At 71.6% G+C, this 56,320-nt stretch carries 51 protein-coding genes (2 of these 51 only partly in view); 28 read left to right on the top strand and 23 right to left on the bottom strand.

The features are described 5' to 3' along the window. Positions 1–1,606, bottom strand: partial view of a glycoside hydrolase family 6 protein gene (locus tag ACBJ32_RS35600; RefSeq protein WP_375130490.1) — the 5' portion only. The gene continues 713 nt to the left of window position 1, outside the view; the window shows 1,606 of its 2,319 coding nt (coding positions 1–1,606); it begins with the start codon at positions 1,604–1,606; the stop codon falls past the left edge of the window. Between the two features lie 357 nt (positions 1,607–1,963). On the opposite strand from ACBJ32_RS35600, the gene ACBJ32_RS35595 reads away from it, so the two are divergent. Together ACBJ32_RS35595 and ACBJ32_RS35590 are read left to right on the top strand one after the other, a co-directional pair. Continuing rightward, entirely contained in the window at positions 1,964–4,858 is a 2,895-nt protein-coding gene (locus tag ACBJ32_RS35595) for a glycoside hydrolase family 48 protein (protein WP_375130489.1), read from the top strand. Next, a complete protein-coding gene (locus ACBJ32_RS35590; protein WP_375130631.1) occupies positions 4,801–7,635 on the top strand; it encodes a glycoside hydrolase family 9 protein in 2,835 nt (944 codons plus the stop codon). The genes ACBJ32_RS35595 and ACBJ32_RS35590 overlap by 58 nt, the downstream gene beginning before the upstream one ends. Before the next feature lie 278 nt (positions 7,636–7,913). Here ACBJ32_RS35590 and ACBJ32_RS35585 read toward each other — a convergent pair whose 3' ends face one another. Then, a complete protein-coding gene (locus tag ACBJ32_RS35585) occupies positions 7,914–8,438 on the bottom strand; it encodes a hypothetical protein (protein ID WP_357882496.1) in 525 nt (174 codons plus the stop codon). After that, positions 8,435–9,496 carry a lytic polysaccharide monooxygenase gene (locus ACBJ32_RS35580; RefSeq protein WP_375130488.1) on the bottom strand — a complete coding sequence of 354 codons (1,062 nt, stop codon included), beginning with the start codon at positions 9,494–9,496 and terminating at the stop codon, positions 8,435–8,437. The genes ACBJ32_RS35585 and ACBJ32_RS35580 overlap by 4 nt, the downstream gene beginning before the upstream one ends. Before the next feature lie 261 nt (positions 9,497–9,757). Between ACBJ32_RS35580 and ACBJ32_RS35575 the strand changes: the two genes are divergently transcribed. Continuing rightward, the gene (locus ACBJ32_RS35575; protein ID WP_375130487.1) at positions 9,758–11,122 is read left to right on the top strand and encodes a cellulose binding domain-containing protein; all 1,365 of its coding nucleotides are present in this window, start codon (positions 9,758–9,760) and stop codon (positions 11,120–11,122) included. Between the two features lie 128 nt (positions 11,123–11,250). Here ACBJ32_RS35575 and ACBJ32_RS35570 read toward each other — a convergent pair whose 3' ends face one another. The 3 genes from ACBJ32_RS35570 to ACBJ32_RS35560 all read right to left on the bottom strand — a co-directional run bounded on the left by ACBJ32_RS35570 (position 11,251) and on the right by ACBJ32_RS35560 (position 15,841). After that, complete coding sequence (locus ACBJ32_RS35570) at positions 11,251–12,504, bottom strand: serine/threonine-protein kinase (protein WP_375130486.1); 1,254 nt, start codon at positions 12,502–12,504, stop codon at positions 11,251–11,253. Beyond that, the gene (locus tag ACBJ32_RS35565) at positions 12,491–13,462 is read right to left on the bottom strand and encodes a LacI family DNA-binding transcriptional regulator (protein ID WP_357882484.1); all 972 of its coding nucleotides are present in this window, start codon (positions 13,460–13,462) and stop codon (positions 12,491–12,493) included. Before ACBJ32_RS35565 ends, ACBJ32_RS35570 begins: the two co-directional genes overlap by 14 nt. Positions 13,463–13,690: 228 nt before the next feature. Beyond that, on the bottom strand, positions 13,691–15,841 hold the full coding sequence (locus ACBJ32_RS35560) for a transglycosylase domain-containing protein (RefSeq protein WP_375130485.1): 2,151 nt from the start codon (positions 15,839–15,841) through the stop codon (positions 13,691–13,693). 281 nt (positions 15,842–16,122) lie between these two features. Between ACBJ32_RS35560 and ACBJ32_RS35555 the strand changes: the two genes are divergently transcribed. The 4 genes from ACBJ32_RS35555 (at position 16,123) to ACBJ32_RS35540 (ending at position 19,510) form a co-directional block, all read left to right on the top strand. Beyond that, positions 16,123–17,328, top strand: a complete 1,206-nt coding sequence (locus ACBJ32_RS35555; RefSeq protein ID WP_375130484.1) for a hypothetical protein — start codon at positions 16,123–16,125, stop codon at positions 17,326–17,328. Positions 17,329–17,457: 129 nt separating this feature from the next. After that, a complete protein-coding gene (locus ACBJ32_RS35550) occupies positions 17,458–18,453 on the top strand; it encodes a hypothetical protein (protein ID WP_375130483.1) in 996 nt (331 codons plus the stop codon). Positions 18,454–18,494: 41 nt separating this feature from the next. After that, the gene (locus tag ACBJ32_RS35545; protein ID WP_357882471.1) at positions 18,495–19,034 is read left to right on the top strand and encodes a MarR family transcriptional regulator; all 540 of its coding nucleotides are present in this window, start codon (positions 18,495–18,497) and stop codon (positions 19,032–19,034) included. Between the two features lie 23 nt (positions 19,035–19,057). Then, positions 19,058–19,510, top strand: a complete 453-nt coding sequence (locus ACBJ32_RS35540) for an STAS domain-containing protein (protein ID WP_375130482.1) — start codon at positions 19,058–19,060, stop codon at positions 19,508–19,510. 125 nt (positions 19,511–19,635) lie between these two features. Here ACBJ32_RS35540 and ACBJ32_RS35535 read toward each other — a convergent pair whose 3' ends face one another. After that, entirely contained in the window at positions 19,636–21,042 is a 1,407-nt protein-coding gene (locus ACBJ32_RS35535) for a dihydrolipoyl dehydrogenase family protein (RefSeq protein ID WP_375130481.1), read from the bottom strand. Positions 21,043–21,249: 207 nt separating this feature from the next. Here ACBJ32_RS35535 and ACBJ32_RS35530 point away from each other — a divergent pair, with 207 nt between their 5' ends. The 3 genes from ACBJ32_RS35530 to ACBJ32_RS35520 all read left to right on the top strand — a co-directional run bounded on the left by ACBJ32_RS35530 (position 21,250) and on the right by ACBJ32_RS35520 (position 23,770). Then, on the top strand, positions 21,250–21,828 hold the full coding sequence (locus ACBJ32_RS35530; protein WP_375130480.1) for a hypothetical protein: 579 nt from the start codon (positions 21,250–21,252) through the stop codon (positions 21,826–21,828). A gap of 2 nt (positions 21,829–21,830) precedes the next feature. Beyond that, complete coding sequence (locus ACBJ32_RS35525; RefSeq protein ID WP_375130479.1) at positions 21,831–22,406, top strand: class F sortase; 576 nt, start codon at positions 21,831–21,833, stop codon at positions 22,404–22,406. 254 nt (positions 22,407–22,660) lie between these two features. Then, entirely contained in the window at positions 22,661–23,770 is a 1,110-nt protein-coding gene (locus ACBJ32_RS35520; RefSeq protein WP_375130478.1) for an exo-alpha-sialidase, read from the top strand. Between the two features lie 30 nt (positions 23,771–23,800). On the opposite strand, the gene ACBJ32_RS35515 is transcribed toward ACBJ32_RS35520, so the two are convergent. The 4 genes from ACBJ32_RS35515 to ACBJ32_RS35500 form a co-directional block, all read right to left on the bottom strand. Then, positions 23,801–25,660 (bottom strand): CheR family methyltransferase, encoded by a 1,860-nt coding sequence (locus ACBJ32_RS35515; protein WP_375130477.1) that lies wholly within the window; start codon positions 25,658–25,660, stop codon positions 23,801–23,803. A 28-nt stretch (positions 25,661–25,688) separates the two neighbouring features. After that, the gene (locus ACBJ32_RS35510) at positions 25,689–26,699 is read right to left on the bottom strand and encodes a chemotaxis protein CheB (RefSeq protein WP_375130476.1); all 1,011 of its coding nucleotides are present in this window, start codon (positions 26,697–26,699) and stop codon (positions 25,689–25,691) included. 47 nt (positions 26,700–26,746) lie between these two features. Continuing rightward, positions 26,747–27,490 carry an STAS domain-containing protein gene (locus tag ACBJ32_RS35505; RefSeq protein ID WP_375130475.1) on the bottom strand — a complete coding sequence of 248 codons (744 nt, stop codon included), beginning with the start codon at positions 27,488–27,490 and terminating at the stop codon, positions 26,747–26,749. Between the two features lie 113 nt (positions 27,491–27,603). Further along, positions 27,604–29,148: an IucA/IucC family C-terminal-domain containing protein gene (locus ACBJ32_RS35500; RefSeq protein ID WP_375130474.1), complete on the bottom strand. Its 1,545-nt coding sequence runs from the start codon at positions 29,146–29,148 to the stop codon at positions 27,604–27,606. Positions 29,149–29,227: 79 nt separating this feature from the next. Between ACBJ32_RS35500 and ACBJ32_RS35495 the strand changes: the two genes are divergently transcribed. Beyond that, the gene (locus ACBJ32_RS35495) at positions 29,228–30,802 is read left to right on the top strand and encodes an IucA/IucC family protein (RefSeq protein ID WP_375130473.1); all 1,575 of its coding nucleotides are present in this window, start codon (positions 29,228–29,230) and stop codon (positions 30,800–30,802) included. Positions 30,803–30,806: 4 nt separating this feature from the next. Here ACBJ32_RS35495 and ACBJ32_RS35490 read toward each other — a convergent pair whose 3' ends face one another. Beyond that, positions 30,807–31,355 (bottom strand): hypothetical protein, encoded by a 549-nt coding sequence (locus tag ACBJ32_RS35490; protein WP_375130472.1) that lies wholly within the window; start codon positions 31,353–31,355, stop codon positions 30,807–30,809. Between the two features lie 38 nt (positions 31,356–31,393). Continuing rightward, entirely contained in the window at positions 31,394–32,809 is a 1,416-nt protein-coding gene (gene rfaE2 / locus ACBJ32_RS35485; protein ID WP_357882435.1) for a D-glycero-beta-D-manno-heptose 1-phosphate adenylyltransferase, read from the bottom strand. Positions 32,810–32,893: 84 nt separating this feature from the next. Between rfaE2 and ACBJ32_RS35480 the strand changes: the two genes are divergently transcribed. Genes ACBJ32_RS35480 through ACBJ32_RS35430 form a run of 11 tightly spaced genes read left to right on the top strand, consistent with a single transcriptional unit; the run spans position 32,894 to position 40,870 of the window. Next, a complete protein-coding gene (locus tag ACBJ32_RS35480) occupies positions 32,894–33,022 on the top strand; it encodes a hypothetical protein (RefSeq protein ID WP_375130471.1) in 129 nt (42 codons plus the stop codon). Further along, positions 33,019–34,074, top strand: a complete 1,056-nt coding sequence (locus ACBJ32_RS35475) for a glycosyltransferase family 9 protein (RefSeq protein ID WP_357882430.1) — start codon at positions 33,019–33,021, stop codon at positions 34,072–34,074. Before ACBJ32_RS35480 ends, ACBJ32_RS35475 begins: the two co-directional genes overlap by 4 nt. Positions 34,075–34,111: 37 nt before the next feature. Then, positions 34,112–34,471: a hypothetical protein gene (locus ACBJ32_RS35470; RefSeq protein ID WP_357882427.1), complete on the top strand. Its 360-nt coding sequence runs from the start codon at positions 34,112–34,114 to the stop codon at positions 34,469–34,471. 60 nt (positions 34,472–34,531) lie between these two features. Beyond that, complete coding sequence (locus ACBJ32_RS35465; protein ID WP_375130470.1) at positions 34,532–35,041, top strand: SigE family RNA polymerase sigma factor; 510 nt, start codon at positions 34,532–34,534, stop codon at positions 35,039–35,041. Next, on the top strand, positions 35,038–36,234 hold the full coding sequence (locus ACBJ32_RS35460) for a hypothetical protein (RefSeq protein ID WP_375130469.1): 1,197 nt from the start codon (positions 35,038–35,040) through the stop codon (positions 36,232–36,234). The genes ACBJ32_RS35465 and ACBJ32_RS35460 overlap by 4 nt, the downstream gene beginning before the upstream one ends. A gap of 50 nt (positions 36,235–36,284) precedes the next feature. Beyond that, entirely contained in the window at positions 36,285–37,505 is a 1,221-nt protein-coding gene (locus tag ACBJ32_RS35455) for an ABC transporter substrate-binding protein (RefSeq protein ID WP_375130468.1), read from the top strand. Beyond that, the gene (locus ACBJ32_RS35450; RefSeq protein WP_375130467.1) at positions 37,502–38,362 is read left to right on the top strand and encodes a carbohydrate ABC transporter permease; all 861 of its coding nucleotides are present in this window, start codon (positions 37,502–37,504) and stop codon (positions 38,360–38,362) included. The genes ACBJ32_RS35455 and ACBJ32_RS35450 overlap by 4 nt, the downstream gene beginning before the upstream one ends. Then, positions 38,362–39,183, top strand: coding sequence for a carbohydrate ABC transporter permease (locus tag ACBJ32_RS35445; RefSeq protein WP_375130466.1), 822 nt, complete (start codon positions 38,362–38,364; stop codon positions 39,181–39,183). Before ACBJ32_RS35450 ends, ACBJ32_RS35445 begins: the two co-directional genes overlap by 1 nt. 34 nt (positions 39,184–39,217) lie before the next feature. Then, positions 39,218–39,796: a TetR family transcriptional regulator C-terminal domain-containing protein gene (locus ACBJ32_RS35440; RefSeq protein WP_357882408.1), complete on the top strand. Its 579-nt coding sequence runs from the start codon at positions 39,218–39,220 to the stop codon at positions 39,794–39,796. 19 nt (positions 39,797–39,815) lie between these two features. Next, the gene (locus ACBJ32_RS35435) at positions 39,816–40,577 is read left to right on the top strand and encodes an SDR family NAD(P)-dependent oxidoreductase (RefSeq protein WP_375130465.1); all 762 of its coding nucleotides are present in this window, start codon (positions 39,816–39,818) and stop codon (positions 40,575–40,577) included. A 47-nt stretch (positions 40,578–40,624) separates the two neighbouring features. Then, entirely contained in the window at positions 40,625–40,870 is a 246-nt protein-coding gene (locus ACBJ32_RS35430) for a hypothetical protein (protein WP_375130464.1), read from the top strand. 99 nt (positions 40,871–40,969) lie between these two features. Here ACBJ32_RS35430 and ACBJ32_RS35425 read toward each other — a convergent pair whose 3' ends face one another. The 3 genes from ACBJ32_RS35425 to ACBJ32_RS35415 form a co-directional block, all read right to left on the bottom strand. Continuing rightward, a complete protein-coding gene (locus ACBJ32_RS35425; protein WP_375130463.1) occupies positions 40,970–42,118 on the bottom strand; it encodes a methyltransferase domain-containing protein in 1,149 nt (382 codons plus the stop codon). Beyond that, positions 42,118–42,258, bottom strand: coding sequence for a hypothetical protein (locus ACBJ32_RS35420; protein WP_357882399.1), 141 nt, complete (start codon positions 42,256–42,258; stop codon positions 42,118–42,120). The genes ACBJ32_RS35425 and ACBJ32_RS35420 overlap by 1 nt, the downstream gene beginning before the upstream one ends. Positions 42,259–42,387: 129 nt before the next feature. Then, positions 42,388–43,959 carry an N-acetylmuramoyl-L-alanine amidase gene (locus ACBJ32_RS35415; RefSeq protein ID WP_375130462.1) on the bottom strand — a complete coding sequence of 524 codons (1,572 nt, stop codon included), beginning with the start codon at positions 43,957–43,959 and terminating at the stop codon, positions 42,388–42,390. 185 nt (positions 43,960–44,144) lie between these two features. On the opposite strand from ACBJ32_RS35415, the gene ACBJ32_RS35410 reads away from it, so the two are divergent. The 3 genes from ACBJ32_RS35410 to ACBJ32_RS35400 all read left to right on the top strand — a co-directional run bounded on the left by ACBJ32_RS35410 (position 44,145) and on the right by ACBJ32_RS35400 (position 48,566). Beyond that, positions 44,145–46,094, top strand: a complete 1,950-nt coding sequence (locus ACBJ32_RS35410; protein ID WP_375130461.1) for a family 10 glycosylhydrolase — start codon at positions 44,145–44,147, stop codon at positions 46,092–46,094. Between the two features lie 54 nt (positions 46,095–46,148). Then, positions 46,149–47,231 (top strand): sensor histidine kinase, encoded by a 1,083-nt coding sequence (locus ACBJ32_RS35405; RefSeq protein WP_375130460.1) that lies wholly within the window; start codon positions 46,149–46,151, stop codon positions 47,229–47,231. Between the two features lie 174 nt (positions 47,232–47,405). Next, positions 47,406–48,566, top strand: a complete 1,161-nt coding sequence (locus tag ACBJ32_RS35400; protein ID WP_375130459.1) for a monooxygenase — start codon at positions 47,406–47,408, stop codon at positions 48,564–48,566. A 6-nt stretch (positions 48,567–48,572) separates the two neighbouring features. Here the strand turns inward: ACBJ32_RS35400 and ACBJ32_RS35395 are convergent, their stop codons facing one another. From ACBJ32_RS35395 to ACBJ32_RS35375, 5 genes are read right to left on the bottom strand one after another with little or no spacing between them, the layout of a single operon-like run. Beyond that, the gene (locus tag ACBJ32_RS35395; protein WP_375130458.1) at positions 48,573–50,039 is read right to left on the bottom strand and encodes a pyridoxal phosphate-dependent decarboxylase family protein; all 1,467 of its coding nucleotides are present in this window, start codon (positions 50,037–50,039) and stop codon (positions 48,573–48,575) included. Beyond that, positions 50,036–51,352, bottom strand: a complete 1,317-nt coding sequence (locus tag ACBJ32_RS35390) for an MFS transporter (protein ID WP_375130457.1) — start codon at positions 51,350–51,352, stop codon at positions 50,036–50,038. The genes ACBJ32_RS35395 and ACBJ32_RS35390 overlap by 4 nt, the downstream gene beginning before the upstream one ends. Continuing rightward, entirely contained in the window at positions 51,349–51,969 is a 621-nt protein-coding gene (locus ACBJ32_RS35385; RefSeq protein WP_357882376.1) for a TetR/AcrR family transcriptional regulator, read from the bottom strand. The genes ACBJ32_RS35390 and ACBJ32_RS35385 overlap by 4 nt, the downstream gene beginning before the upstream one ends. Positions 51,970–52,025: 56 nt before the next feature. Beyond that, positions 52,026–52,406, bottom strand: coding sequence for a YbaB/EbfC family nucleoid-associated protein (locus ACBJ32_RS35380; protein ID WP_375130456.1), 381 nt, complete (start codon positions 52,404–52,406; stop codon positions 52,026–52,028). Between the two features lie 27 nt (positions 52,407–52,433). After that, a complete protein-coding gene (locus ACBJ32_RS35375) occupies positions 52,434–52,823 on the bottom strand; it encodes a YbaB/EbfC family nucleoid-associated protein (RefSeq protein ID WP_357882370.1) in 390 nt (129 codons plus the stop codon). Positions 52,824–52,962: 139 nt separating this feature from the next. Here ACBJ32_RS35375 and ACBJ32_RS35370 point away from each other — a divergent pair, with 139 nt between their 5' ends. Genes ACBJ32_RS35370 through ACBJ32_RS35360 form a run of 3 tightly spaced genes read left to right on the top strand, consistent with a single transcriptional unit; the run spans position 52,963 to position 54,485 of the window. After that, positions 52,963–53,277, top strand: coding sequence for a hypothetical protein (locus ACBJ32_RS35370; RefSeq protein ID WP_375130455.1), 315 nt, complete (start codon positions 52,963–52,965; stop codon positions 53,275–53,277). Continuing rightward, positions 53,277–54,179, top strand: coding sequence for a DUF4258 domain-containing protein (locus ACBJ32_RS35365; protein ID WP_375130454.1), 903 nt, complete (start codon positions 53,277–53,279; stop codon positions 54,177–54,179). Before ACBJ32_RS35370 ends, ACBJ32_RS35365 begins: the two co-directional genes overlap by 1 nt. An 18-nt stretch (positions 54,180–54,197) precedes the next feature. Then, positions 54,198–54,485 (top strand): DUF2283 domain-containing protein, encoded by a 288-nt coding sequence (locus ACBJ32_RS35360; RefSeq protein WP_375130453.1) that lies wholly within the window; start codon positions 54,198–54,200, stop codon positions 54,483–54,485. 9 nt (positions 54,486–54,494) lie between these two features. Here ACBJ32_RS35360 and ACBJ32_RS35355 read toward each other — a convergent pair whose 3' ends face one another. Together ACBJ32_RS35355 and ACBJ32_RS35350 are read right to left on the bottom strand one after the other, a co-directional pair. Then, positions 54,495–54,914 (bottom strand): hypothetical protein, encoded by a 420-nt coding sequence (locus ACBJ32_RS35355; protein WP_375130452.1) that lies wholly within the window; start codon positions 54,912–54,914, stop codon positions 54,495–54,497. A 136-nt stretch (positions 54,915–55,050) separates the two neighbouring features. Next, on the bottom strand, positions 55,051–56,320 hold the 3' portion of the coding sequence (locus ACBJ32_RS35350) for a glycoside hydrolase family 9 protein (protein WP_375130451.1). Its footprint extends 1,259 nt past the window's final position; only the last 1,270 of its 2,529 coding nucleotides appear in the window; the start codon falls outside the window, past its right edge — the gene reads right to left on this strand; its stop codon occupies positions 55,051–55,053.

Here is a 56,320-nt window from a genome sequence, read left to right as displayed (position 1 = left end):
CGGCGTCGATGTAGGTGTAGACGTTCGGGATGGCGTGGAGCTGGTTGAGCGCGTACCGGACGCCGTCGCGGTAGCCGCCGGGGCCGTTGGCCTCGCGGCACTTGTCGAAGGAGTTGAGGTTGGTGACGAGGTTCGGCAGCGAGTCGGGCTCGATGATCGTGACGATGCGCAGGTTGGCGTACGCGGAGTCGCGCATGATGGCCGCGATCGGGTCGATGTACTCGCTCTTGTAGCGGTTGAACCCGTCCTCGGCGATGAGCAGCTCGCCGTTGGAGGCCAGCGCCGAGCAGTCGCGGTTGGGCAGGTTGTAGATGACGACCTGGATGGTCAGCGGCGCGGAGCCGTTGGCGGCGTCCTGCCTGACGGCCTCGTCGAGGTGGGCGCGCAGGCCCATGGCGTTGGCGTTGCCGGCGATGGCGGCGATGCGGTCCATCCACACGGCGGTGGAGGTGTTGGCGACCGCCGAACCGCCGGGCTCGGCCGCGGCCTTGGCGCTCCAGTTCGGGTTCACGTAGCCGGTGGCGCCGGCGTACGGGTTCTCGACGTGGGTGGGGTTGGGGCCGCCGTCGTCGTCGGCCTCGGTGGCGGTGACCGTGCGCGAGGTCAGGCCGGTGGAGGCGACGGTGAAGGTGCGGCTGCCGTTCGTCGTGTCGGTGTCCTGCGCGGCGGCCAGGGTGACCGTCTGCGGGGTGTTCCAGTTCGACGTGCTGAAGGTCAGCGAGGCGCCGGAGCTGACGGTGATGTTGCTGTCGCCGCTGCCCGCCGTCGTGGTGACGGTCACGCTGGAGCTGGGCTGCGCGGCCAGGCGCGCGGTGAACGTGCCGGTCGAGCCCTCGGGGACGGTGACCGAGGTCGGCGTCACGACGATCGACTGCTCGACCGTGGCGTCGTCGTCCACCTCGGTGGCGTTGACCGTGACTCCGGTGACGCCGGTGCCGCCGACGCTGAAGGCGGCGCTGCCGGCGGTGGTGTCGGCGTCCTGGGCCGCGGCCAGGGTGACCGTCTGCGGGGTGTTCCAGTTGCTCGGCGTGAAGGTGAGCGAGCCGCCCGAGGTGACGGTCAGGTCCGTGTCACCGCTGGTACGGGCGGTGGTGACGGTGACGTTCGAGCTCGGCGCGGAGGAGAGCCTGGCCGTGAACGTGGCCGTGCCGCCCTCGCCGACCGCCACCGCGCTGGAGGAGGTGACGACCGTCGGGGTGGTCGGGCCCGTGCCGCCGCAGGTGGTGTTGTTGACGCTGAACGAGGTCGGGTTGGGGTTGGTGCCCGTCCAGGTGCCGTTGAAGCCGACGGAGACAGACGCGCCGGTGGCCAGGCTGCCGTTGTACGGCATGCTGGTCCCGGTCACGGTCGTGCCGGACTGGCTCCAGTTCGCCCCCCAGCCGGTGGGGGTGTACTTCTGGCCGGTGGTCGGGTAGTCGAAGGCCAGCGACCACGAGGTCAACGGGTCGCCGGTGTTCTTCAACGTGATGCTCGCGGTGAATCCGCCCTGACCAGGGCTGCTCGTCCACGAGTTGGCTGTGTAGGTCACGTCGCAGGCGACGGCGGCGTTAGCGGCCGAGGTCTGGCCGACGACGAGCCCTAAGGCCGCGACACTCGCGGCGGTCATGGTCACGGCCCATTTGCGGAGGCCGCGGTGGAGTCTCACGAGCGATCATCTCCAGTGCTAGATGGCTGGGAGCGCTCCCATGGTGTGCCGTGGCCGGGGCTGTGTAAATCGGCACCCCTCCGGCGAGGTGTCCACCGCCCCGCATGCTCGTTGAATGCCCCGGAACGGGGATGAAACTTTCATCCCCGGCAGCCTGGTGAGAGGAAACACGGGGGTTACCGCGACGCCATTCCGTTGACATACGCCGGAGGGCACCCACAATCCACTTTGGGAGCGCTCCCACACCCCTACTCCCATGGAGACCTCGTGAAGTACAGACCTCCCATCCTTTTGACCCGCTTATCGAAACGCCTCGCCGTGGCCACGACCCTTGTCCTCGTGGCGGGTGTGACCTCGGCGGTCACGGCCGCGCCCGCCCGGGCGGCCGTGGCGTGCGACGTGACGTACGCGGCCAACCAGTGGACGAGCGGCCAGGGCCAGGGCGGCTTCACCGCCAGCATCACGCTGAAGAACACCGGCGACCCCATCACGTCGTGGTCGCTGGCCTTCGACTACCCGACCACCGGCCAGAAGTACACCCCCACCGGCTGGGGCGCGAACTGGAGCCAGTCCGGCACCCGCGTGACCGGCACCAACATGCCGTGGAACGGCAGCCTGGCCACCGGCGCCTCCACCAACATCGGCTTCAACGGCACCTGGACGGGCAGCAACCCGAACCCGACCTCGTTCAGCGTGAACGGCGTCACCTGCGGCGGCACCGGCAGCGCGCCCACCGTGTCGCTGACCTCGCCGACCGCCGGCCAGACGTTCACCGCCCCGGCCACCGTGCCGATCTCGGCGAACGCCGCCGACGCCGACGGCACCGTGGCGAAGGTCGACTTCTACCAGGGCTCCACGCTGCTGGGCACCGACACCTCCTCGCCGTACAGCTACAACTGGCAGAACGTGGCGGCCGGCAGCTACTCGATCACCGCCAGGGCGACCGACAACGCCGGCCTGGTCACCACCTCGGCCCCGGCCGGGATCACGGTCTCCCCGGACACGGGCCCGGCGCTCGTGGTGAGCCCGACGACCGTGTCCGTGCCCGAGACGGGCACCGCGACCTTCGGCGTGAAGCTGTCGCAGGCCCCGTCGGCGAACGTGACCGTCTCCGCCGCCCGCGCCAGCGGTGACGCGGACCTCACGGTCGCCACGCCCGCGTCGAGGACGTTCACGCCGTCCAACTGGAACACCGAGCAGACCTTCACGCTCGGCGCGGCCGACGACGCCGACACGACCGCCGGATCGGCCGTCATCCGGGTCAGCGCCACCGGCTACACCCCCGTGGACGTCACCGCCAACGAGGCGGACGACGACGTCGGCGGCGACAACGTCTACGTCCAGCGGTTCGTCGAGCTCTACAACGAGATCCACGACCCGGCCAACGGCTACTTCTCACCCGAGGGCGTGCCGTACCACTCGATCGAGACCTTCCTGGTCGAGGCGCCGGACCACGGGCACGAGACCACGTCCGAGGCCTACAGCTACTACCTGTGGCTGGAGGCGGCGTACGGCCGGGTGACCGGCGACTGGTCGAAGTTCAACACCGCGTGGGCCTCGATGGAGAAGTACATCATCCCGGCCACCGCCGACCAGCCGACGAACTCCTTCTACAACGCCTCGAAGCCGGCGACGTACGCGCCCGAGCACAACACGATCAGCAACTACCCGTCGCAGCTGGACTCCGGCGTCAGCGTCGGCACCGACCCGATCGCGAGCGAGCTGCAGTCCGCGTACGGCACCCGCGACATCTACGGCATGCACTGGCTGCTGGACGTCGACAACACCTACGGCTTCGGCCGCTGCGGCGACGGCACGACCAAGCCCGCCTACATCAACACCTACCAGCGCGGCCCGGAGGAGTCGGTCTTCGAGACGATCCCGCAGCCGTCCTGCGACACCTTCGCCCACGGCGGACCCAACGGCTACCTGGACCTGTTCACCAAGGACGCCTCGTACGCCAAGCAGTGGAAGTACACCAACGCCCCCGACGCCGACGCCCGCGCCGTCCAGGCCGCCTACTGGGCGCTGACCTGGGCCAAGGAGCAGAACAAGGCCGGGGACATCTCCGCCACCGTGGCCAAGGCCGCCAAGATGGGCGACTACCTGCGCTACGCGATGTACGACAAGTACTTCAAGCAGCCCGGGTGCACCAGCCCGTCGTGCCCGGCGGGCACCGGCAAGAACGCCTCGAACTACCTGCTGAGCTGGTACTACGCCTGGGGCGGCGCGACCGACTCCAACGCCGGTTGGGCCTGGCGCATCGGCTCCAGCCACAACCACTCCGGCTACCAGAACCCGTTCGCGGCCTGGGCGCTGTCCAACGTGACCGAGCTCAAGCCGAAGAGCTCCACCGGCGCGACCGACTGGAGCACCAGCCTGACCCGCCAGCTGCAGTTCTACACCTGGCTGCAGTCGGCCGAGGGCGCCATCGCCGGTGGCGCCACCAACAGCTGGAACGGCAGCTACAGCGCGCCGCCGGCCGGCCTGCCGAAGTTCCACGGCATGGCCTACGACTGGCAGCCGGTCTACCACGACCCGCCGTCGAACCAGTGGTTCGGCTTCCAGGCGTGGACCATGGACCGGGTGGCCCAGCTCTACTACGCCACCGGCAACGCCGACGCCAAGGCGCTGCTGGACAAGTGGGTGGCGTGGGCGCTGGACAACACCACGATCAACGCCGACGGCAGCTACCAGATCCCCTCCACCCTGCGGTGGACGGGCCAGCCCGCGGGCAACTTCAGCGCCACCACGGGCATGCCGCCGGCCAACCCCGGCCTGCACGTGACCGTCGTGGACCACACGCAGGACGTGGGCGTCGCCGGCGCGTACGCCAAGGTGCTGATGTACTACGCGGCCAAGGCCAACCACGCCGAGGCGCGCGACACGGCCAAGGCGCTGCTCGACGGCATCTGGGACAACCGTGACGCCGAGGGCGTCTCGGTGCCGGAGACCAAGACCGACTACCAGCGGGTGGACGACCCGGTCTACGTGCCGCCGGGCTGGACCGGCGAGATGCCCAACGGCGACCCGATCAACGCGAACTCCACGTTCCTGTCGATCAGGTCGTTCTACGAGGACGACCCGGACTGGCCCAGGGTCCAGGCGTTCCTGAACGGCACCGGCCCCGCGCCGGTCTTCAACTACCACCGGTTCTGGGCGCAGGTGGACGTCGCCGTCGCCCTGGCCGAGTACGGGCGGCTCTTCCCGTGATCCGAAAGGCAGCTCTGATCGCTGCGGCGTCGCTGGTCCTGCCCCTCTCCGTAGGGGCGGGGCCGGCGGCCTCCGCCGCCGCACCCGCCTTCGCGTACGGCGAGGCGCTGCAGAAGTCGCTGTGGTTCTACGAGGCCCAGCAGTCGGGCGCGCTGCCCGACTGGAACCGCGTCTCCTGGCGCGGCGACTCGGGCATGAACGACGGCGAGGACGTGGGCGTGGACCTCACGGGCGGCTGGTACGACGCGGGCGACCACGTCAAGTTCGGCTTCCCGATGGCGTTCTCCGCCACCATGCTGGCCTGGGGCGCGGTGGAGTACCGCGACGCGTACGCGGGCTCCGGCCAGCTCACCCACCTGCTCAACAACCTCAAGTTCGTCAACGACTACTTCATCAAGGCCCACCCGTCGCCGAACGTGCTCTACGGGCAGGTCGGCAACGGCGGCACGGACCACGCCTGGTGGGGCCCGGCCGAGGCGATGGCGATGAACCGGCCGGCGTACAAGATCGACGCCTCGTGCGGCGGGTCGGACCTGGCGGGCGAGACGGCGGCGGCGATGGCGGCCTCCTCGATCGTCTTCCGCCCGACGAACCCGTCGTACGCCGACACGCTGGTGACGCACGCCAAGCAGCTGTACTCCTTCGCCGACACCGTCAGGAAGAAGTACAGCGAGTGCATCACCGACGCCTCCAGCTTCTACAACTCCTGGAGCGGCTTCAACGACGAGCTGGTGTGGGGCGCGATCTGGCTCTACCGGGCCACGAACGACGCCTCCTACCTGGCCAAGGCCGAGAGCGGTTACGCCAACCTGGGCACCGAACCGCAGAGCACCACCAAGTCGTACAAGTGGACGATCGCCTGGGACGACAAGTCGTACGGCGCGTACGTGCTGCTGCACAAGCTGACCGGCAAGCAGCAGTACCTGGACGACGCCAACCGCTGGCTCGACTTCTGGACGGTCGGCGTGAACGGCCAGAAGGTGGCGTACTCGCCGGGCGGCCAGGCCGTCCTGGACCGGTGGGGCTCGCTGCGCTACGCGGCCAACACCGCGTTCGCGGCGCTCGTGCACAGCGACACGATCACCGACGCCACGCGTAAGGCCCGCTACCACGACTTCGCGGTACGGCAGATCAACTACGCGCTCGGCGACAACCCGCGCAACTCCTCCTACGTGGTCGGCTTCGGCGCGAACCCGCCGAAGAACCCGCACCACCGCACGGCGCACGGCTCGTGGACCGACCAGATCACCAACCCCGAGCAGACCCGCCACACCCTGTACGGCGCGCTCGTCGGCGGCCCGCCGAGCCCTGACGACGCCTACACCGACAAGCGCGACGACTACGTCATGAACGAGGTCGCCACCGACTACAACGCCGGCTTCACCAGCGCGCTGGCCCGCCTGTACAAGGAGTACGGCGGCGCGCCGGCGGCCAACTTCCCGGTGGCGGAGACCCCGGTCGGGCCCGAGATCTTCGTCGAGGCGGGCGTGAACGCCTCGGGGAGCACCTTCACCGAGATCAAGGCGCTGGTCCGCAACCAGTCGGCCTGGCCCGCCAGGGTCCTGTCCGACGGCTCCTTCCGCTACTACTTCACCCTCGACGGCTCGACGACCGCCTCGCAGATCAGCGTGTCGTCGGCCTACACGCAGTGCAAGGCGCCGACGCTGCACCAGGCGAGCGGCAGCACGTACTACGTGTCGATCGACTGCTCGGGCCAGGACATCGCGCCCGCCGGGCAGTCGCAGCACCGCAGGGAGGTGCAGTTCAGGATCAGCAGCTCGGGGACCTGGGACCCGGCCAACGACTGGTCCTACCAGGACATCCCGACCACGCCCGGCACGACGCCGGCGCGTACGGACAACATCACCCTCTACAGCGGCGCCACCAAGATCTGGGGTGAGCCGCCAGGGCCGGTGGAAGAGGACACGACCGCGCCCAGCAAGCCGGGCAAGCCCGCCGTCTCGGCGGTCACGGGCTCCTCGGCCAGGCTGAGCTGGACCGCTTCCACCGATAACGTCGGCGTGACCGGCTATGACGTCTACCTGGGGTCCACGAAGGTAGGCACGGCCACCACGGCGTCGTTCGACCTGAGCGGGCTCACCCCTGCCACGGACTACACCGCCCACGTGGTGGCGAGGGACGCGGCAGGCAACACCTCGGCGCAGTCCGACAGCACGGCGTTCACCACCTCGGACACGGTGGACGGGACGCCGCCCAGCAAGCCGGGCAAGCCCTCGGTGTCCGGGATCACCGCCACGGGCGCGCAGGTGAGCTGGGCGGCGTCCACGGACAACGTCGGCGTGAGCGGCTATGACGTCTACCTGGGGTCCACCAAGGCAGGCACGGCCGGCACGACGTCGTTCGGGCTGAGCGGGCTGACGCCGGGCACCGCGTACACGGTGACCGTGGTGGCCAGGGACGCGGCGGGCAACAGCTCGGCCGCCTCCGACGGCACCGGGTTCACCACCACCGACGCGCCGGCCGGCGGGTGCACGGCCACCTACAAGGTGGTCAACTCGTGGGGCGGCTCGTACCAGGCAGAGGTGACGGTGAAGAACGCCGGCACGTCCGCGACCCGCGCGTGGACGGTCGCCTGGAGCTCCCAGAGCTCGATCACCCAGCTCTGGGGCGGCAAGCACACCGTGTCCGGCGGGACGGTGACGGTCGGGAACGAGGCGTGGAACGGCGCGCTCGCGCCGAACGCGACCACCACGTTCGGCTTCATCGCCAACGGCACGTCCGCCACCCCGGACCCGATCACCTGCACCCCGGCCTGACCCACGATCCCGCCCCCGCCGCAGCCGCGGCGGGGGCGGTTCCACCTGAACCCCAAGACCCACAGGTGCGTATGAGGAGGTGAGGCACTAACCCATCTGATCCCTGCCCGAAAACCATCCCCGCCCGGATGGGACGGACGCGGCCGACACCTCTGCTTCGGCCGCGTCCGTTTTCGTGTGCCCGTGGTTGGTGAATCCGTGGGTTGGTGAATCCGTGGGTCCGGGGCCAGGGGTCCCAGGACCGCGGGGCCGGGGGCGGGGACCCGGGGCCGGGGTGCCTATTTCGCTGCCGAGGAGGCCAGCGCGAACCGCTCGCGCGCGGCCTCGATCGCCGCGTCGTCCGAGAACTCCTCGAACGCCAGCGTGTGGTACCGCTCGGGGATGAGCTGCCTGACCCGGTCCGGATAGCCGGCCCCGGCCTTGGGCACCCGGACCTCCGGCGGGATGTCGATCTTCACGGCGATCGGGCCCGAGGCCCGTACGGAGGCCGCCCAGTCCGGGCTGTCCCCGGTGATCGCGCACATGTGGCGGGCGTAGACCCACCGCACCTCGACCAGCGAGGTGGCGTTCGGGGGCTCGGTGCCGAAGGGCTCCACGGCGCACACGACGCCGGATTCGAAGCTGTGGCCGTGGGCGTGGTGCTCGCCTGGCGAGGCCTGCTCGAGTATCAGGGTCACCTGGGCGGCGAGCTCGTCGTTGAGCGTCGATGACGGCTGCCTGGCAACGAAGAACGTCACCCCGGCCAGCACCACGCCGGCCAGGGTGACGATCGCCGCGATGAGCCCGCGACGGGTTTTGATCACGGGCTGGTACAGGTCAGGGTCGGGGCGGTGGCCGGGACCGAGCCGGTCGCGTTGAAGCCGAACGTGGCGGACGCGTTCGGCCCGAGCTGCCCGTTGTGGGTGGCGTTCTTGACCGTCACGTTGGGCGGCTGCCCGGCCAGCACGCCGTTCCACGGCGAGCCCTCGAAGCCCTCACCGTTGTTGTAGGTCCACTTGACCGTCCAGCCGTTGATCGAGCTGGTGCTGGTGTTCTTGACGGTCACCTCGCCCTGGAAGTGGCCGGCCCAGCCGGTGTTGGTGGCCTTCCACGTGGCCGTGCAGGCGCCCGTGGGGATCGGCTCGGTGGGCGTCACCGTGGGGGACGGGCCGGGGGTGCTGCCGCCGGGGCCCACCCCGGTCACCTGGCCGTTGCCGCCGTCGAAGACGACGTCGGAGCAGCTGTAGAAGTTCTCGTTGCTGTCCGAGCGGATCCAGTGGGTGAAGATGATGTGCCGGCCGCTCTTGCCGGACGGGAGCTGGGCGTTCCAGTAGTAGTAGTTGAGCCCGCCGGCGCCACCGGACTTGGGCGGGTTCGTGACGCTGCCGAACGGCTCCAGGTCGGACCACTTCAGCGGCCCGTTCGGGTTCCAGCCGTTCTTGGTGACGTAGTAGTTGAAGGACCCGGGGTGCTCGGCCCAGTTGCTGTGCCGCATCTGGATGCTCGCCCCGGAGGTCAAGTGGGTCAGCGGCCAGTCGGACCGGACCGCGTTGTAGGCCGAGAAGTCGTAGGGCCCGCCGGTGCCGCCGCTGCAGATCTGCCCGTCGGGGATGAATCCGGTGGTCCGGCCGGCGCCGTCGGAGCGCAGCACCGCGAACCAGTTGTACAGGGGGGTCGCGCCGCTCTGGTTGACCGCGGCGGCGCACGCTGGGTTGTAGGGGAGGATCTGGCCGTTGTCCCGCAGGCCGTCCTGCCAGCACAGGAACGTACGGCTGCCGGGGAACATCGACACGCCGTGGGCCTGCGCCTGGGTAGGCGCCATCAAGACAGAGGTGATCAGGACCAGGACGGCGGTGATCGCCGCCGACTTGAAGAACTTCATGGGGATTCCCTTGCGCTGACGACAGAGGAAACCTGCCCACGACCTGCCCGCCCGGCGAGCGCATTGAATCACGCCCGGCGCAATCCGACAACGTTCAGTGAAACTTTCAGCCGATCTTGGTCACGGTTTCCGCTGGTGGCCTGGCCCGCTCCACCTCACCGGCATGCGTACGTGCTTGCCGCGTTCGTGACCCCCAAGGAGGCTGAATGCTGGGAGCGCTCCCACTACACTCCCCTGTCAGAGAGGCGGGAGCAACACGCCATGAGGCACGCGCACATCCACCTGATCATCGGGGCGTTACTCGCCCTCGGCCTGTTCGCCGTTCCGGCCCAGGCCGCGCCGGTGATCTGCGAGAAGTACGGCTCCACGAGCATCCAGAGCAACCGCTACATCGTGCAGAACAACGTCTGGGGCGCCGACACCGCCCAGTGCATCGACGTCAACCAGAGCGGCGGCTTCACCGTCACCCAGGCCGCGCACAACAACTCCACCAGCGGCGCCCCCGCCGGCTACCCGTCGATCTACGCCGGCTGCCACTACGCCAACTGCACCACGGGCAGCAACCTGCCCATGCAGGCCAGCGCCTCGGGCTTCGCGGCGCTGCGCAGCAGCGTCAGCATGACGTACCCGGGCTCGGGCACCTACAACGCCTCCTACGACCTGTGGTTCGACCCCACGCCCCGCACCGACGGCCAGAACACCGGCGCCGAGCTGATGATCTGGCTCAACCGGCAGGGCTCCATCCAGCCGATCGGTTCCCAGGTCGGCACCGTGAACCTGGCCGGCGCGACGTGGCAGGTCTGGTTCGGCAACATCGGCTGGAACGTGATCTCGTACGTGCGCTCCTCGCCCGCGACCTCGCTCGACTTCACCATCGACACCTTCTACTCCGACGTGGTCAGCCGGGGTTACGGCCAGCGGTCGTGGTACCTGACCAGCGTGCAGGCCGGCTTCGAGCCCTGGATCGGCGGCACCGGCCTGGCGGTCAACTCCTTCTCGTTCGGCACGGGCGGCGGCACCTCCGACCCGACCCCGCCGAGCACCCCCGGCACGCCGTCGGCCTCGAACGTCACCTCGTCCTCCGCCACCCTCACCTGGGCCGCCTCCACCGACAACGTGGGCGTGACCGGCTATGACGTGCTGCGCGCCACCGGCGACACCTTCACCCGGGTCGGCGGCGGCACCGCCACCTCCTACACCGACACCGGCCTCAGCCCGTCCACCACCTACCGCTACCGGATCAGGGCCAGGGACGCCGCCGGCAACCTCTCGCCCGACTCGGCCACCGTCACGGTGACCACCCAGCCGGGCAGCGGCGGCGGGGGCTGCGCCGTCACGCCCACCACCCAGACCTCCTGGAACAACGGGTACGTCATCCAGCCGGTCACCGTCGCCAACCGCGGCACGTCCACGCTGAACGGCTGGACGGTCACGTTCCCGCTGCCGTCCGGTCACACGATCACCGGCATCTGGGGCGGCACCTACACCGTCAGCGGCGGCACGGTGACGGTCAGGAACCTGGCCCACAACGGGAACCTGGCGCCCGGGGCAAGCACCACGTTCGGCTACCAGGCCTCGCGGCCGACCGGGAACACGCAGGTGCCCAGCGGATACACCTGCTCATGAGGACTCGCGCGGGCACGCTTTGCGAGGGGCCCGGCCCGCGCGACGGAGGGGTACGGCTGGTGCTGCCGTACCCCTCATCAATCGTGCTCGTCGAGCGTGCTCGTCAATCGCGCTCGTCATCGTGCTCGTCAGTCGTGGCGCAGCGCCGTGTCGAGATCGTCCAGCCGCGCCTCCAGCTCGCTCAGGCAGGCGGGGGTGAGCCTGCCCTCCCTGAGGCGGTCGGAGAGCTTCTGGCGCAGGCTCCTGGTGCCGGAGGACCGCGCCGAGGGGCCGTGTTGCGGCGTCAGGGCGTTCTGCAGCACCTGCGTGAGGTCGAGCACGACGTCGTCGTCCGTCGCGCCGCACGGGGTCCGCGCCCGCAGCACGGTCGTGAAGCCGGCCGCGGCCTGCTCGACGGTGATCACCGCGCCTGGCGAGCTCTCGATCAGCCTGGCCGTGGGTGACGGCGTGGGCTGGGCGAGCTTCGGCGGCGGCTCGGGCGCCGGAGTCTGCTGGAACCACAGCAGCGCCGACAGCGCGAGCGCCGCCGAGCTCGCCACCGTGAGCCCGCGCCGCACGTGGCGGCCCAGCGTCGCCGCGCCGAGCGTGGAGGTCAGCCCCGAGACGATCTGCGCCGCCGTCGGGCGATCCTCCGGCTCGTGCGCCAGGCAGCGCTGGCAGAGCGAGGCGAGCGCGTACGGCACGCCGGCCACCCGGGGCGGCGGCTCGGTCCTGTGCGCCGCCTCGATCTCCTCCCACGTCGTCCCCGGGTACGGCGTGCGCCCGGTGAGCATGGTGTGCAGCAGCACGCCGAGGGCGTACACGTCGACGGCCGGGTGGGTCGGCGCGCCGAGCAGCCGTTCGGGGGCGACGTAGGGAGGGGTGCCGCGGTCGTCGTCGGGGTCGCCGGCCCACGCCGCGATGCCGAAGTCGAGCAGCTTGGGGCCGTCGGCGGTGAGCAGCACATTCTCCGCCGTGACGTCCCTGTGCACCAGGCCGCGGGCGTGCCCGGCCATCAGCACGCGGGCCAGCCGCAGGGCGATGGCCGCGGCCTCCGGCCACGGCAGCGGCTCCTTCTCGATGCGCTCGGCCAGCGGGGTGCCGTCGAGCAGCGGCATCACGACGTAGGCCGCGACGCCGCCGCTCGTGGTGACGGTCTCCCCGTAGTCGTAGATCTCGATGGAGTCGGGGTGGATGAACCTGGCCGCGGCGCGGGCCTCGCTGCGTACGCTGACCCGCTCTCCCGGGTCGGTGTGCAGCGAGGCCGTGAGCACCTTGACCGCGATCATCCGGTGCAGGGACTGGTCGAAGGCACGCCAGATGACCGACATGCCCCCGCGGGCCAGCGGGTCCAGCAACAGATACCTGCGGGCCAGTACGTCCCCAGGCTCAAGCCGACTCACGGATGACCAGTTCCGTTGGGAGCACGGGGTCGATCCCCGCGGCCCCCGTCAGGAGCAGCCGGGTGGCGACCGTGGCGAGCTCCTCGACGGGCTGGCGGATGGTGGTCAGGGCCGGGACGGTGTGCCTGGCGACCGGGGCGTCGTCGAACCCGATCACCGCCACGTCCGCCGGCACCTTGCGTCCTGCTCTTCGCAGGGCCTGGATCGCGCCCGCCGCCATCAAATCCGAGGCGACGAAGACGGCGTCCAGGCCCGGGGCATGGCGTAACAGCCACTGCATGGCATGGGTGCCCGACGCGGCGGTGAAGTCCCCGTAGGCCACGGGTACGTCGGGCGCTCCTGCCGCCTGCAGGGTGCGTACCAGGCCCTCCAACCGGTCGCGGGCGCCGGGTAAGGACGGCGGGCCGCCGATGGCCGCCACGTTACGGCGGCCCGATAGGAGGAAATGTTCGGCCGCCTGGCGGCCGCCGTCGAGGTTGTCGACGTCGGCGAACGGCAGCTTGAGGTCGTGGGGCGGGCGTCCGATGTTGCGGACGGGGACGCCCGAGGTGGATAACTTGATCGCCAGGGGGTGACGCTCTCGCGCCCCCACGATCAGCACCGCGCCGGATAACGCGGGCAGCGTGGAGGAGGTGGGGGTGACGGTGGTCACCATGAGGTGGGTGCCGTGCTCGGCTATCACGGCGCCCGCTGCGGACAGGAGCCTGGCGTAGTAAGGCTCGGAGAAGAGCCGGGGCAAATGGTCACAGACCACTGCTGTGACGCCGTCGGCCATGGTCTTGGCGGCCGTTCCCCGGGGTGCGCGTTGTCGGACGTATCCCATTCGGGACACGGCATCGTAGACTTGGCGGCGGGTCGAGGTACTGACCCGCACCGAGCCTGTGAGGACTCGAGATGCGGTCGCGGGGGAAACCCCTGCAGCGGCCGCCACCTGTGCCAGTGTGGGCTGCTCGGTCATGGAGCACCTCGCGGAAAGATCCTGGGAGCGCTCCCACGTTACCAATGTTTCGCCGCTGTTAATAGGGCCTTTGCAAGGAGTGCGTCCCGCAGTACGGACGCACTCCGAATTTGCTCAGCTAGGGGCACTGGTAACCGATAGAGGTTTCTGTGCCGGATGTGGATCACGGCATATTGTCCATGCCCGATTTGTCTTATCCGGCGATCAGGAAACCCCTCCTACCCAAGATCAGTCGAAATCGGCGACGTCCACGTCCTCGAGCTGGCCGTCCGAGTCGTCGTCGCCCTCCGGCTCGTCCGAGCGCTGCACCGGCTGGCAACCGGCGCCGCAGCCACCGAAGCGGCTGCTGTTGATCGGGGTGAACTCCGTCGCCGGCGTGCCCTTGAGCGCGGCCATCATGGTGTCCTTCCAGATCGGCCCGGGGATCGAGGCGCCGAAGACCGAGCCGTAGTACTTGCCGCCGATGGTGACGTTGTTCAGCTTGTACTTCTGCGCGCCGCGCGAGTCGCCGATGCTGACCGCACCCGCCAGGTCGGGGGTGAACCCGGCGAACCAGGCGGTGGCCTGCGCGTCCGTGGTGCCCGTCTTGCCGGCGGCGGGCCGGCCGATGCCGCCCACGCCACGCATCGTGCCCTTGGTGAACACGCCGGACAGGATGTACGCCGCGGCGTCGGCGACCTCGGGGTCCAGGGCCTGCTTGCAGTCGGGCTTGTAGTTCGTCACCTTGCCGTCGCGGTCGGTGATCTTCGTGATGGCCATCGGCTTGCAGTACTTGCCGCGCGCGCCGATCGCCGCGTACGCGTTGGCCACCGTCACCGGGTCCATCTCGTTGGTGCCCAGCGTGAACGTCTCGTACTCGGTCAGATCCAGACCGTCGGACCGCTTGATGCCCAGCGACTTGGCCGTCTTGATCGTGTCGCAGAGGCCGACGTGCTCCTCCAGCTTCATGAAGAAGGTGTTCACCGAGCCCCAGGTGCCGGTCTGCAGCGACTTGAAGCCGCCGCCGCCCTCGTCGTTGGTGACGGTGTGGGAGGGGTCGCCGATGTTCTCGCCCTTGCAGTTCTTGAACGTGGAGTAGTACGGCGCGCGGTAACCGCTGCCGACGGAGAAGCCGTCGTTGACCTTCATGCCCTCCTCGAGGGCCGTGATCAGGGTGAACGTCTTGAACGTCGAGCCCGCCTGGAAGCCGATGCCGCCGCCGTGCACGGCGTCCGCCACGACGTTGTACGACATCTCCTTCTTGCGCTTGTTCTGGCCGTACTTGCGGCTGGCGGCCATGGCCTTGATCTGGCCCGTGCCCGGCTGCACCAGCGCCTCGGCGGCGACCGGGTTGTCCGAGGCGAACACGTGCTTCTTGATCGCGTTCTCGGCGGCCTTCTGCATCTTCGGGTCCAGCGTCGTCTGGATCGTCAGGCCGCCCCGGTTGAGGAACTGGCTCCTGGCCTTGGCCGTCTTGCCGAACGTCTTGTTGCTGAGCACCTCGTTGCGGACGTACATGCAGAAGTACGGATACGGGCTGGCCTCGCAGCCGCCCGGCAGGGGAGTGCCCTTGTAGCCCAGCGGCTTCTTCTTGGCCTCGGCCGCCTCCTCAAGGGTGATCTTCTTCAGCTCGGCCATCCGGTCGAGCACCACGTTGCGCCGGTCGAGCAGCCTCTTGCGCTGCGCCTTGCCCAGGTTGGGGTCCGTGGCGTTGGGGTCCTGCACGGCGCCGGCCAGGGTCGCCGCCTGCACGAGGTTCAGCTCGGACGCCTTCACGCCGAAGAAGCGCTTGGCCGCCGCCTCGATGCCGTTGGCGTGGGCGCCGAAGTAGGCGATGTTGAGGTACTTCTCCAGGATCTCGTCCTTGGTGTACTTCTCCTCGACCGCCATCGCGTAGCGCAGCTCCCTGAGCTTGCGCGCGTAGCTGGCCTCCAGGGCCGCGTTCCGCTCCTCGTCGGTGGTCGCCGAGTTGAGCAGCACCTGCTTGACGTACTGCTGGGTGATGGACGAGCCACCCTGCGCGATGCCGCCGGAGGTGAAGTTCTTGGCCAGGGCCCGGATGGTGCCCTCGATGTCGATCGCGCCGTGCTCGTAGAAGCGGAAGTCCTCGATGGAGATGATCGCCGTCTTCATGATCGGGGCGACCTGGTCGAGAGTGATCGTCTCGCGGTACTCCTCGTAGAACTGCGCGATCTGGTTGCCGTTGGCGTCCAGGACCGTGGTCTTCTCCGCGAGAGGGGGCTCCTTGAGGTCCTCGGGTTTGATCCCGAGGTCCTCCGATGCCGAGACGAACATCGCCCCTGTCCCCCCGACCGCGGGCAGCGCGATGGCCGCGGCGACCACGCCGGCGGCGGCGGCCGCCGCCGTCAGGCGTGCGACACTCGACAAACGGGAACCCATGCTGGTAAAACCTCCCCATCCTGGCAATATGGTGCATCCTAAACCCGGGCATCACATGCTCCAGGTAAAAGTTGGACGTCCGGCAGGCCCGGATTGTTCGGGGTTTTTCGCCGAAATCGGGGTCATCGGCGGGTTCGTGCAGCGTGGGGCTGGTGAACCCTTCTGAGGTTCTTCGGGATTCCGCCACGCTACGGCAAAGAACCGTGTCGCCCGCGCGGCCGGTCAGGGCCCTTCTGGCAACGTCTACCAGGGCATTTCTTGCTGCCTTGGTGGAGGGGCTTATGCGTCGTCGTGTCGGCGAGGACGGCGGGCACGTCGAACGGCTGCTCGCCGCCGCCAGGACCTGCTGGGGAGAGACCCCCGGCGGTGACGGATGCGTCGTGGCGGAGGCGTACGACGAGGATCTGCGCATCGTGGTGCGGACGCTGACCGTCGCCAGGGCGGTCTGCGGGCTGCTCTCGGCGCGGCTGGCCGTGCTGACCAGGCCCGAGTGGAGCCCGCTGGCCCGGGCGTTCGGCGCCGCGCAGGACCCGCGGCCCGAGCTGCCGCCCGCCGCGCTCGTCACCAGCAAGGCCGAGCGGGCCGTGCCACGCGACATCCCCGTCGTGCACGTGCACGGGACGGGGACGCTGCAGGCGTACGCGCTCTTCCCCGACCAGGGGCCGTGCTCCATCCAGGACGAACTGCCCGCCAGGGTCGGCGCCTTCTTCGAGCGGCACGTCTGGCCGCACAGGGAACTCATCCGGCCCAGCGCCGAGCGGGTCGCCTGGCGGGCCAGGAGCGGCTACCAGGTCCGCACGGCCACCGAACGCCGCCAGCTCCGCCACCACGGCTGCGCCCGGCTCGGCATCGACGCCGACCGGCCCACGATCGCGGTGCTCGGGCACGTGCCGGCGCGGGACGCGGAGCTGTTCGGGACGACGGCCGAGTTCGCCGCCGCCGACGAGAGCGCCAACTGGCTCTTCCTCGACCCCGTGCCCGCCGCCGACCATCCCCGCATCCGGTGCGTGAGCGGGACGCTGTCGACCACCATGGTGTGGAGCATGGCGGACGTGGGCGTCACGTTCGGCGACAGCGACCTGCCCGCCTTCGGCATCCCCGTCATCCAGGCCGGCTGGTCGGAGGGCGGCGCCTGCGGGAGCACGCACGTGGCCGGCTCGCCGTACGAGCACCGGCGGCTGCTCGAAGAGGCCATCGCCCAGCACGCCAAGGGCGAGTCCATCCTCGGGCCCGAGCAGCGTGAGCGCGCCCGGCTGTGGTTGTGGCTGCGCCGCTGCGGGGCCGACGTGCCCACCCAGCTCCTGCCGCACTGGGAGCAGGGAGACGACTACGCGCGGGCGCTCGCCGTCAACCTGCGCCACGTGGAGCCCGGGGGCGATCCGCTGTACAGGGCGGTCGGGCGGATGTGGCAGCGGCGCGAGCCCATGCTCACCCGCCTCGACTTCGGCGACCCGGCGGCGCTGAGCACCTTGGGGAGCACCCGATGAGCATCCTTCGCGAGCCGGCAGGGCCGATCCCTGCCGGCTCGTTCGACCCGGCGGGGCCGATCCCCGCCCGCAGCATCCGATGAACGGCCGCCACGACACGGCCGGACCTATTCCCTCCAGGAGCCTCACATGAGCAGCTCAGGATCCGCCACCGATCTGGACCAGGTGATCCTTCCCGCCATCCCGCCCGTCCACCTGACCAGCGGCCAGGTCGCCTCCTTGCAGGTCACCGACCGGCTGCAGCGCGGCAGCCAGATCGTGGGCAGGTTCGAGACGTCCGGGCTGGCCGGGTTCAAGGTCTCGGCGCAGGGTCGGCCGCTACGGGTGCTGGTGTCGCTGTCGGCGGACGAGCGGTCGGTGAGCGGCTGGCACAGCGGGCGCGCCGAGGCCACCACGCTGCCGCGGCTCGTACAGATCCGGTCCCAGGGCCGGCTGCGCCAGTGCGTGCTGCTGCGCGGCAAGAAGGCGCACGCCAGGGTGGCCTTCGACCTGACGCCGGAGGAGATCCCCGACGACGGCCTGATCTGCGTCGAGGCGCTGGACATCACCGAGGGCGACGGCGTCTGCGACTCGGTGCGCCAGGCCGTGGCCGGGCGCGTCGCTCCCGACGGCGTGGCCGGGGTGCGGCTGGACAAGGTCGTGTTCGAGGAGCCGCCGCCGGTGGACTACGACCCGGACACGCTCGACGGGTCGCGCTGCGAGCTGTACTCGCTGATCAGCGCGGGCGGACTGGCCAACGTCAACCGGCAGGGCGTGCGGGCGCTGCGGTCCGGCATGTTCGTGGTCAACCCGGTGCTGAAGGACCGGTTCGGGTCGAGCGGGCGCATCACGCTGCGGCTGGGCACCAGGGCCGAGGCAGTGAGCATGATCCCCGCGACGTGGCGGCGGGTCAACAGCGAGCTGCGCTGGCTCCGGCACGCCACCAGGAAGCTGCTGCACTCGGCGGCGCCGTCCGTGGAGCGGATCATCAGCTTCAGGGACGGGGACCTGGGGGCGCCCGAGCAGCAGGCGCACGGCAACGTCACCGAGCTCGAGCTGGCCAGCCCGGCCGGCTCGCCGCTGCTGGTGATCCTCGCCCCGTGCCCGGGCGCGGTGCCGACCCTGGAGTCGGGCACCTCGCACTAGGAGCCCGGCATCGCCCGCCCCGGCGGCTAGGATGCGAGGTCATGGGCGACGCCATCGACAGGATCATCGAGCAGTGGCGGCGTGAGCGGCCCGACCTCGACCTGTCGGCCATGGCTGTCTTCGGCAGGCTCGCCCAGGTCACGCGGCTGATGATGCCGCAGGTGGACCAGGTCTTCACCAAGCGCGGGCTGCGGCAGGGCGAGTTCGACGTGCTGGCCGCGCTGCGCAGGGCGGGGCCGCCGTACACGCTGATCCCCTCCGAGCTGTCGGACGTGCTGATGATGTCGCGGGCCGGCATGACCAACCGGCTCGACCGGCTGGAGGCCGCCGGGCTGGTCGAGCGCAGCCTCGACCCGGCCGACCGGCGCAGCTTCCGCGTCAAGCTGACCGAGGAGGGCCTGCGGGTCATCGACGACGCGCTCACCGAGCACGCCGCCAACCTCGCCCGCCTGGCCTCCCCGCTCACCACCGAAGACGTCGAGACGCTCTCCGAGCTCATGCGCAAGCTGGTCAACGGTCCTCTTGGTAAGCGCGGGGACGGCGGTGCCCAATGGACCCGGAAAAATAGCGATCACCTGTGATAACGCCGCTCACCGGGCAGTGGATGCGTGTGGGCATGAGCGGTTTGCGAATCGAGACGACCCGGCATCTGCATTGCACGGTCATGCGTGCCAGCGGTGTGCTCGACCACGCGGGGCGCGTCCGGTTCAGTGCCCGCATCAACGCCGTGTGGGACTGGTCGCCCGGCCCCACCCTCGTGTTCGACCTGGCCGACCTCGACTTCTACGACTCGTCGGTCATCGGGGTGCTGGCGATGGCGATGCAGCGGATGGCCGAGGAGGGCAGCGGCCGGATCTTCGTCGTCCGTCCCTCCGACCACCTGCTGTCGGTGCTGCGGCTGACGGACCTGCTCCCGCACGTCGAGCTGCGCGACAGCGTCGAGGAGACGGTGGCGGAGCTGATGCTGCAGCAGGGAGATCGTGGAATCGGCGAGCGCGCCGCGAGCTCACGGTCGCCGATCATCTCGCGCCTGAACGTACGGCGGGACCTCGGCTGATCCGCCCGTGACGGCAGCGCCCATCCAGAAGGCGGCCCGCCCGGCTCGCCGGCGCCCGCCATCGCGCAGGCGCCGGTGGCCGGCCGCGTTCGGGCTCGGTGCGGCCGGCCACGTCCGCTCGCGCGTCACAGACCGTAGGCCTCCAGCAGCCGGAGCCAGATCTCGCTCACCGTCGGGAACGACGGCACCGCGTGCCAGAGCCGGTCGAGCGGCACCTCGGCGGTCACCGCGATCGTGGCCGCGTGCAGCAGCTCGGCCGCGCCGGGGCCCGCGAACGTGACGCCGAGCAGCACCTTCCTGTCCTCGTCCACGACGGCCCTGGCCTTGCCCCGGTAGCCGTCACCCATCAGGTACGCCCCGGTGACCGCCCCCATGTCGTAGTCCACCACCCGCACCCGGAAGCCGTCCGCGCGCGCCGCCTCCTCCGTCCGGCCGACCGCGCAGATCTGCGGGTCGGTGAAGACGACCTGGGGCGAGCCGTAACCGCCCGCGAGATCCCGCATCGCGGGCAGCTCGTCGCCCCGCGCCCGCGCGGCGATCACGTCACCGCAGATCCTCGCCTGGTACTTGCCCATGTGCGTCAGCAGCGTCCGCCCGTTGACGTCGCCCACGGCGTACAGCCAGCCGCCCTCGACCCCGGTCGCCCGCAGGCTGTCGTCCACCTCGACCGGCTTGTCCTCGGGCAGGCCCACCGAGGCGAGCCCGAGGTTACGGGTCGCGGCGTGCCGGCCGGTCGCCACCAGCAGCTCGTCCGCCTCCAGCGGCGGCCCGTCCGGCAGGTGCACGGTGACCTTCCCGCCGGGCTCGGGACGCTCGACCCTGGCGACGTCGGTGTGGGTGCGTACGTCGATGCCCGCCTCGGCGAACGACTCGGCGAGCAGCTCACCCGCGAACGGCTCCATGCGGTTGAGCAGCCGGCCGCCGCGTACCAGCACCGTGGTCTGCCGCGCGCCCAGCCCGTGCATCGCCTGCGCCATCTCGCAGGCCACCACGCCGCCGCCGATCACGACCAGCCGCTCGGGGATGGAGGTCGCCGCCGTCACCTCGTGGCTGGTCCACGGGGACGCCTCGGCCAGGCCGGGCGTGCGCGGGATGGCGGCGGTGCTGCCCGTGGCCAGCACGACGGCCTGGCGGGCCGTCAGGACGCGCTCCTCGCCGGTCTCCGTCGTCACGCGTACGCGCTTGGGGCCGTCGAGACGGCCGCGGCCGCGTACGAACTCGGCGGGGACGCTCTCGACCCAGCGCACCTGACCGGCGTCGTCGTAACCGGACACGGCCTCGTCGCGCCTGGCCAGCACCTTGGCCACGTCGATCGGCCCGAGCGAGAGGCCGGGCACCCGCGAGACCTCGCCCGCCAGGTCGACCGGCCGCAGCAGCGCCTTGCTCGGCACGCACGCCCAGTAGGAGCACTCGCCGCCGGCCAGCCGTTCCTCGACGATCGCCGCTGTCAGACCACCCCGCACGGCCCGGTCCACGACGTTCTCACCGGCGGGCCCCGCCCCGATCACGATGACATCGAACTCGTCAGCCACCCCTGCCTCCACAAGACTCGTTCGGCTATCGAGGAAATGCTTTCACGTGCGGTCGGCGGTCCGCGAACGCGGCCCGGCCGGTGCGTCGCCCGAGCCGGCCGGGGAGCCGTGAGAGTCCTTTCATCTCGACCTCATCGTGGTCCAACGCCCCCTCGACACGCTGAATCCAGCCGCGGACATCCCGCGACCGGCTTCTAGGAGGAGCACATGCCTCAGGAATTAAGGCGGGCGCTGCTCGCCCTGGCGATCGCACTCGGACTGGGCGCCACCGCCACCCTCGTCACGACGACGGCGGCGCAGGCGGTCACCCTGACGAGCATCCAGACGACGGCGGACGATGACGACGATGACGGTGGCGGCGGGGACGATGACGGCGCGCCCCGGGGCGGGGTGGACACGGGCGTGGGCGGTTCGGCCGCGCGGGACGACGACGATGACGGCGCGCCCCGGGGTGGGGTGGATACCGGCGTGGGTGGTTCGGCCGCGCGGGACGACGATGACGACGACGGCAGCGCGCCGCGCGGTGGCGTGGACACCGGCATGGGCGGGACCGCCGACAAGGGGGCCGTCGAAGACAGCACTGCCCTGACCGGGTCCACTCGGAGCGGGTCCACCGGGTCCGGCTTGGACGCGGTCAACGTCAGCAACTCACGGGCAGGCGAAACCGCCGGCAGCGGGGCCGAGGACAGCCGGTCGGTGCCTGTGGTGCCGCTGAGCCTGGCGGGCGCCGCCCTGCTCGGAGCCGGTGCGTACTGGGTGCGGCGCACGCTCTTCGCGGGCAGCTGAGCATGCGCACGCGACTGGCGGCCGTGACCTGCCTCATGGTCGCGGCCACCGCCTGCGCCACCGGCAACGCCACCGCCGCCGCGCAGGCGCAGGCGCAGGCGGCCGGCGCCCTGGGCGGCTCCCTCCACGGGAGTGCCGGGGACGCGGCGGACCCTGTGCGGTTGCGGATACCGGCGATCAAGCTGTCCACCCGCGTGATCCCGCTGCGGCTCGACGCCAAGGGCCGCCTGGTCGCTCCCACCGCGTTCGACCGGGTGGGGTGGAACAGGTCGGGCCCGGAGCCGGGCGAGAAGGGGGTCGCCGTGATCGCCGGTCACGTCGACTCCGCGACCGGGCCGGCGGTCTTCTACCGCCTGCGCCAGTTACGCGAGGGCGACCGCATCCACGTCGACCGCGCTGACGGCAGCACGGTCACGTTCAGGGTCGGCCGCCTGGCCCGCTACCCCAAGAGCCGCATCCCGGACAAGGAGGTCTACGGTCCCGCTCCAGGGACCCAGCTCCGGCTGATCACCTGTGGCGGCACGTTCGACCGCGCCCGCCGCAGCTACCGCGACAACGTCATCGTGTTCGCCCGTTGAGGTGACATCGCGCGGCCGTGCCGCCGAGGAGACAGGGACGCCTCCCCGGCGGCACAGCCGTGCCCGCGTGCGTCGTGCCCGCGTGCGTCGTGCCCGCGTGCGTCGTGCCGCGGTGGGGCGATGTCCGCCTGTGTCACCTTCGCACCGCTGTGCGGCGGCGCCCCCACCAGATGGTCTCCGCGTCCCCGGCCTCATTCGCCGTCACGTACGGCTCGCGTCGGAGTCCGTTAACCCGCGAGACGTAGCGTGCCCACATGGCGGATGACTACCCCACCTCGCTCCCGTACCGGCAGTCGACCGACGGCTACCACACCTACCGGATCCCCGCGGTCGTGGTGACCCGGGACGGCACGGTGCTGGCGTTCGCGGAGGGGCGGCGGGGCTCGGCGTCCGACTCCGGGCACATCGACCTGGTGCTCAAGCGATCGTCCGACGGCGGCCGTACGTGGGGCGAGCTGCAGGTGGTGGCGACGGAGCCGCGGCGGGGGACGGCCGGGAACCCGGCGCCGGTGGTGCTGGACGACGGCCGGATCGTGCTGGTCTTCGTGCGGCAGGGCCCCTCGGCCACCGAGGAGAAGATCAGGCGCGGCCAGGTCGCGGCGGCTGACGGGCGGCGGGTGTTCGTCCAGGTCAGCGAGGACGACGGGGTCACCTGGTCGGCGGCCAGGGAGATCACGCAGAGCACGAAGCGGCCCGAGTGGCGGTGGTACGCGACCACGCCGGGGCACGCGCTCGTGTTGCGGCAGGGCGAGCACGCCGGGCGCATCGTCGTTCCCGCCAACCACTCGCTGCCGCCCGGCGGGCAGGACAACGGGACCGAGGGCAAGTACAACGGGGGCCACTCGCTGCTGAGCGACGACGGCGGGCAGACCTGGCGGATCGGCTACGTGGACGACAACCCCGACGGGTACGTCAACGTGAACGAGACCACCGGCACCGAGCTGCCCGGCGGGCGGATCTACTTCAACACCCGCACCGACTCCACCGCCCCCGGCACCAGGGCCGACGCCTGCTCCGCCGATGGCGGGCAGACGCTGGAGCTGCCGTTCCGGCCGCAGGCCGGGCTGGCCGGGCCGGTGGTGGAGGGCAGCGTGTTGTGGTGCGAGTCGCCGGAGGTGCTGCTGTTCTCGGGCCCGGCGGCGCCCGACGCGCGGGCGCTGATGACCGTACGCGCCAGCCACGACCACGGTGTCACCTGGCGGGCTGTGCACACGGTGTCCGGGCTGCCCGCCGCCTACTCCGACCTGGTGCGGGTGGACGGCGACACGGTGGGCCTGCTGTTCGAGACGGGGAACTTCGGCCCGTACGAGAGCATCGCCTTCCGCCGCATCCCGGTCTCGGAGCTGGCCGCGGCCTCCTCCTAGGTCCGGGGGCCGCGAGCCCCCCGCGGGTGGCTAGCTGCCGTCGGAGTTGACGACGTTCATCATCATGATGAGCCCGTGCACGCTGTTGTCCTCCGTGCGCAGGTGCGACAGCTGCACCGTCAGCGGCGCCGGCCGGCCCCGGCGGTTCACCGCGTCGAGCACCAGCCCCTCCACCGTCTCCAGCGGCCTCGACCCGTCGGCGAGGGCGGTGCGCAGGCGCGGCAGCAGCAGCTCCAGGGGCAGGCCGATGTCGAGCCCGGCGAGCGGCTCGCCCACGGCCTCGTCGGAGCGCATCCCCCACAGCTCCTCGGCCCCCGGGCTCCAGACCACCACCCGCAGGTCGCCGTCCAGCACCACCACGGCGTCGCCGAGGCTGCGCACCACCGAGGAGACGAACCTGTTGACGTCGTCGAGCTCGATCGTGCGGGCGGTCAGGGCGTCGTTGATGTGCTGGAGCTCGTCGTTGGTGGACTGGAGCTCCTCGTTCATCGTCTCCAGCTCCTCGTTGGTGGACTGGAGTTCCTCGTTGGTGGTCTCGAGCTCCTCGTTGGTGGACTGGAGTTCCTCGTTGGTGGTCTCCAGCTCCTCGTTGAGCGACTGCAGCTCCTCGTAGGCCTGCTCGAGCTGCCTGTTGGCCTGCTCCAGCTCGTCCCTGAGCTTGCGGTAGCGGGTGACGTCGTAGAAGTGGATGCCCATCCCGACCAGGTTGCCCGAGGCAAGCAGGGGGACGACCGAGACGTCGAAGACGCCGGCCTCCGGCGATCCGACGCGGCGCCAGACCACCTCCCGCAGCTCCACCGGGCGCAGGTCGTGGCGGGCCTGCTCGATGACCGAGCGCAGCTCCACCGGCCGGTAGGAGACCTCCAGGTCCTGGAAGGGACGGCCGACGTCGCGCGGGTTGAGGTTGAACAGGGCCTCGGCCCTGGAGTTGGCCAGCGCCAGGTTGCCCGAGGAGTCCACGACGATCTGGGCCACGGGGCCGGAGGCGAGCGCCACGGACGCCAGTGTGGGCAGGCGTGAGGCCAGGTCGGGGGCGGCGCCGGTGACCGACCACGGCGCGCGGTTGCCGTGGTGGGCGGGCCTGATCTTCCTGAACAGGCGCATGCGCAGGTCGACCGGCTCGAACTTGTCGCTGTGGTTGAGCAGCATCTCCGCCTTGCCCAGGAACAGGAACCCGGGGTCGGACAGCGCGAAGTGGAAGCGCCGGACGATGTTGAGCTGCATGTCCGTGTTGAAGTACATCAGCGTGTTGCGGGCCAGCAGCAGGTCGACGCGGGAGATCGGCGCGTCGTGGGTGAGGTCGTTGTGGCCGAAGATGAGCTGGCGGCGCAGGTCGCGGCGGAAGGTGTAGCCGTTGTCCACCCGCTCGAAGTAGGTCTCGCGCAGATCGATGGGCACGTCGGCGAGCGACCGGTCGGTGTAGACGCCCGTCCTGGCGACGTTCAGCGCCTTCTCGTCGAGGTCGGTGCCGTAGATCTTGACGCGGTTGCGGAACTCGTCCAGGCCGAGCTCCTCGGCCAGCACCATGGCGATGGTGTAGGCCTCCTCGCCGGTGGCGCAGCCGGCGCTCCAGATCCTGATGGGCCGGCCCGCCGGCTTCTGGTCGAGCAGGGCGGGGACGACGAGCTCGCGCATCCGCTGCCACGCGGCGGCGTCCCTGAAGAAACCGGTGACGTTGATCAGGAGGCTGTCGAAGAGCCGCGTGAACTCCTCGGGCTCCAGCTCCAGGAGATCGCGGTATTCGCCGTAGTCGCGCAGCTTCAGTACCTCGAGGCGGCGGGCGATCCGCCGGATCAGGGTGGTGCGCTTGTATCCCGTGAAGTCGAAACCGCGCGTCTCCTTGAGGAGAAGGAGGAGGTCGTCGAAATCACGCTCTTCCTCTGTGGCCACGAGCGAAGCCTACGCCGATCCGGCCTGCTCAGCCCGGCTGCAGCGGGTCACCGTTACGACCGATGCCGGATTGCAGCATGCGAATGGTGTTCAGCGCCTCCCCGGTGCGCTCCAGCTCCTCGTCGAAGTAACGCGACGAGACGTGCTGGCCCCGCTCCCCGGCGGAGCGGCGCATGCGTTCGAGCACCCGCAGCCGCTCCTCCAGCCGCTGGATCGCCACCCACAGGGCCCGCTCGACGGCGTCCGACTGCGCGTCCATCATGCTGTCGCGCGACCACGCATGCCCCACCCTGCAGACGTACCGGTCGGTCCTGCGGCTCCTCTGCTCGTAGATGGGGCCGTTGCACTCCGGGCAACTGAGGGCGACCAGGGTTCCTTCGGGCTCGCCCAGCGCCGGCGCCTCCCGCAGGAACTGCTCGATCTCGTGCTCCATCTCGCCGTCGCACACCTGGCTCTCCGTACTCACAGGGGTACGGCTCTGCTCCGTGATCCACCCGGCGATCTGGCGTACCGGGAGTGCCCGCGCCGTCGGCACCGCCGTCCTGGCGGCCCTCGGCATGCCGGGGAAGGCGCACTCCGACAGCTCCTGCACGGCGACCGCGCCCCCGTGCCTGTCGATCGCCTCGCATCCTCTCGCGCCGTCGTCCAGCGTGCCGCTCAGCACCACGGCCGCCACGCGTGCTCCGGCGTCCAGGGCCGCGCTCATGAACAGCGGGTCGGCCGCCGGGCGGTGCCCGTTGTGCCGCGGGCCCCGCGACAGGCGGACCTGGCCCTTGCTCAGGAGCAGGTGGAAGTCGGGCCGCGCGACGTACACGCGGCCTGGACGCAGGCTCTCCCCGTCGTCCGCGGGGGCTGCCTTGAGCGGCCCTGCCCGGTCGAGGATGCCGGCCAGCACGCTGTTGCCCTGCGGCGGCACGTGCAGCACCACCAGCACCGCCGCCGGCAGATCGGGCGGCAGCCCGCCCAGCAGGACCCGCAGTGCCTCGACACCGCCCGCCGAAGCGGCGACCACGACCACGTCACGCCCTGCAGCCTCCATGCCCTGCCCTCTATCCGCGGGGGAGGGCCCCATGCGCGCGCATCGCCCTACAGATGGGGAGGTACCCGGTCCGCCTCCGTGAGCGTCAGGATCGAGCGGGCCTCCGAGAGGCTGCTGCGCAGGGCGAGCAGGCTGTCGTCGCAGCGGCGGCGGGTCCTGAGGAGCCGCGTGCGGGCCTCGGCCGCGGCGTGGAGCCGCTTGTGCAGTGCCTGCTGCTGGTGGACGGCCTGGTCGCGCAGCGAGCGCGACTCGAAGATGATCTCGGGGAGCCGGCTCGCGTCGAGCTCGACGGGCGGCGCGAGCGGGCGGGGCTGCTCGGGTGCCGGCTCGCGTCGCGACCGGGGCTGCTCCCGCGCCGGGGGCTGGGCGCGGGGCACGGTGCGCAGGCGCGGCAGGTGACGGCGCCGCACGGGCGGCTCGGGAAGCTGGTACGCCTCCACGCCGGCGGCCGCGAGGGCCTCGGGCATGCTGGCGAACAGCGGGATCGCCGTCAGGGACCGCTCGGTCATCAGCGCGACGAGACGGCGCAGCGGCGGCTGCACCTCGGCCAGGGCCAGGTAACCGTCCTTCTCCTGCAGCGCGCGGTGCGTGCGGGCGAGCAGGTCGAGCCCGTTCAGGTCGCAGAACCACAGGTCGCCCGCCGCCACGAGCACGTGCTTGACGGGGGTGTGCGGCAGGGGGTCGAGGAAGGCGGCGAGCACGGGTTTCGTCGTCGAGTCGAGCTCCCCGGTCAGCGCGATCACCAAGGTGACGTCGTCGACGGGCACGAGGCGCACCGACAGCTGCATCATGGTGAGCCCCCTCTCTCTGGGTCAGCGCGCCTTCTGGGACGGCCGCGCGTGGCAGATTCCGGCTCGGCCTCCATAATCTCGCTCCACCGGGCAAAGGGCCAGGCGATTGGCCATCAAGCACCCTGCCGGACGGTGAGAAAGTTGGGCAGGCTGGTCCAGCTGTCGCCCGGCGGGGCGCCGTCGAGCCGCGCGACCAGGTGGGCCTTCACCGCGATGCGCTCGCCGAAGAGGGCGTTCCGGTCGGCACGTACGTCAGGCGTGTCCGGCAGCGCCTCGAACGCCTCGTGGGCGGCGGCGGCCACGATCGCCCAGAGCCGCCGCTCGACCGCCCTGTCGCGCTGCCCGAAGAGGGCGATCAGGCTGCCGAACGTGGTGCCCACCAGCGAGCCGAAGAGCTTGGCGTGCAGGACCGCCGGATCGTCGCTGAGCAGCCGGGCACTGACCGGCGGCGGCTCGATCCCGTTGCGCGCCAGCCTGGCGGGGCTGAGCCGCACGTCGGCCAGGTCGCGGTAGACCAGCCGGTACGGCAGGCCGTCCCCGCCGAGCGCGACCAGCAGGTTCTGGCCGTGTGCCTCCAGAGCCACGCCGAGCGCCAGCATCCCCAGCGTGTCCGCCAGCGCCAGCCGGGCGAACGCGGCGAGCCAGGCGGCCGGGTCGTGCGCCGTCGCGCGGGTGACGGCGGCGACGGGCAGCACGGGGCCCTTCTCGGGGGTGGGCTCGCGGAGCATGCAGGACAGGTCGGCGCTGTACTCGCCGCCCGCCCTGCCGGCGGCCCCGGCCAGGTAGCGGGCGATGCGCAGCCCGCCGCCGCACCGCTCGGACACCGTGGTGAGCAGGCTCGACAGGGGGACGCAGTCGCGTACGGAACCGGGGGAGATGTCCCTGACGCCCGAGGTCATCCGGGTGGTGAACGCCGTCTTCAGGTGCGGGCCGCCGTCGAGCGGGGCGAGCGTGCGTGCGGACATGAGCGGGCGGGCCCGGATGGCCCCCGTGGCGTGCGGGCGCAGGCCCAGGGCGGGCAGGACGTGCCGGGTCTGCCACGGGTGCACGGGCAGCAGCAGCCGGCCGCCGTCCACGAGCGAGGCCGGCCACGGCCCGGAGACGAGGCAGTCGCGCAGGGGCAGGGCCAGCAGGTCGAGGGCCACGGTGGGGCGGTGCTCGGGCATGTACGCGAGCTGCTCGGCCACGGACACGCCCGGCCGGTTGCGGCACCCCGGATGGTAGGGGTGACCGTCCACCACGCCCTGCTCGTGATCCTCCGGGGTGTCGCCCGGCCGCGGTGAGGCGCCGGCGCGGGACAGCGCCATGGAGGCGACGCTGTGGTCGAGCTCCTCGACCAGGCGGTCCGTGCAGGGCAGGCCGAGGGCGGCCAGCAGCTCGGCCGGATGGGCGTGGGGCCGCCCGTCCAGCCAGAGCGCGGGCTCCTCCCCGAGGTCGTACGGCCGCCGCTCCCGCCCCGTCAGCTCGCGCCCGTCGGCCAGCAGCAGGCGCGCGGGCCCGGCGGGTGTCAGGCCGGGGAGCGGTTCGTACAGCAGCCCCCGCCACAACCGCCCCAGCACGGCGGCCCGCGCGCCGGGAAGTGCCGCGGCGTAGCGGGCGGACAGATCGGGCCGGACGAGGGCCAGTTCGGCGGCGAACTCACCCTCTAAACGCCTCATAACCCCCATCTTCCCCAGAAACCAGCCTGATAGCTACTCTGAGGGCATCAATGGGGACAAAGGGTAGGAGTAGGTCGCCATGGCTTTTACCGACGGCCTCCTGCCCGCCGCAGGGCCAGGGCTCGAAGCCGAGTCCCTCGCCGTGACGGCGCTGCTGAACTGCCTCATCCGCGAGGTGGCCCGGCCCGCCGAGCCCGGAGCCTTCCTGCTGCCCGCGACCGGTCACCTGCTGCGGGCCGGAGGCACCCGGTTCCCCGCCGCCCCCGCCCTGCGCACCCCCGACGGCTGGTGCCCGCTGCCGCTGCCGGAGCTGGTCGCGCTGACGGCCGCCGAGCTGCGCGCGGCCACCGGCGTCGCCAACGACGGGCTGCCCGCCGAGATCCTCGACAGCCGGGACGTCACCGCCGCCCTGCTGGCGGCCAGGCGCACCACCGTGCCGCCCGCCGACGCGTACCTGCGCTCCGAGCAGGCACTCGTGGCGGGGCACCGCTACCACCCCGCCCCCAAGGCGCGCGGCGGTGGCGACCCGGGTTCCTGGCTGCGCTACTCGCCCGAGGCGCGGGCGAGCTTCCCCCTGCCGCTGCTCGGCGTGCCCGCCGAGGACCTCGTGGAGGACGGGGACGCGAGCGCCCTGGACACGCTCGATCCCGCGAGCCCGCTGGACCGGCGCGGCGGCCTCCCGGATGACGGCCTGACCCTGCTGCCCGCCCATCCCTGGCAACTCGAACTGCTGGGCGAGCCCGGCCTGCGCCGGCTGGGCGCCACGGCCGCCACCGCCGTGGCCACCGCGTCCGTCCGCACGGTGTACCTGCCCGAGGCGGACCTGTTCTGCAAGTTCAGCCTGGACGTGCGGATCACCAACGACATCCGCCGCCTGTGGCTGCACGACCTGCGCCGGCTCTCGCTCGTGGCGGCCCTGGTGGACGTGGCGTTCGACGACCTGCCCTGCCACCTGCCGCGCCCGGCCGTGCTGCGCGACCGCGGCTGGCGCAGCGCCCGGCTCGGCGCGGACGGCGGCGAGGCGCTGGCCGTGATCGTCCGCGACGGGCTGGGCGAGCACCTGCTCCCGGGGCTGACCGCGCTGCTGGCGGCGGGGATCAGCGAGGGCTTCCCCGGCAACCCGCTCGACGCACTCGACGAGGACGGGGCGCTCGCGTGGTGGCAGCGGTACCTGGAGCACGTCGTGCCGCCGGTCCTGCACGCGTACCTGCGGCACGGGGTGGTGCTCGAATGTCACCTGCAGAACGTGCTGATCGCCGTGGACGAGCAGGGCATGCCGGGGCAGGCGCTGTTCCGCGACCACGAGGGGGTCAAGCTCGTCGCCGAGCGCCATCCGGACCTCAGCGCGCCCGTGCTGGGCGGCGTGCGGGCGTGGGAGCGGCTGGTGTACTGCCTGCTCACCAACAACCTGTGCGAGATCGCCGGGGCGGTGGCGGAACGGCATCCCCGGCTGCGGGACGAGCTGTGGGCGCGGGCCAGGGCCGGGTTCGCCGACGCGGCCAAGGAGTACGGCGACCCGCCGGAGCTGCGCGACCTGCTGGCCGCCACGCACATCCCGGCCAAGGCCAACCTGCTGCTGCGCTGGCTGGACGCCGACGGCGCGGCCATGCGGTGGGTGCCGATCCCCAACCCGCTGCGGCTCTTCAGCCCGTGAGCGTCTACGGGCGCTCCTGGGCCCAGGGCGGCAGGGCGGCGTCCTGGCCGCGGCCCTTCGCGGGGCGGTCCTCGTGGGGCCACGGTGAAGCGGCCACCACCATGCCGTACAGCACGTGGTCGGCCAGCAGCGCCAGCCGCTCGGCCTTGCCGTGCCGGCGCGGCAGGCCCAGCGCGGGCGCGATCGCGACCTCGAAGGCGGCCCAGGCCAGCACCCCGTAGACCGGCCCCGCCCAGCGCCGCCGGCGCACGGCCCTCGGCAGGCAGCCGAAGAACGCGCCGCCGCCCGCCCCGTACAGCCAGTGCACGGCCTCCACCACGGCCGGCCGCCGCTCGGCGGGGACGTTGTGGAAGGCCGTGGGCGCGGTCCGCTCGATCACGGACTCGGGCGGGGTGCTCGGCACCATGCCGAGCGCGGTGGTGAGCTGCCGCAGGCCCGACATCGCCATGGAGGCGATCGCGCCCCTGGCGGCCGCCCGCACGATCGGCTTGCGCTCCCGCTCGGGCCGTACGTCTTCGCGCAGGTGAGAGGGGGCCTGCAGGGTCTGTGTCATGGTGTGCCGCTACCGAACGGCACGGCGGCTAAACCTCGCTACGGCAGCGAGCGCATGCGGCCGATGATGGCGGTCGTGGAGCGGTCGGGCAGGTAACCGAGCACCCGCACCTCGCCGCCCAGCGCGCGGACCAGCGGCGCCTCCGCCAGCATCTCCGCGGTGTAGTCGCCGCCCTTCACGTACAGCTCGGGCCGCATCATCCTGATCAGCCGCTCCGGCGTGTCCTCGTCGAACTCGGTCACGTAGTCCACGTCGTTGAGCGCGGCCAGCACGGACATCCTGTCCTCGCACGGGTTGACCGGCCGGCCGGGGCCCTTCAGCCGGGCCACGCTGGCGTCGCTGTTGACCGCCACCACCAGCACGTCGCCGAGCTGCCCCGCCTGCTCCAGGTACGTCACGTGCCCCCGGTGCAGCACGTCGAAGCAGCCGTTGGTGAACACCACCCGCTCGCCCCTGCGCCGGTGCTCGTCGAGGAGCTGGGCCAGCCGCTCGGCCGTCTGCACCGTGCCCTCCTGGCGGCGCAGCGCGCGCAGCAGGTCGTAGCGGGTGCAGACGGCGGTGCCCTGGCGGCGTACGACCACGCCGGCCGCCGCCTGCCCCGCCTCCGCCGCCTCCTCGGGCGAGGCCCCGCCCGCCAGCCAGAGCGCGAACGCGGCCGTGTACGTGTCGCCCGCCCCCGTGGCCATGTGCTGCGGCGCCGGCTGGGCATAGGTCCGGTACGGCGGGCTGCCCTTCCTGTGCAGCAGCGTGCCCTCGCCGTCCAGCGTGGTGACCACGATCCCGGCGCCGGTCAGCTCCAGCAGCCGCTCGGACCGGCCCATCAGGTACGCGGGCCGGTCCACCGCTCCGCCGTCGTCCCCGAGCAGGCGTACGACCTCGGCGTAGTTCGGCAGCACCGCGGACGGCGCGCACTCCCGCCACGGCGCTACCCCGTGCGCGTCCACCACCAGCAGCGGCAGCCCCGCCAGCGCCCGCCGCACGGCCGGGGTGAACACCCCGCCGCCGTAGTCGCACGCCACCACCACGTCGGCCTCCGCCACGGCCTCGACGATCCGACCGAGCAGCTCGCGCTCGGCCGCCTCCGGGATGGCGGACAGATCCTCCTCGTCGTAGCGCGCGGTGAGCTGCCCGCTGGTGATCAGCCGCCGCTTGTGCGCGGTGCGCCGCCCCGGCACGGTCACCAGGTCGGCGCCGACGCCGAACAGCCGCAGCGAGCGCTCCAGCTTCTCGCCGCAGTCGTCGTCGCCCACCACGCCGACGAGCCGGACGCGGGCCCCGAGTGCCACCAGGTTGGCGGCGGTGTTGGCGGCGCCGCCCGGGGCGTCCTCGGTCGCCTCCAGGCTCATCACGGGCACCGGCGCCTCCTGCGCGAGGCGCTTGGCCGAGCCGTGCAGCCATGAGTCGAGCATGACGTCGCCGACGACCACGGCGTTGACGATCCCCTCTGTGCCCATAGAGGAGCGTGTACCTGTGAAAGACCAGCTCAAACCATATATAGCGGAAGTTACGGACGGGAGACCCCGGGTAGCCAGGCCGCTATGCACCGCCCTTCAGAGCTCGATGTGCTCGTCCCGTCCAGGGACCGGCCGGCCGCGCCCGCGGTCCCGCCGGCCACCGTCGCGGACCGGGGTGCGGAACGCCACGACTGCGTGCTGGAGTCGTCATGACAGCGCTGATCGGGGACGTCCGGCGGATCGCGGTGCTGCGGGCCAACGCCATCGGCGACTACCTCATGGCCGTGCCCGCGCTGGAGGCGCTCAAGCGCGCCTACCCCGGCGCGCGCCTGACGCTGCTGGGCACCGCCTGGCACGCCGGGTTCCTCACCGGGCGGCCGGGCCCCGTGGACGACGTGGTGGCGCTGCCGCCGATCTCGGGCGTCTCCACCCGGGAGCCCGGGCACGCGGCGCCCGAGGAGCTGTGCGCGCGGCTGCGGCAGCGGGAGTTCGACCTGGCGGTGCAGATCCACGGCGGCGGCCGGTTCTCCAACCCGTTCGTGCGCCGGCTCGGGGCCAGGGTGACCGCCGGGCTGCGCGCGCCGGGGGCCGAGCGGCTGGACCGCTGGGTGCCGTACACCGACTACCACCACGAGACCCTGCGTTTCCTCCAGGTCGCGGCGCTGGTCGGCGCGGTGGACGGCGGGCTGGAGCCGCGGGTGACGGTCACCGGGGCCGACCGCGCCGAGCTGGCCCGCGCGCTCGGGCAGCCGCCGCAGGGGCTGGTGGCCGTGCATCCGGGCGCGACCGACCCGCGGCGGCGCTGGCCGGTGGAGCGTTTCGCCGAGGTGGCCGACCTGACCGGCCGCCCCGTGGTCGTGACCGGCACGCGGGCGGAGCGGGAGCTGGTGATGGGCGTGGTCGAGGCCATGCGGCGGCCCGCGATCCCCGTCGTGGGCGCGCTCGGCCTCGGCGCGCTCGCCGCCCTGTACGAACGCTGCGACCTCCTGATCGCCAACGACACCGGCCCCCGCCACCTGGCCGCGGCCGTCGGCACCCCCACGGTGGCCATCTACTGGTGCGGCAACCTGATCCAGGCCGGCCCGCTCAGCAGGACCGCGCACCGGCCGCTGATCTCCTGGACCACGTCCTGCCCGCGCTGCGGCGCGGACGGCGTGGACCCGGCCGCCGAGCGTTGCCCGCACGACGAGTCATGGGTGCGCGACGTCTCGGTGGACATGGTGACGGAGCAGGTGGAGGACCTGCTGATCAAGGGTGACCGATGACGGAGCGGGTGCAGGACCTGCGGACCGAGGAGGACCGATGACCGACCACGCTGTGCTGGACGAGCTGCGCCAGGCCATTGACGAGGCGTTCCACGGGCGCGAGCGGGTGGTGATGCGGGAGGTCTACGCGCAGGCCTCCCGGCACGTGAACCTCTCCGCCGACCTGCTGACGCACCTCAACGAGCTGCCCGAGGGCCCCTATGACAGGCGGGAGCTGACCGAGGCGATCAACGAGGTGATCGCCCGCAGGGGCGAGCAGGACACGCTGGGGCTGCTGGAGGTGCCCCGGCAGGCCGGGCCGGTGGACGAGACGGCCCGGGAGGAGACGCCGATGGAGTACCGCAACCCCAGGCCGACCTGGTCGGACGAGGACGAGGGCCCCGATCTGATGCGGTAGGCATAGCGGGAGGTGCCGCGCGGCGTCTGAGAGGGTGATGTCGATCCCCTGGAGGTGACCGTGGACGCCGCGGACGAGCAACGGTTCCGCGAGTTCGTCGACGCGCGTTCTCCTGCCCTCATGCGGCTCGGGTTCCTGCTCACCGGTGGTGACCAGCACGCGGCCGAGGACCTGGTGCAAACTGCGCTGGCGAAGCTGGCGGCCGGCTGGCGGCGGGTGGCGGCGCCGGAGGCGTACGCCAAGCAGATCATGTACCGGCAGCAGATCAGCTGGTGGCGGGCGAGCACGCGGCGGGGCGAGGTGGTGCAGGCGAGCCCGCCCGAGCGGGAGGCGCGCGACGCGCACCACCAGAGCGAGCTGCGCCTGGTGCTGCGCTCCGCGCTGGCCAGGCTCACCGCCCGCCAGCGCGCGGTGCTGGTGCTGCGGTACTACGAGGACCTGCCCGAGCAGGAGGTGGCCCAGGTGCTGGGCTGCTCCATCGGCACGGTCAGGAGCACCGCGCACCGATCGCTGGCGCGGCTGCGCGAGATCGCCCCCGAGCTGGCCCGCGACCTGGAGGTGGCCACGTGACCCGGCTGCTGCGCGACACGCTGGAGGACTGGGCCGGCGAGGCCAGGGTGCCGCCGGGCCTGGCCGACCGGGCGCTACGCAGGCGCACCTGGCGGCCGTACGGCGCGGCGGTCCTGGTCGCGGCCATGATCGCGGCCGTCGCCGTGTTCGTCACCGGGCAGCGCGAGCCCGAGCCCGTCGTGCGCCCGCTCAACAACATCACGCTGCCGCCCCGGCCGTCGTCCGTGCCGACGGACGTGCGTACGGACGTGGAGCACAGCCCGCCTGCCAAGCTCATCGCGGCCGGCCGGATGGCCGTGTCGGCGTACTACGTGACCACGCTGGAGCCGGTCGCGGGCGGCCAGCAGCGGGTCCGGCGCACCTGGTCCCTGTACGACCCGCGCACCGGCGGTTACGAGCAGACGCCGTACGCGTGGGTTGACGTCGCTCCAGGGTTGCAGGTGGCGGCGGTGATCGAAGGGGACCTGCTCGGCAGGCGCGTGGGTGTGATGGACCTGAACACCCGGCAGATGCTGGGCTGGTTCGAGCTGGAGCACTCCGTGGGTTCCGTCGCCTGGTCGCCTGACGGCACCAGGATCCTGGCCACCGCCTACTCCGGCTACCCCGATCTCATGCAGGGCGAGGGCGACCAGATGGCGCCGGTGATGCGGGACAGCCCGCGCATCGGCTACTACGTCATCGACGTCCCCGGCGGCACGGCCGACTACCACGAGCTGGAGCCGTTGCCCGGTTTTCACGGCGACGCGCAGATCACCGGCGGCAACCGCCAGGACCTCGGCTGGAGCCTGGACGGCACGCTCATCTGGTCGCCCACGACCACCACGCCCGACCGGCTCTTCTACACCCCGGACGGCGAGTCCAGGGACGCGCCCGAGGGGGAGCGGTACCGGCGCGGGACCAGCCTCCCGGCCACCTCGCCCGACGGCCGCCTGGTGCTGGGCCGCGACGGCATGCCCACGAAGATCACCGAGGTGGGGACGGGGAAGATCGTCGGGCGGCAGCAGGTGCTGCAGCTGCACGCCTGGGCGGACGACGAGAACGTCATCGCGCTCGGCTGCGCGGGGAAGTGCGAGAACGAGTTCGACAACGGCCTCGTGCTGGTCAGCGTGGACGGCTCCAGGATGACCCAGCTCGCCGCCAACCGTGACAGCAACGGCGGCGGCGCCTGGCGCTGGATCCTCACCCCGAGGTGAGGCTTGCGGTCCCGCGCATGACGTGATCCCGGCGGGGCAGCGCTCCTGGCATGACGAGGACGGCCCTCCTCCTCCTGACCGGGGCGCTGCTCCTGGCCGCCTGCGGCACGCGGCCCGCCGACACGCGGGTCACGCTGGAGTTCTTCCAGTTCAAACCGGAGGCCATCGAGACCTTCGACCGGATCATCGAGGGCTTCGAGGCCGCGCACCCCGGCATCCGCGTGGTGCAGAACCACTCGCCCACCGCCGAGAGCGCGATCAGGGCCAGGCTGGTCAAGGACGACGTCCCCGACGTGATGGCGCTGAACGGCAACGGCGTCTTCGGCGAGCTGGCCAGGGCCGGGGTGTTCTACGACTTCTCCACAGCGGCGGTGCGCGTCTACCCGCCCGTCCAGCGCATCCTCGACGACCTCGGGACGCACCGGCAGGGGGAGCGCAACGGGCTGCCGTTCGCCTCCAACGGCAGCGGCGTGATCTACAACAAGGACCTGTTCAGGCGGCACGGCGTACGGCCACCGGCGACGTGGTCCGAGCTGGTCGCGGCTGCCAGGACGTTCGAGGCCGCCGGGGTCACGCCGTTCTACGCCACGCTGGCCGACGCGTGGACGGTGCTGCCCGCCTTCAACGCGCTGGCCGCGAACGCCGCACCGCCCGGCTTCTTCGAGCGGCGGGAGGCGGGGCGGACGTCGTTCGCCGCCGCGTACCCGCCGGTGGCCGGCAAGCTGCGTGAGCTGTTCGGGCACAGCCAGCGGGACCGGCACTCGCGCACGTACGAGGACGGCAACCTCGCCTTCGCCCAGGGAAAGGCGGCCATGTACCTGCAGGGCAGCTTCGCGCTGCCCGCCATCGCCGCCGCGCGCCCGGGCTTCGATCCGGGCACGTTCGCGCTGCCCGCCACCGACGACCCCGGCGGCACCCGGCTGGTGTCGGGCGTGGACGTGGCGCTCACCCTGCCCCGCGAGCCGGAGCACCCGCGCGAGGCGATGGCGTTCATCGAGCATCTCCTCCGGCCCGAGGTGATGAACGCGTACGCGCGGGAGCAGCGGGCCGTGCCACCGCTGGAGAACGCCACCTCGCCCGACCCCGCGCTGGCCGGGCTGATGCCGTACTTCACCCGGGGCCGCCTGTCCGGCTACGCCGACCACCACATCCCGCTAACGATCCCGCTGGAGCAGCTCCTGCAGCAGTTCCTCATCGACGGGGACCAGGCCCGCCTGTTACGCGAGCTCGACGAGGAGTGGGACAAGGTCGCCGCCAGGAGCACCTCATGACGACCTCCCGCGCCTACTACTGGATGGTCCTCCCGGCCCTGCTGCTCTTCCTGGTCTTCCACACCGTGCCGGTGCTGCAGGGCTTCTACTACAGCCTCACCGACTCCCCCGGTTACGGCTCGTACGGCTTCGTCGGCCTGCGCAACTACGCCAACCTCTTCAGGGACGACCGCATCCTCGACGCCTACCTGTTCACCTTCAGGTTCGCCGTCGTGGCCACCGTGCTGACCAACGCGCTGGCGCTGGCCGTCGCGCTCGGGCTCAACGCGCGCATCGGCTTCCGCACCGCGCTGCGGGGCATCTTCTTCATCCCGAACGTGCTGGCCATCCTCATCATCGGCTACATCTTCAACTACCTGTTCGCCAACTCGCTCCCGGCCGTCGCGCAGGCGCTCGGCATCACCGCGCTGAGCACGAACATCCTGGCCGATCCCGGCCTGGCCTGGCTCGGCATCGTGGCCGTGGCCACCTGGCAGGCGGCGGCGTTCAACATCATCATCTATCTCGCCGGGCTGCAGACCATCTCCGACGACGTGCGCGAGGCCGCCACCATCGACGGGGCGGGCGCGTGGCGGCAGTTCAGGTCGATCGTCTTCCCGCTCATCGCGCCGTTCTTCACGATCAACATGGTGCTGTCGCTGAAGAACTTCCTGCAGGTCTTCGACCACATCGTGGCCCTGACCAACGGTGGCCCCGGCACCGCCACCACCTCGGTCTCCCTGCTCATCTACAGCGGCGGCCTGGAGGGCGGCGAGTACGCGTACCAGACCGCCAACGCCGTCGTCTACTTCGTCGTCATCGTCGCCGTCTCCGCCTTCCAGCTACGTGTGCTGCAACGCCGGGAAATGAGCGCCTGATGCTGAGCCGATCCGTCAACCCGTGGCTGACAGCCCTGATGGCGGCCTGCGCCATGACCGTGCTCGTGCCGCTGTACTTCACCGTCGTCACCGCGCTGAAGCAGCCGGCCGAGCTGGCGGGCGCGGGCTTCGACCTGCCCGCCGACCCGCAGTGGGGCAACTTCGCCACCGCCTGGCGGCTGACGGACTACCCGCGGGCCGCGCTGAACAGCGCGCTGATCACCGTCGGCGCGGTGGTCCTGACGCTGCTGACCAACTCCCTCGTGGCCTACGCCATCGCCCGCAACCTGCACCGCCGCCTGTTCAAGGGCCTGTACTTCTACTTCGTCTCGGCGTTGTTCGTACCGTTCCCGATCATCATGCTGCCGGTCATCAAGCAGACCGCGCTGCTCGGCCTGGACAACCAGCTCGGCCTGATCCTGCTGTACGTCGTCTACGGCCTGGCCTTCAACATCTTCCTGTACGTCGGCTACATCAAGTCGATCCCCAGGGCCCTGGAGGAGGCGGCCCGCACGGACGGCGCGGGCACCTGGACGGTGTTCTGGAAAGTGATCTTCCCGCTGCTCGCTCCGATGAACGCCACCGTGGGCATCCTGACGTTCCTGTGGGCCTGGAACGACTTCCTGCTGCCGCTGGTGGTGCTCTCCAGCCCGAGCGCCAGGACGCTGCCCCTGGTCCAGTACGTCTTCCAGAGCCAGTTCGCCACGGACTACACCACGGCCTTCGCCTCGTACCTCATGGCCCTGGCGCCCGCGCTGCTCGTCTACCTGCTGGCCCAGCGCTGGGTGATCTCGGGCGTCCTGCGAGGTGCCATTAAGTAGACCGATCGTTCTCGATAGTGCTAGCGTTCTCGGCGTGGCAAGGAGCAAGGAGTTCGATCCCGAGGTCGCCCTGCAGCAAGCGCTTGAGCTGTTCTGGGAGCGCGGTTACGAGGCGACCTCGATGGCCGACCTCGTGGAGCGGCTCGGCCTGGCGCGGGCGAGCATCTACGCGACGTTCGGCGGCAAGCGCGAGCTCTACCTGAAGGCGCTGGAGCGCTACCTGGAGCAGGGCAACGTGATCGAGCGGCTGTCCCAGCCGGGGCCCGCGCTGCCCGCCATCCGCGCCTTCCTCGACTCGTACGTCGCCGAGATCCTCGCCGACGACCTGCGGCGGGGCTGCATGGTGGTCAACACGGCCGTGGAGTTCGCCTCGCGCGACGCGACCATGCTGGCCAAGGTGGTGACGAGCTGGGCGGGGCTGGAGGCGGCCCTGGCCGGCACGCTCGTCAGGGCGCGCGCCCAGGGGGAGATCCCGGCGGGCAAGGATCCGCACGCGCTGGCCAGGTTCCTGCTCGTGCTGCTGCAGGGCCTCAGGGTGCTCGGCCGGGCCGACCCCGACCCGCGCAGGCTGCGCGACGCGGTCGAGCAGGCCATGACAGCTGTCCAAATATGAGAATGATTGGTCTTGAATAATGACTGGACGATTTGCCGGAAAGGTCGCGCTCGTCACGGGGGCGAGCGGGGTCGTGGGACGGGCGGCGGCGCTGGCGTACGCGCGGGAGGGCGCGGCGGTCCTGGCCGCCGGCCGTGACGCCGCCCGGCTGGCCGAGGTCGTGAAGCTCGTCGAGGAGGGCGGCGGCCGGGCCGGCGCGTTCACCGTCGACCTCACGCGCTCCGCCGAGGTCGCCGCCATGGTCGAGGCCGCCGTCTCCCGCTTCGGCGGTCTCGACGTGGCGCTCAACGCGGCCGGCGTCTTCGGCACGCTGGCGCCGCTGGCCGACTACGACGAGGACGTCTGGGACGAGGTCCTGGCGGTCAACCTCAAGGGCGTGTTCCTGTCGATGAAGCACGAGATCGCCCACATGCGGGCTCACGGGGGCGGGGCCATCGTCAACGTCTCCTCCAACCTCGGGGCACACTGGCGGCTGGCGGGGGCGAGTGCGTACGCCGCCTCGAAGGCCGCGGTCAGCCACCTGACGCGTGCGGCGGCCCGCGACCACATCGCCGACGGCGTCCGCATCAACGCCCTCAGCCCGGGGCCGATCGACACGCCCATGTCGACGCGTCCCGGGGAGACGCGGGAGGAGCGCGACGAGCGGATGAAGACCGCGCTGCCCATCGGGCGCGTGGCCACCCCTGAGGAGATCGCGGCCGCGGCGCTGTGGCTGTCGTCATCGGAGTCGAGCTTCGTGGTGGGCGCGGACCACGTGATCGACGGAGGGGCGACGGCGTGAGAACCGCCGCCAGGCTGAAGGGGCGGGCGGAATGCGACCATCTCCTGATGGGCGCTGACGACAGCTTGCCGATCTTACGGTCGCCGCGCTTGAGACCCGGAGACCGCGTCCGGTTCGTTTCCCCCTCCCGTCCACCCGACCGTGAACTGGTCGCCCGCGGCACGGAGCTGCTGACTTCCTGGGGCGGACTGCCCGCGGGGCACGGTGACGACCCGCCGACCATTCCGATCGGCAGCGAGGCGATGATCGACACACGCGCGGGAACTCTGGTCGTTCAGCCGGCGGTGATCTGAGCCCGGCGCGGCTCACGTGCCACCCGAGCTCCGTCTCATCCAGAAGCCCTCGGCGCCGGGAGCCTCGACGCCGAGGGCTGGTTCATGCCGCCGGAAGGGCTACGCCACGACCCGGCCCGGAGAATCGAGCCAGATCTGCTGCCCGGAAGGCGTCACCGTCATGCCGAAGCGGTCGCGCCCGGGCTGCCCCCAGCTCACCCACCGGAAGTACGCGTCCAGGACCTCGTCCCACAGGGGCCGGTCGCCTACCTGGTACACCTCGTACTCCGCGGAACCCGGTCTCCAGGCCACCGCCGCCCACGAGTAGGAGTCGCGGGGATCGCACATCCACAGCCGGAAGAGCTGCCCGTCCTCATCCGGCTGGTCGGTGCTGCTGGACTCGACACCGGTCAGCGCCGCGATGGCCAGGTCCGCTCCGGCGGGTGCGTAGGCGATCACGCGCGGATCGACGTGAGTGGTCAGGTAATGCTTGTCCTGCGAACCTCGCGCCGCGCGCTGAGGGACCGAACGTTGCGCGCGCAGCATCATGTATGAGGCGAAGCCGGGGAAGCGGCCGATCGCGGTGCCGTCCGGGCGGACCACCAGCCGCAGTGAATGGTTGTTGCCGAAGTTGGGGCAGAACGGCATGACGATGGTCGCGCCGATCCGGCATTGCGCGATCCAGGCGTAGGGGACCGTACGGATCCCGCAGGTGACGTGTACCCGGTCGTAGGGTGCCCGTTCGGGGCAGCCCAAGGTGCCGTCACCGATGATCAGGTTGGGTCGTGCGCCCACGTCGGCGAGGTTCTTGGCGGCCTGCTGTGCGACGGCGGGATCGACTTCGATCGAGGTGACCTGTCCGTGCTCGCCCACCAGATGGCACAGCAGGGCGCTGGTCCAGCCCGTTCCGGTGCCGATCTCGAGTATGTGGTTGCCGGGGTCGGGATCCAGCAGGGTCAGCAGGTTCGCGACCGTCCAGGGAGAGGATGACGAGGAGGTGTAGCCGCCGATCATCTCGGTGACGGTGGTGGCCCCGTCGTTGAGCTGGGTAACGATGGGCTCGTTGGAGTAGACGGTGTCCCACCAGTCATCCGGATCCGCGTTGCGGTCGATCAGGTACGCGGAGTCCTTCTTCTGCGAGACGAGCCCGACCGGCGGAATGAACTGGTGGCGGGGCACCGCGCGGATCGCTTGCTTGACCGTGTCCGTGATCTGTCCATCGGGATCAAGGCCGGCGATCAGCCGATCCATCAGCGAAGCGACGTCCATCACTTCTTGCCGCCCTTGCCTTCGCCGCTGTGCTTGCCGGAGGGTCTCGGCTGGTGGTCGTCGTTGCTGCCCTGGCCCTTGTGCTTGTTCGGGTCCAGGGGCTGGTCCTTGGGGCTGCTGGGATCTTCGTGACGACCCATTCGTGCTCCTCTGTATCCACTCGGTTGCTCATCGTGAAGATACAGGGATTGGACGTGTCGCTTCAGCTAGAAAGACGTAACGGCCCGCGCCCGGGAGGGATCGGGCGCGGACCGTCACTCAGGAAGGGGTTACTGCCTGCTGATGCGGACCGCGTCCGCGATCACGTAGCCGGTGCCCGAGGTCCACCGGCTCACCCCGACCACGTTGTACGTGCCGGCGTTCAGCGAGAACGTGCCGATGCTGCGCCAGGCCCCGCCGCCGGAGCGTTGGTCGACGAACACGGTCTGGTTGCCGCCGGACGCCGCCACGATGTACGGCGCCGAGCTGTTGTACCCGGGATCGGCCGGATACCAGACCTCGACCTGGTACGTCCCGGCGCTCGGGATCGTCGCCGAGTACCACGCCGGGTCGCTGGCGGCGACCGGGTCGGCGAAGCGGTAGTCGGTGCCGTGGCGCTGGCTGGAGTAGGTGGAGGTGCCCCAGTTCGCGCTGGCGGTGAACTGGCCGGAGGTGGCGTTGTCCACCGTGGTGGTCCACGAGGGGGTGCCGCCGCCGCCGGTCACGTAGTTCATGTACGTGGTCCAGTTCCAGTGCGAGCCCGGGTCGGTGTGGGTGGCGCCGGGGACCTCGTTGTGGCCGATGATGCCGGTCCTGGTCTTCGGGATGCCGTACTTGTCGCAGAGGTACCGCGTCAGCGCGGCCGAGGCCCGGTACATGGCGTCGGTGAACCAGGAGGGGTCGCTGACCCAGCCCTCGTGCTCGATGCCGATGGAGCGGTTGTTGTAGGTGGAGTTGCCCGCGTGCCAGGCGACGTCCTTGTCGCGGACCATCTGGGTGATGGCGCCGTTGGAGGACTTGACCACGTAGTGGGAGGAGACCTGCGCGCTGGGGTTCTGGAACCAGGAGATGGTCCCGGCGTAGGAGCCCTGGGTGACGTGGATGACCACCCGGTCGATGTTGTAGCTGGTCTCGCGGCTGGAGACGCGGTAGTTGCTGGAGCTGGCCGGGACCCACGCGGCCGGCGGGTAGTCGGCGCTGGCCACGGCGACCGGCGATTCCGCCGGCTCGCCGGCCTGCTTGCCGGCGCGGGCGTTCAGGTCGCGGACGTCCGCGTACTCGCCGCGGTCGGCGGTGACCTCCTGCGGCCTGACCTGGACGCCGCGCAGGTCGATGCCGAGGCCGAGCTGCTCGTAGACGGCGTCGGCGTACAGGCGGGCCAGCTCGGGCGAGGAGGCGTTGCCGTACTGGGCGACGGCGCTGTACCAGCGGCCGGCGTCCTTCCTGGCGGCCTCGTCGAGGCCGAGCTTGTCGGCGAGGGAGCGGAGCACGGCCGCGCCGCCGAGGATGTTGGCCTCGTCGTCGGCCTTGAGCTTGTCGGCGGGCAGCCCGGTCAGCTCGGCCGCCTTCTCCAGTGAGTGGTTGGTCGGGTTGCTGACCAGGTGCATCACGCCGTAGCCGCTGCTGGCGCTGGGCTCGCCGTGGTGGCCGTCGAGGTGGGTCTCGGCGTAGGCGAGGGCGACGAGCAGGTCGCGCGGTACGTCGTGGGCGGCGGACGCCTTGGCGAAGGCCGCGGCCATCGGGGTTTCCTTGACCACGGCTGCCTGGCTCTGCGACCAGGCGGGCTGGGCCGCGGTGAGGGGGGCGATGGCGAGGATCGAGGTGGCGAGGGCTGCTACTAATCGCGTGCGGGCGAGAGTCATGGGGTGCTCCTCGTTCACAAGGTGACGGGTGCACGCTACGACAATCTTCTGACTGATGTCGATAATTGACATTACTTCTGAGTTAAGTGAAGATTATCGCCTTTGCTGAGGGGTGAGGTTCCGGGGACCTCCGATCTTTGTGAAGACTATTGCGCTTTCTGGCGGATGCGCTGAAACTTCCCTTCGTGACCGCGCTCCTGCGTACCGTCGTCCTCGCGGTGCTCATCGCCGCGTTCGTCAGTCCCCTCACCCCCTCAGCCGCAGCCGCAGCCGCCTGCACCGTCGATCCGGCCACCCCGAAGCGGCAGCTCAGAGCCATGTGGATCTCCTCGGTCGCCAATATCGACTGGCCCAGCCGCACCGGGCTGAGCGCGTCGGCGCAGCAGGCGGAGTTCCGGGCCTGGCTCGACCTGGCCGTGTCCAAGCGCATGAACGCCGTGGTCGTGCAGGTCCGGCCGACAGCCGACGCGTTCTGGCCCTCCCCGTACGAGCCGTGGTCGCAGTGGCTGACCGGCACCCAGGGCGGCAACCCGGGCTACGACCCCCTCGCCTTCATGGTCAAGGAGGCCCACGCCCGTAACCTGGAGTTCCACGCCTGGTTCAACCCGTACCGGATCGCCAACCACGACGACCCGTCCAGGCTGGTCGCCACGCACCCGGCGCGGCAGCACCCCGACTGGCGCTTCCCCTACGGCGGCAAGCTCTACTACAACCCGGGCATCCCGGAGGTACGCGACTTCATCGAGGACGCGATCATGGACGCCGTCTCCCGGTACGACGTGGACGGCGTGCACCTCGACGACTACTTCTACCCCTATCCGGTGAGCGGTCAGAGCATCCCTGACGCCGCCACGTTCGACAGGTACGGCGGCTCGTTCTCCAACGTCGGGGACTGGCGGCGGAACAACGTCAACCTGCTGGTACGCGAGCTCGACCAGCGCATCCACGCCGCCAAGCCGCACGTCTCCTTCGGCATCAGCCCGTTCGGGATCTGGCGCAACGCGGGCACCGACCCGCTGGGCTCGCGCACCTCGGGGCTGCAGTCGTACGACGCGATCTACGCCGACAGCCGGCAGTGGGTCAAGCAGGGCTGGGTGGACTACCTGGCGCCGCAGATCTACTGGCACCTCGGCTTCTCCACGGCCGCCTACGAGGTGCTCACGGCCTGGTGGTCCGAGCAGGTCAGGGGCACCGGGGTGCAGCTCGTGATCGGCCAGGCGGCCTACCGCGCGGGCGCGTCCGGGCAGGAGGCCGCCTGGCAGGACCCGGCCGAGCTGAGCGACCACCTCCACGACAACCGGCAACATCCCGAGGTGTCCGGCGACATCTACTTCAGCGCCAAGGACGTCAAGGCCGACCGGATCGGGGCGTTCACCAGGGTCGTCAACGCGCACTACACCAGGTCCGCGCTGCTGCCCGCCCGCGGCTCGGCGGCGGCGCCCGCCGCACCCGCGATCACCTCGGCCACGCGGGGGTCGAGCGGCGTGCAGCTCTCCTGGACGGGCTCCGGCACGTCGTACGCCGTCTACCGGGTGGACGGCACCCCGTCGGCAGCCGACCCGTGCTTCTTCGCCGACGCCCGCAACCTGGTCAAGACGACCAGGCAGACCACGTTCACCGACACCACGGCCACCGGATCGGCGTACACGTACTACGTGACCGCGCTCAACCGCACCCACCAGGAGAGCGCGCCCAGCGCGGGCCGGGCCGTCACCTCGTCGCCCGGCGGGTTCAGCGTGGTGATCGACAACGCGGACACCGGGTTCGCCGCCGGCTCGGCCTGGGGCACCTCGACGTACTCCGGGCAGCTCCACGGAGCCGACTACCGCTTCGCCGCGCCGGTCGCGGCCAGCGACCCGGCCTGGTTCCGCGCGGCCGTCCCCAGCGCCGGGAGTTACCGGGTGGAGGTGTGGTATCCGGCCGACCCCGGCTACAACAGCGCGACGCCGTACATCGTGGCGGCCTCGGGCGGGAACCGGACGGTCACCGTCGACCAGCGCACGGGCGGCGGGGCCTGGCGTGACCTGGGCACCTTCACGCTGAACGCCGGCACCTACAACGTGGTCGGCGTGAGCCGCTGGACCTCCACGACGGGGTACGTCATCGCCGACGCCGTCCGCATCACCAGGGTGTGATCCGCTACGCGACCGGGGATGGGCAGACACGCCGGGTGATCGTACGATGAGGCGGTGGACGGTGCCCGCGCGCGACCGATCGACGCTGCCGCGGTCCTGGTCGCGGCAGGTTTGACGCCCGCGACAGGCTATGCGGGCCCAGGTCTGGTGGTCGCGCTGGCGGGGGCGCTGCCGCTGCTGTGGATGCGCCGGGCGCCCCTCGCCGTCGCCTGGATCTGCGCCGGCACCGCGCTCGCCGTGCCGGTGCTGGCCCTGGTCGTCCCGTCCGCCGTCCCGCTCCCCGCCGGCGGCGCGCCGCTGTGGCCGCCGGCGGCGCCGTTCGCCGCCTACGGCGCGATGGCGTTCGCGGCCGACCGGCGCCCGCTGTCCCGCTGGATGCCGGTGCTGGTGATCGCCTTCGCCGTGCTGACCCTGCCCGACCGGCTCCCGCTGATCGCCAGGAGCGAGGCGGTGATCGCCCTCGCGATCATGTACGGCCTGTACGTGTCCGTCAGGGAACAGCTCCGCGCCGAGCTGGCGGAGCGCTCCGAGCGGATCGAGCGCGAGCGCCTGGCCGGAGAGATGCACGACGTCGTCACCCACCGCGTCAGCCGGATCGTGCTGCAGGCCGGCGTGCTGGCCCTGGCCACCGGCGACGACCGCGCCAGGGCGGCGGCCGAGGACATCCGCGCGACGGGCTGCGACGCGCTCGACGAGCTGCGGCACATGGTGGCGCTGCTGCGCCGCGGCACCGGCGAGGGGTTCGACCTGGGGCTGCCGCTGCCCGACCTGCGGCCGCTGGTGATCGACTCGGCCCGCGACGGCGTGCCGGTGGAGCTGACGGTGGACGGCACTCCCGCACCCGTCTCGGGCCTGGTGGGGCGGACCGCGTACCTGGTGGCCGAGGCGGCCCTGGCCAACGTGCGCAAGCACGCGCCCGGCGCGGAGGTGCGGGTCCTGGTGCGGTACGCGCCGGGCAACGTGCGGATCGTGGTCCGCAACACCGGCGGCCTGCCGGACGCCTGGGTCGCCGTCGCCGGCCCCGGGATGAGCCTGCCCGACCTGCGGACGCGGGTGGAGCTGGCCGGCGGCACGCTGGTGTGCCGGCCGGGGGAGGACGGCGGGTTCCGGGTGGAGGCCACGTTCCCCACGTCCTGAGAGGACGCGCGTCGTGAAGGGCGCGTCGTGAAGGGCGCGTCGTGAAGGGCGCGTCGTGAAGGGCGCGTCGTGAAGGGCGCGACCGTGGTGTGACGGGCGGGTCATCCCAGGGAAGTAGGCAAAGCATCCCGGGGAAGGATGTCCGGCGGCCTCCCGCGGGCGAGTGTTGACGTCATGACGCGATTCGCCCGGACGGCCGCCGCGCTCGCCGCGGCCGTCCTGCTCGCCTCCTGCGGCGTGCCGGCTTCCCCGGCTTCTCCGACTTCCCCCGCTTCCCCGGCCTCCCCGGCTTCCTCGGGGCATTCCGGGCACGCTGCCGAGCCCGCGCCCGTGGCGTCCCCGCTGCGGCCGGGCGAGCGGTTCGTCAACCTCGCCATGGCGGAGCCGTACGCGCCGGGGCCGCCCAACGGCGGCACGGACGACTACCGCTGCTTCCTCGTCGACCCGGGGCTGACCGGCCGGGTGTCGCTGACCGGCGCCCAGTTCGAGCCCCAGAACACCGCCATCGTGCACCACGCGATCTTCTTCAGGCTCGGGCCCGAGCAGGCCGAGCGGGCGCGCAAGCTGGACGAGGGCACCCCCGGCCAGGGCTGGTCCTGCTTCGGCGACGCCGGCATCGGCGACGCGGGCTGGGTGGCGCACTGGGCGCCCGGCACCAAGGAGGCGCTCCTCGACCCGAAGTACGGCTACGACCTGCAGCCGGGCAGCCGCCTGATCATGCAGGTGCACTACAACCTGCTGGGCGTGAAGGGCGAGCCGGGCACCGACCGTTCGGGCATCCGCCTGCGCGTCACGGACCGGCGGCTGGAGCCGCTGGAGACCGGGCTGTTCTTCGCGCCCGTCGAGCTGCCCTGCACGGCGAGCGAGTCAGGGCCGCTGTGCGACAGGGACGCCGCCGTGCGGGACGTCGGCAAGCGGTTCGGGCGCGACAGCCTGACGCAGGTGCGGCTGCTGGAGCAGTACTGCGGCCCGGCCGAGCCCGGGCCGACCCAGCACTGCGACGTGCCCGTCGAGGGCCCGTTCACGGTGCACGCGCTGGCGGGGCACATGCACCTGCTCGGGCGGGCCATCAAGGTCGAGCTCAACCCGGGCACCGCGAAGGCCCGAACGCTGCTCGACGTGCCCGAGTACAACTTCGACGACCAGTCGCTGCGGCTGCTGCCCGCGCCGGTCGAGGTGCGGAAGGGCGACGTCGTACGCGTCACCTGCACCCACGACGCCGGCCTGCGCGCCCTGCTGCCGCAACTGCGCGACACCCCGCCCCGGTACGTCGTCTGGGGCGACGGCACCAGCGACGAGATGTGCCTGGGCATCGCCATCACGTCGGCCGCCTGAGGCGGATCAGCGACCGTAGATGACCGACAGGAAGCGCACCAGCACCGCCTCCCTGGCGGGGGCGGGCAGCGCGTCGAGGACGGTGTTGACCATCGCCATCTCCGGCTGCCCCGCCCCCGGGCGCAGATCCACCCCGACCGACGCGCTCAGCTCCGCGAACGTCGCGTCGTCGATCGCCTCCAGGTCCAGCCCCGCCACCAGCTCGACCAGCCCGTCGGGCAGCACCACGGGCCCGCGCTCGCGCGCCGCCCCGGCCGATTCCGCGATCACCTTCAGCATGGCCTCGACCCCGGCCAGCGTGACCCCGGTGACCGTGATGTGCAGGTTGGCCGGGATGCCCGCGTAGGAGAGCTGCGGCTGCAGGAACCAGCCCCGCGCCCGCGCCTCGTCCGCCAGCACGAACACGTCCACGTCGTCCCCTGCGAACGCCACCAGCGACGACTCGGGCTCCCCGAGCACCCGCAGTCCGGGGATCCCGGCCAGGCCCGCGCGCAGCCTGCGCGTCGCCTCCAGGGTGGCCCGGCCCAGCTCGGCGTACCCGGCGCTGCCCAGCGCCTGCAGGGTGGCCCAGGCGCCGCCGAGCGGCCCCGCCGACCTGGAGCTCTGCACGGTCGCGTTGATGATCGTGTATCCGGGCCAGGCCGCCGACGCGAAGTACGCCTTGCGCCGCGCCGCGGGGTCGGCGAACAGCAGCACCGAGGCGCCCTTGGGCGCGTAGCCGAACTTGTGCAGGTCGCAGGAGATCGAGGTCACCCCCGGCACCGACAGGTCGAACGGCGGGACCGCCGCGCCCGCCTCCCGCAGCCAGGGCAGCAGCCAGCCGCCCACGCACGCGTCCACGTGACACGGCACGCCCGCCGCGGCGGCCACGGCCGCCACCTCCTCGACGGGGTCGATCACGCCCTGCGGGTAGGACGGCGCGGAGACCACGACCAGGATCGTGTCCTCGTCGATCGCCTCCTCGACGTCGCGGGCCCGCACCTTGTACGTCGCCAGGTCCACCGGCACGGGCCTGACCTCGACGCCCAGGTAGTGGGCCGCCTTGTGGAAGGCGGGGTGCGCGGTGACCGGCAGCACCAGGTTCGGCCGGGAGCGGGGCGCCTCCCCGGCGGCCCGCGCTTCCGCCGCTCCGGACGGACGCCGGCCCAGGTCTCGGGCGGCCTTGACGGCCAGCATGATCGACTCGGTGCCGCCGCTGGTGAAGATGCCGTGGCCGCCGCCGAGCAGGTCCGCGACCGCCCCGACGACCTGCCGCTCCATCTCCACCACGCTGGGGAACGCGGTCGGGTCGAGGCAGTTGACCTCCAGCATCTCCAGGTACGCCCGGGTCGCGGCGTCGTTCACCCCGGCCCGGCCAGTGTCGTAGACGTAGGCGGTGACCTGGCCGCCGCGTACCGGCAGGTCGTGCTCCTTGAGCCGGGACACCTCGGCCAGCAGGTCTGCTACGGGCCTTCCCGTCGGCGGCAGGTTCACACGGTCTCCTTCGTCGTGAGCCGTCCGTACCAGGCGACGAACGGCAGGCTGATCAGCATGAGCAGGGCGGGCAGCGCGGTGAACCCGAGCAGCAGCCCGGTCAGCGCCTCCGGCGGCTGCGCGACCGGCGACTCGACCGGCGCGGAGACGAACCCCGACCCGGTCAGCACCAGCGCGAACAGCCCCGGCCCGAGCGCCAGCCCCGCGGTCTCGCCCGCTGTCCACAGCCCGGTGAACGCGCCAGCCTGGGCGTGCCCGGTGCGGGCGGCGTCGGCGTGCACGGTGTCGGGCAGCAGCGACAGCGGCAGCAGTTGCAGCGCCGCGTAGCAGACCCCGGCCAGCGCGGTCAGCGCCAGCGTGGCCGCGGTCCCGCCCGCCGCGACGGCCGGGACGAGCGCGACCGTGACACCGCAGAAGCCGGCGGACGCGGCCAGGTAGCAGCGCACCGGCCCGTGGACGCGGGCCAGCCAGGCCCATCCGGGCACGGCGAGCATGCTCGGTCCGACGAGGCAGACGAACATCACCGAGGTCAGGCCGTAGTCACCCAGCCGGTACGCGGCCACGTACGGCGCCCCGGCCAGCATCACGGCCACGGCCAGCGCCTGCGTCACGAACGCCGCCAGCAGCACGAAGAACGGCACGTTCCCCCTGGCCAGGCGGAAGGCGGCCACCGGGCCGAGCTGGCGGGGCCCCGGCCTGGACGGCACCCAGCGGGTGGCCAGCGTCGCCCCGGCCAGCGCCGCCGCCATGACGGCGCCGACCGTCACGCCCATCACGGCGTACCCGGCCCGGCCGCCGCCCGCCAGGCCGACCACGGCCGGGGCCAGCCCGCCGGCGACCAGGATGCCGGCCGTCAGGCACACCACCCGCCAGGACATGATCCTGGTCCGCTCGCCCTGGTCGGCCGACATCTCCGCGGGCAGGGCCACGTACGGGACCTGGAAGCAGGCGAACGCGGTGGCCGCCAGCAGGAACGCCGCCCCCGCCCAGAGCGCGCCGGGCACGCCGCCGGGCACCGCGAACATCAGCGCGAACGTCACCGGCAGCGCGGCCGAGCCGATCGCCAGCAGGCGGGTCCTGCGGCCCGTGCGCACGGCCTCGCGGTCGCTGGCGGCGCCGACGAGCGGGTTCAGCAGCACGTCCCAGATCTTGGGCGCCACCAGCACGAAGCCCGCCACGGCGGCGGGCACGCCCAGCACGTCGGTCAGGTAGTACAGGAGCAGCAGGCCCGGCACCGCCGAGAACACGCCGGTGCCGACGGAGCCGATCCCGTAGCCCAGCAGCCTGTCCCTGCCGAGCCGCGACGCGGTCACCGGGGGTCGCCGGGCAGGCCGAGCGTGCGGTGCAGGCTCTGGTGCAGGTGGGCGCGGAAGCGGCGCAGCGCGGCCCGGTCGCCGGACGCCCTGCGGCGGCCCTCCGCGTCGAGCACGCCGCCCTTGGCGAAGCCGTGCACGGTCCAGATGACGCTCCACACGGTGTATTCGAGATCCGTCTCGGCGGCGATCACCCCGGCCTCGACCGCGGGGCGCAGCGCGGCGGTCACCGCGGCGAGCAGCGGCTGCACGTACTGGCGCTCCAGCTCGGTGACGTCACTGGCGTCGGAGAGCCAGCGGTGCATCCACAGGGCGGGTACCTCGGGGTTGTCCACGCAGAAGTCGAGGTAGTCGTCGGCCAGCCGGTGGACGGCGGCCACGGGGTCGTCGCCCGGCAGCCTGGCCAGCGCCTGGTCCAGCGCCGCCTTCTCCGCGCGGTGCGCGGCCTCCATGACGGCGAGGTAGAGCTCCCGCTTGCCGCCCACGTGGTAGTTGACGGTCGCGATGTTCAGCCCGGCGGCGTCGGCGATCTGACGGGTGGAGGTGCCGTCGTAGCCGAGCGCCGCGAAGAGCTGCGTGGCGACCTTGAGTATCGCGTCGGCCTGGCCGGAGGTCATGCGACCGAAGGTAGTTCGGTCGTGCCCTCCCGGTCAATCGCTTGATGGAGAACCGGTCAGCCCGGCTCGCCGTCCAGCAGCCCCTCCAGCTCGGCGCGGGCCGCGACCGGGTCGTAGCCGGGCAGGGCCTCGCGCATGAGGTCGTGGGTCTGCCGCTCGGCGTCGGCGCTCGCCGCGCGCACCGCCGCGAGCGTCTCGTCCGCCAGCTCCATGCTGCCCATCCGCAGCGCGCGAGGGCCGTAGGCGACCTCGATGACCCGGCCGTTCGCGTCCACGCGCGCCCTGACCTGGCCCGACGGGCTCTCGCCCGCGCCGATGACCTGGTCGAGCTCCTCCCGTGCCGTCTCCAGCCAGGCCAGCATCCGCTCGCCCTGGCGGGCCGCCTCGTCGAGATCCTCGTCTCTGATGTGGGCGGGGTCGAGGTGCGGGCCGTACACGTGTTGCCTCCTTGAGAGGGTCGCCTGCTAGAGAAGGTCCTGGGCCGCCTGCTCGACCCTCGCTCGCACGAACGTCTCGTCGAGCGGCTCGGGCAGGGCCGCGCTGCTGCCCGCGACCTTGTCGGCGATCTCCTGCGCGTGGCGGGCGGCGTCCTCCTGGGCCGAGCGCAGGACCTCCGTCACCATCCGGCCGAGCGCCGCCTCGCCGGAACGCAGCGCCCGCGGGTCGATGCGCAGCCGGGTGAGCCCGCCGTGCCCGTCGGCGCTCGCCTCGATCAGCCCGTCGTCGCTGCGGGCCCGGCCCTCGACCTGCAGTATGGCCGCCCGCGCCGCCTGCAGGTCACGCATGATCTGGCGGCTCTGGGCGAGGTACTGGGCCAGGTACTCGGCGTCGTCATCGGGCGCAGGTGACCGCATGTCGACCTCCGTGAACGTCAAGGAACGGACTGATGGCCCAGTGTGGCACAAGCCCACCTCGATCTTGACAGTGAGATGTGCATCTCATGAACGGGGATAGTTGCGTGATTACCGGCATAAGTCGCTATGGTGACCGGCCATGACGGGATTCGAGATCGCGTCGGGTGCGGTGGGGCGCGAAGCCGAGCATGTCAGCACCCACGGGGCGGACTACCAGGCTGCGCTGCAGCGGCTCTGGGAACGGGGGAACGGCGTCTCCTCCTGGGGCGATGACGGGCTGTTCGGCGGGTTCGCCGCCGCCTACGCCGAGTGCACCCAGGTCTCGCTGATGGCGCTCCTCGGCGTCTCGGGAGAGATCGCCGGCACCGGAGAAGGGCTGTCCGCCACGGCCAGGAACACCAGCATCGCCGAGACGGCCATCGCCGAGGACGTGGGACGCATCTCATGGGCCTGATGCTCTCGCCCAAGCTGAACGGGTTCCTCGGGATGCTCGGCGTGCCGTGGCCGAACATCGACGAGGACGAGATCAAGAAGGACGCCACCGCCTGGCGTACCGTGCAGGCCGGATCGCAGCCGGTGGGCGAGGCCGCCGACGCGTCGGTCCGCAGGACCCAGCAGTACCACCGCGGCGAGTCCGCCACGGCGGCGGCGCAGCACTGGAACCGGGTCGGCGGCGACAGCGGCCACGTCGCGCAGGCCACGGCCGCCGCCCGGGTGGCCCCGGTGGCGCTCGACGGCGCCGCGGGCGTGGTGAGCGCGGTGAAGGTGGCCGTGGGCATGCAGGCGGCGGCCGGGCTGACCTCGGTCGTGCAGGCGGTGGCCTTCGGCGGCGCGGTGGGCGTCACGGCGGCCACCGCGCGGATGTACCTGACCCGCCACGCCATGGGCAAGGTGATGCGCGAGGGCGCCGAGGGCACCGGCAGGGTGCTGGCTCCCGCGATGGCCCGCCGGGTGACCGACCCGATGCGCCGCATCCTGGACAACCTGCGCCGCCCGGGAGGCCCCGGAGGCACTCCGGCGCTGGCGGGTGCCGGCGGCAGGGCCTCCGTCCGGCCGTCCGGGCTCAGGCCGGCGGGCGGGCCGGCTTCCGTGCGGGACGGCATGGCCGCGATGGGGCGGGGGAACAAGAGATCGGGCGGCGGTGGTGGACGCCGCGACTACAACACCCGTCACGCGGAACAGCGCAAGGATGAGCGTGACATCAGCCAGTCTGAGATTGACGAGGCGCTGTCCCGAGGCTCCAGTAAGCCTGGTAAGAACCCGGGGACGACCGAGTACCAGAAGGACGACCTTGTGGTGATCAGGGGCAACAGCAACTTCAAGATCGTCACGGTTTTCCGAAGGAACAAGAAGTAGCGGCGCGAAAGGCTTGGCGTGCGGATCGAATACGGCGACGAGAACGACGTCGCCTACATCTACCTGGTCGACCACATCGGGGCAGGTGAGTCGGCCAGGCAGGTCGTGCTCGACGACGACGGGATCCGGGGAGAGGTGATCCTCGACGTGGACCGGGAGGGAAAGGTGCTGGGCATCGAGGTCGTCGGCGCTTCCTACGTGCTGCGGCCCGAGACACTGGCGACGGCCATCCGCGAGGAGGAAGGGCCGGCGGACCCCTACGGGACGGGATACGGCGGCGGCTGGACGCCGCCGCCCGCTCACTAGCGGCGCAGGTCAGTCGGGGGCCCAGTACTTCTCCATGATCTTGTCCAGGTGCCGGACCACCGGTTGCCAGGTCGAGGGCAGGTCGTACACGCTGGCCCGCCGCTTGTCGTAGGCCAGCGTGAACGTGATGAAGTCCGCCCCCTGCGGCGGCCGCTGCGAGCGACCGATCTTCAGGTGCCGCAGGTGGCCGCGCAGCCTGCGCTCCTCCTTGGCGGTCAGGCACTTGTCGATGGTCGGCCCCGTACGGCGGCTGAGCCGCGCGCAGCCGTTGCCGTAGACGGTCACGCGGTCGTTCAGCCCCGCGAAGCCGCCCTGCTTGCGCAGTTCCACGAGCACCCGCTTCGGGGCGACCTCCGCTTGCGCCGGAGCCATGGACGTGCTCAGCAGCGGCAGGAGCACGGGCAGGAGCACGATGCGCCAGATCCTCATGTCCTGTTGGACGTATCCGGGCCCCGATCGGCTCACCCGAGCGCGTCGACCGCTGATTTCAGGGGTTCCCCTGGGCATCGGGGACGACGGTGTTCCGTTCGACGAAGTGTCCGCGACGCCCAGGGGACTCCCGCCCCTACTTGCAGCGCACGCCGTTGAGGTGGAACACCTCGGGCGCCGGGTTGGGGCCGGAGGCGTTCGTGCCGTTGAACCCGAACGTCACCTTCTGTCCCGGCTTGATCTTGCCGTTCCAGCGCAGATCCCTGGCCGTCACCACCGAGCCGGACTGCGACAGCGCCGCACCCCAGGCGTGCCCGGCACGCTGCCCGCTCAGGAACGACCAGCGCAGGCTCCAGCCGTCCACCGGCTCCTTGCCGGTGTTCTCGATCACGACCTGCGCGGTGAACCCGCCCGGCCACGAGCCGTGCGCCGAGTAGCGCACCCGGCAGTCCGCGCGCCCGCCCCTGTCGGCCAGGAACGCCGAGACCCAGGCCAGCGGGGAGTTCCAGTTGATGGTCAGCTCGTTCGTCGCCCACGACTCGATGTGGTCGATGTAGCAGAACTGCGGCTTGCAGCCCGTGAGCAGCCGCTGCGCGAGCGGGTCCTGGATGGCGGAGTTCGGGCCGCCGGACAGCGTGCCGCGCGGCGGGTTGGGCAGGGCGGGGTCGAGCTGGCGGGCGTACCAGCGGCTGTGCTGGTTCTTCGAGGCCACCTCGCCGTAGCCGGTGACGTACGACTGGTTGAGCGCGTTGCGGCCGAGGATGTAGTCCATGCCCTCACGCACGGCCGCGCGGTACTTCTCCTGGCCGGTCAGGTCGTAGGCGGTGGCCATGACGACCATGTTGTTCAGCACCAGGTTGTTGGAGCCCCAGTCGAAGTCCGGCGGGTTGTACGGCAGGCCGTACGGGTGCGCGGTCTGGATCGCCAGGTACTTCTCGGCCCCCTCGACCACCGACTGCCGCACCCGGTCCCGGTCGGGCAGCGCGTTCGGCACGGTCGCCAGCTCCAGGCGGCCGAGCTGGGCGGTGTTGCCCCAGTCGAAGCCGCGCTCGCGCCAGACGTCGCCGGTGTGGTGCGGCGAGGCCAGCACGAAGTCCCTGAACTCCTTCTCGCCCGTCGTGATGAACAGCTCCGCCGCCGCCCAGTAGAACTCGTCGCTCACGTCGCCGTCGCTGTAGGCGCCGCCGCCGATGCCGTCGTTCGGGTCGGCGTACTTCTCCGGGTTGGCCCTGGCCGCCGCCCACGCCTTGCGGGCCGCCGCGAGGTTCCTGGCGGCGAACGCGGCGTCGTACGGGGCGTACAGGCGGGCCGCCTGCGCGGCCGTCGCCGCCAGGTTCAGCGTGGCGGCCGTGGACGGCGGGTGCAGCTCGCGCGGCTGCGGGTCCAGGTGCGGCAGCAGGGGCAGG

The organism is Nonomuraea sp. GTA35 (assembly GCF_041950525.1).
Lineage (GTDB): Bacteria > Actinomycetota > Actinomycetes > Streptosporangiales > Streptosporangiaceae > Nonomuraea.
Note: the sequence above shows the minus strand (reverse complement) of the source record. Positions and strands in the feature narration are given on the sequence as shown.

Bases quoted from the DNA above. Each gene is read 5' to 3' on its own strand.
- ACBJ32_RS35550 (WP_375130483.1), top strand. From the start codon at position 17,458: ATGAGCAGCTCAGGATCCGCCACCGATCTGGACCAGGTGATCCTTCCC.
- ACBJ32_RS35355 (WP_375130452.1), bottom strand. From the start codon at position 54,914: ATGAGGATCTGGCGCATCGTGCTCCTGCCCGTGCTCCTGCCGCTGCTG.
- ACBJ32_RS35490 (WP_375130472.1), bottom strand. From the start codon at position 31,355: ATGACACAGACCCTGCAGGCCCCCTCTCACCTGCGCGAAGACGTACGG.
- ACBJ32_RS35455 (WP_375130468.1), top strand. From the start codon at position 36,285: ATGACGAGGACGGCCCTCCTCCTCCTGACCGGGGCGCTGCTCCTGGCC.
- ACBJ32_RS35480 (WP_375130471.1), top strand. From the start codon at position 32,894: ATGCACCGCCCTTCAGAGCTCGATGTGCTCGTCCCGTCCAGGGACCGG.
- ACBJ32_RS35575 (WP_375130487.1), top strand. From the start codon at position 9,758: ATGAGGCACGCGCACATCCACCTGATCATCGGGGCGTTACTCGCCCTC.
- ACBJ32_RS35540 (WP_375130482.1), top strand. From the start codon at position 19,058: ATGCGTGTGGGCATGAGCGGTTTGCGAATCGAGACGACCCGGCATCTG.
- ACBJ32_RS35385 (WP_357882376.1), bottom strand. From the start codon at position 51,969: ATGACCTCCGGCCAGGCCGACGCGATACTCAAGGTCGCCACGCAGCTC.
- ACBJ32_RS35445 (WP_375130466.1), top strand. From the start codon at position 38,362: ATGCTGAGCCGATCCGTCAACCCGTGGCTGACAGCCCTGATGGCGGCC.
- ACBJ32_RS35365 (WP_375130454.1), top strand. From the start codon at position 53,277: ATGCTCTCGCCCAAGCTGAACGGGTTCCTCGGGATGCTCGGCGTGCCG.
- ACBJ32_RS35560 (WP_375130485.1), bottom strand. From the start codon at position 15,841: ATGGGTTCCCGTTTGTCGAGTGTCGCACGCCTGACGGCGGCGGCCGCC.
- ACBJ32_RS35420 (WP_357882399.1), bottom strand. From the start codon at position 42,258: ATGGGTCGTCACGAAGATCCCAGCAGCCCCAAGGACCAGCCCCTGGAC.
- ACBJ32_RS35525 (WP_375130479.1), top strand. From the start codon at position 21,831: ATGCGCACGCGACTGGCGGCCGTGACCTGCCTCATGGTCGCGGCCACC.
- ACBJ32_RS35375 (WP_357882370.1), bottom strand. From the start codon at position 52,823: ATGCGGTCACCTGCGCCCGATGACGACGCCGAGTACCTGGCCCAGTAC.
- rfaE2 (WP_357882435.1), bottom strand. From the start codon at position 32,809: ATGGGCACAGAGGGGATCGTCAACGCCGTGGTCGTCGGCGACGTCATG.
- ACBJ32_RS35500 (WP_375130474.1), bottom strand. From the start codon at position 29,148: ATGAGGCGTTTAGAGGGTGAGTTCGCCGCCGAACTGGCCCTCGTCCGG.
- ACBJ32_RS35370 (WP_375130455.1), top strand. From the start codon at position 52,963: ATGACGGGATTCGAGATCGCGTCGGGTGCGGTGGGGCGCGAAGCCGAG.
- ACBJ32_RS35470 (WP_357882427.1), top strand. From the start codon at position 34,112: ATGACCGACCACGCTGTGCTGGACGAGCTGCGCCAGGCCATTGACGAG.
- ACBJ32_RS35545 (WP_357882471.1), top strand. From the start codon at position 18,495: ATGGGCGACGCCATCGACAGGATCATCGAGCAGTGGCGGCGTGAGCGG.
- ACBJ32_RS35510 (WP_375130476.1), bottom strand. From the start codon at position 26,699: ATGGAGGCTGCAGGGCGTGACGTGGTCGTGGTCGCCGCTTCGGCGGGC.
- ACBJ32_RS35425 (WP_375130463.1), bottom strand. From the start codon at position 42,118: ATGGACGTCGCTTCGCTGATGGATCGGCTGATCGCCGGCCTTGATCCC.
- ACBJ32_RS35505 (WP_375130475.1), bottom strand. From the start codon at position 27,490: ATGATGCAGCTGTCGGTGCGCCTCGTGCCCGTCGACGACGTCACCTTG.
- ACBJ32_RS35400 (WP_375130459.1), top strand. From the start codon at position 47,406: ATGACGCGATTCGCCCGGACGGCCGCCGCGCTCGCCGCGGCCGTCCTG.
- ACBJ32_RS35530 (WP_375130480.1), top strand. From the start codon at position 21,250: ATGCCTCAGGAATTAAGGCGGGCGCTGCTCGCCCTGGCGATCGCACTC.
- ACBJ32_RS35565 (WP_357882484.1), bottom strand. From the start codon at position 13,462: ATGACCGAGCAGCCCACACTGGCACAGGTGGCGGCCGCTGCAGGGGTT.
- ACBJ32_RS35430 (WP_375130464.1), top strand. From the start codon at position 40,625: ATGGGCGCTGACGACAGCTTGCCGATCTTACGGTCGCCGCGCTTGAGA.
- ACBJ32_RS35450 (WP_375130467.1), top strand. From the start codon at position 37,502: ATGACGACCTCCCGCGCCTACTACTGGATGGTCCTCCCGGCCCTGCTG.
- ACBJ32_RS35555 (WP_375130484.1), top strand. From the start codon at position 16,123: ATGCGTCGTCGTGTCGGCGAGGACGGCGGGCACGTCGAACGGCTGCTC.
- ACBJ32_RS35435 (WP_375130465.1), top strand. From the start codon at position 39,816: ATGACTGGACGATTTGCCGGAAAGGTCGCGCTCGTCACGGGGGCGAGC.
- ACBJ32_RS35475 (WP_357882430.1), top strand. From the start codon at position 33,019: ATGACAGCGCTGATCGGGGACGTCCGGCGGATCGCGGTGCTGCGGGCC.
- ACBJ32_RS35415 (WP_375130462.1), bottom strand. From the start codon at position 43,959: ATGACTCTCGCCCGCACGCGATTAGTAGCAGCCCTCGCCACCTCGATC.
- ACBJ32_RS35495 (WP_375130473.1), top strand. From the start codon at position 29,228: ATGGCTTTTACCGACGGCCTCCTGCCCGCCGCAGGGCCAGGGCTCGAA.
- ACBJ32_RS35580 (WP_375130488.1), bottom strand. From the start codon at position 9,496: ATGAAGTTCTTCAAGTCGGCGGCGATCACCGCCGTCCTGGTCCTGATC.
- ACBJ32_RS35520 (WP_375130478.1), top strand. From the start codon at position 22,661: ATGGCGGATGACTACCCCACCTCGCTCCCGTACCGGCAGTCGACCGAC.